At 69.4% G+C, this 41,957-nt stretch carries 44 protein-coding genes and 1 tRNA gene (1 of these 45 cut by a window edge); 21 read left to right on the top strand and 24 right to left on the bottom strand.

The window, feature by feature from the left end:
- Positions 1-270 precede the first annotated feature (270 nt).
- Positions 271-1,302, top strand: a complete 1,032-nt coding sequence (gene fbaA, locus ESP51_RS09210; protein ID WP_129520608.1) for a class II fructose-bisphosphate aldolase — start codon at positions 271-273, stop codon at positions 1,300-1,302.
- Between the two features lie 8 nt (positions 1,303-1,310).
- Positions 1,311-1,946: a DUF6264 family protein gene (locus ESP51_RS09205; protein WP_129520607.1), complete on the top strand. Its 636-nt coding sequence runs from the start codon at positions 1,311-1,313 to the stop codon at positions 1,944-1,946.
- A gap of 27 nt (positions 1,947-1,973) precedes the next feature.
- Here ESP51_RS09205 and ESP51_RS09200 read toward each other — a convergent pair whose 3' ends face one another.
- On the bottom strand, positions 1,974-3,014 hold the full coding sequence (locus tag ESP51_RS09200) for a 4-hydroxy-3-methylbut-2-enyl diphosphate reductase (protein WP_129520615.1): 1,041 nt from the start codon (positions 3,012-3,014) through the stop codon (positions 1,974-1,976).
- Positions 3,015-3,101: 87 nt separating this feature from the next.
- Here ESP51_RS09200 and xseA point away from each other — a divergent pair, with 87 nt between their 5' ends.
- From xseA to ESP51_RS09165, 7 genes are all read left to right on the top strand, one after another.
- The gene (gene xseA / locus ESP51_RS09195; RefSeq protein WP_129520606.1) at positions 3,102-4,418 is read left to right on the top strand and encodes an exodeoxyribonuclease VII large subunit; all 1,317 of its coding nucleotides are present in this window, start codon (positions 3,102-3,104) and stop codon (positions 4,416-4,418) included.
- A 1-nt stretch (position 4,419) separates the two neighbouring features.
- Positions 4,420-4,671 carry an exodeoxyribonuclease VII small subunit gene (locus ESP51_RS09190; protein ID WP_129520605.1) on the top strand — a complete coding sequence of 84 codons (252 nt, stop codon included), beginning with the start codon at positions 4,420-4,422 and terminating at the stop codon, positions 4,669-4,671.
- Positions 4,671-5,312 (top strand): DUF4245 domain-containing protein, encoded by a 642-nt coding sequence (locus ESP51_RS09185; RefSeq protein ID WP_129520604.1) that lies wholly within the window; start codon positions 4,671-4,673, stop codon positions 5,310-5,312. The genes ESP51_RS09190 and ESP51_RS09185 overlap by 1 nt, the downstream gene beginning before the upstream one ends.
- A 53-nt stretch (positions 5,313-5,365) precedes the next feature.
- Positions 5,366-6,022 carry a carbonic anhydrase gene (locus ESP51_RS09180; protein WP_129520603.1) on the top strand — a complete coding sequence of 219 codons (657 nt, stop codon included), beginning with the start codon at positions 5,366-5,368 and terminating at the stop codon, positions 6,020-6,022.
- Between the two features lie 59 nt (positions 6,023-6,081).
- Positions 6,082-7,494 carry a class II fumarate hydratase gene (locus tag ESP51_RS09175; protein WP_129520602.1) on the top strand — a complete coding sequence of 471 codons (1,413 nt, stop codon included), beginning with the start codon at positions 6,082-6,084 and terminating at the stop codon, positions 7,492-7,494.
- Between the two features lie 168 nt (positions 7,495-7,662).
- Positions 7,663-8,004 (top strand): ArsR/SmtB family transcription factor, encoded by a 342-nt coding sequence (locus ESP51_RS09170; protein ID WP_129520601.1) that lies wholly within the window; start codon positions 7,663-7,665, stop codon positions 8,002-8,004.
- Entirely contained in the window at positions 8,001-8,516 is a 516-nt protein-coding gene (locus ESP51_RS09165) for an SRPBCC family protein (RefSeq protein WP_129520600.1), read from the top strand. The genes ESP51_RS09170 and ESP51_RS09165 overlap by 4 nt, the downstream gene beginning before the upstream one ends.
- Positions 8,517-8,564: 48 nt before the next feature.
- On the opposite strand, the gene ESP51_RS09160 is transcribed toward ESP51_RS09165, so the two are convergent.
- The 3 genes from ESP51_RS09160 to ESP51_RS09150 form a co-directional block, all read right to left on the bottom strand.
- Complete coding sequence (locus ESP51_RS09160; protein ID WP_422386837.1) at positions 8,565-9,947, bottom strand: PhoH family protein; 1,383 nt, start codon at positions 9,945-9,947, stop codon at positions 8,565-8,567.
- 239 nt (positions 9,948-10,186) lie between these two features.
- On the bottom strand, positions 10,187-11,305 hold the full coding sequence (locus ESP51_RS09155) for an aminotransferase class V-fold PLP-dependent enzyme (RefSeq protein ID WP_241843078.1): 1,119 nt from the start codon (positions 11,303-11,305) through the stop codon (positions 10,187-10,189).
- 51 nt (positions 11,306-11,356) lie between these two features.
- Entirely contained in the window at positions 11,357-12,142 is a 786-nt protein-coding gene (locus ESP51_RS09150) for an isoprenyl transferase (RefSeq protein ID WP_129520598.1), read from the bottom strand.
- A 73-nt stretch (positions 12,143-12,215) separates the two neighbouring features.
- On the opposite strand from ESP51_RS09150, the gene trhA reads away from it, so the two are divergent.
- A complete protein-coding gene (gene trhA / locus ESP51_RS09145) occupies positions 12,216-13,016 on the top strand; it encodes a PAQR family membrane homeostasis protein TrhA (protein ID WP_129520597.1) in 801 nt (266 codons plus the stop codon).
- Between the two features lie 12 nt (positions 13,017-13,028).
- Here the strand turns inward: trhA and ESP51_RS09140 are convergent, their stop codons facing one another.
- Positions 13,029-13,337, bottom strand: a complete 309-nt coding sequence (locus ESP51_RS09140) for a hypothetical protein (RefSeq protein WP_129520596.1) — start codon at positions 13,335-13,337, stop codon at positions 13,029-13,031.
- 113 nt (positions 13,338-13,450) lie between these two features.
- Here ESP51_RS09140 and ESP51_RS09135 point away from each other — a divergent pair, with 113 nt between their 5' ends.
- Both ESP51_RS09135 and greA read left to right on the top strand, forming a co-directional pair.
- Entirely contained in the window at positions 13,451-13,858 is a 408-nt protein-coding gene (locus ESP51_RS09135) for a DUF4307 domain-containing protein (protein ID WP_164990470.1), read from the top strand.
- A 57-nt stretch (positions 13,859-13,915) separates the two neighbouring features.
- Positions 13,916-14,407, top strand: coding sequence for a transcription elongation factor GreA (greA, locus tag ESP51_RS09130; protein WP_129520594.1), 492 nt, complete (start codon positions 13,916-13,918; stop codon positions 14,405-14,407).
- Between the two features lie 98 nt (positions 14,408-14,505).
- Here the strand turns inward: greA and ilvA are convergent, their stop codons facing one another.
- Both ilvA and ESP51_RS09120 read right to left on the bottom strand, forming a co-directional pair.
- On the bottom strand, positions 14,506-15,753 hold the full coding sequence (ilvA, locus tag ESP51_RS09125) for a threonine ammonia-lyase (RefSeq protein ID WP_129520593.1): 1,248 nt from the start codon (positions 15,751-15,753) through the stop codon (positions 14,506-14,508).
- Positions 15,750-16,982 carry an AI-2E family transporter gene (locus tag ESP51_RS09120; protein ID WP_129520592.1) on the bottom strand — a complete coding sequence of 411 codons (1,233 nt, stop codon included), beginning with the start codon at positions 16,980-16,982 and terminating at the stop codon, positions 15,750-15,752. The genes ilvA and ESP51_RS09120 overlap by 4 nt, the downstream gene beginning before the upstream one ends.
- A gap of 102 nt (positions 16,983-17,084) precedes the next feature.
- Here ESP51_RS09120 and ESP51_RS09115 point away from each other — a divergent pair, with 102 nt between their 5' ends.
- On the top strand, positions 17,085-18,308 hold the full coding sequence (locus ESP51_RS09115; RefSeq protein ID WP_129520591.1) for a winged helix-turn-helix domain-containing protein: 1,224 nt from the start codon (positions 17,085-17,087) through the stop codon (positions 18,306-18,308).
- Here the strand turns inward: ESP51_RS09115 and ESP51_RS09110 are convergent.
- Both ESP51_RS09110 and ESP51_RS09105 read right to left on the bottom strand, forming a co-directional pair.
- On the bottom strand, positions 18,305-19,177 hold the full coding sequence (locus tag ESP51_RS09110) for a M48 family metalloprotease (protein ID WP_129520590.1): 873 nt from the start codon (positions 19,175-19,177) through the stop codon (positions 18,305-18,307). The genes ESP51_RS09115 and ESP51_RS09110 overlap by 4 nt on opposite strands.
- A 9-nt stretch (positions 19,178-19,186) precedes the next feature.
- Positions 19,187-19,753, bottom strand: a complete 567-nt coding sequence (locus ESP51_RS09105) for a LemA family protein (protein WP_129520589.1) — start codon at positions 19,751-19,753, stop codon at positions 19,187-19,189.
- A gap of 133 nt (positions 19,754-19,886) precedes the next feature.
- Between ESP51_RS09105 and ESP51_RS09100 the strand changes: the two genes are divergently transcribed.
- Genes ESP51_RS09100 through ESP51_RS09090 form a run of 3 tightly spaced genes read left to right on the top strand, consistent with a single transcriptional unit; the run spans position 19,887 to position 22,050 of the window.
- Positions 19,887-20,513 carry a TetR/AcrR family transcriptional regulator gene (locus ESP51_RS09100; protein WP_241843077.1) on the top strand — a complete coding sequence of 209 codons (627 nt, stop codon included), beginning with the start codon at positions 19,887-19,889 and terminating at the stop codon, positions 20,511-20,513.
- A gap of 32 nt (positions 20,514-20,545) precedes the next feature.
- Positions 20,546-21,316: an ABC transporter ATP-binding protein gene (locus ESP51_RS09095; RefSeq protein WP_129520588.1), complete on the top strand. Its 771-nt coding sequence runs from the start codon at positions 20,546-20,548 to the stop codon at positions 21,314-21,316.
- The gene (locus ESP51_RS09090) at positions 21,316-22,050 is read left to right on the top strand and encodes an ABC transporter permease (protein ID WP_129520587.1); all 735 of its coding nucleotides are present in this window, start codon (positions 21,316-21,318) and stop codon (positions 22,048-22,050) included. The genes ESP51_RS09095 and ESP51_RS09090 overlap by 1 nt, the downstream gene beginning before the upstream one ends.
- Before the next feature lie 14 nt (positions 22,051-22,064).
- On the opposite strand, the gene ESP51_RS09085 is transcribed toward ESP51_RS09090, so the two are convergent.
- The 4 genes from ESP51_RS09085 to ESP51_RS09070 are packed head-to-tail and all read right to left on the bottom strand — an operon-like array spanning position 22,065 to position 26,474.
- Positions 22,065-23,378, bottom strand: a complete 1,314-nt coding sequence (locus ESP51_RS09085; protein WP_129520586.1) for a D-arabinono-1,4-lactone oxidase — start codon at positions 23,376-23,378, stop codon at positions 22,065-22,067.
- Positions 23,375-24,622, bottom strand: coding sequence for an alanine racemase (locus ESP51_RS09080; RefSeq protein WP_129520585.1), 1,248 nt, complete (start codon positions 24,620-24,622; stop codon positions 23,375-23,377). The genes ESP51_RS09085 and ESP51_RS09080 overlap by 4 nt, the downstream gene beginning before the upstream one ends.
- On the bottom strand, positions 24,622-25,881 hold the full coding sequence (locus ESP51_RS09075; protein ID WP_129520584.1) for an MFS transporter: 1,260 nt from the start codon (positions 25,879-25,881) through the stop codon (positions 24,622-24,624). The genes ESP51_RS09080 and ESP51_RS09075 overlap by 1 nt, the downstream gene beginning before the upstream one ends.
- Positions 25,878-26,474, bottom strand: a complete 597-nt coding sequence (locus ESP51_RS09070; protein WP_129520583.1) for a TetR/AcrR family transcriptional regulator — start codon at positions 26,472-26,474, stop codon at positions 25,878-25,880. Before ESP51_RS09070 ends, ESP51_RS09075 begins: the two co-directional genes overlap by 4 nt.
- A gap of 148 nt (positions 26,475-26,622) precedes the next feature.
- Here ESP51_RS09070 and ESP51_RS09065 point away from each other — a divergent pair, with 148 nt between their 5' ends.
- Positions 26,623-27,549: a Ppx/GppA phosphatase family protein gene (locus tag ESP51_RS09065; protein WP_129520582.1), complete on the top strand. Its 927-nt coding sequence runs from the start codon at positions 26,623-26,625 to the stop codon at positions 27,547-27,549.
- Positions 27,550-27,807: 258 nt separating this feature from the next.
- Positions 27,808-29,037: an FG-GAP-like repeat-containing protein gene (locus ESP51_RS09060; protein ID WP_164990469.1), complete on the top strand. Its 1,230-nt coding sequence runs from the start codon at positions 27,808-27,810 to the stop codon at positions 29,035-29,037.
- Here the strand turns inward: ESP51_RS09060 and pdxR are convergent, their stop codons facing one another.
- The gene (pdxR, locus tag ESP51_RS09055; RefSeq protein WP_129520580.1) at positions 29,038-30,468 is read right to left on the bottom strand and encodes a MocR-like pyridoxine biosynthesis transcription factor PdxR; all 1,431 of its coding nucleotides are present in this window, start codon (positions 30,466-30,468) and stop codon (positions 29,038-29,040) included. It lies immediately after the preceding gene.
- Positions 30,469-30,534: 66 nt separating this feature from the next.
- On the opposite strand from pdxR, the gene ESP51_RS09050 reads away from it, so the two are divergent.
- On the top strand, positions 30,535-31,485 hold the full coding sequence (locus ESP51_RS09050; protein WP_129520579.1) for a DMT family transporter: 951 nt from the start codon (positions 30,535-30,537) through the stop codon (positions 31,483-31,485).
- Entirely contained in the window at positions 31,482-32,204 is a 723-nt protein-coding gene (locus tag ESP51_RS09045; protein ID WP_129520578.1) for a B3/B4 domain-containing protein, read from the top strand. Before ESP51_RS09050 ends, ESP51_RS09045 begins: the two co-directional genes overlap by 4 nt.
- A 33-nt stretch (positions 32,205-32,237) precedes the next feature.
- Here ESP51_RS09045 and ESP51_RS09040 read toward each other — a convergent pair.
- The 9 genes from ESP51_RS09040 to ESP51_RS09000 form a co-directional block, all read right to left on the bottom strand.
- Positions 32,238-32,311, bottom strand: a tRNA-Leu gene (locus ESP51_RS09040).
- A gap of 33 nt (positions 32,312-32,344) precedes the next feature.
- Positions 32,345-33,802, bottom strand: coding sequence for an NAD(P)/FAD-dependent oxidoreductase (locus tag ESP51_RS09035; protein WP_129520577.1), 1,458 nt, complete (start codon positions 33,800-33,802; stop codon positions 32,345-32,347).
- Between the two features lie 34 nt (positions 33,803-33,836).
- Positions 33,837-35,120, bottom strand: a complete 1,284-nt coding sequence (locus tag ESP51_RS09030; RefSeq protein ID WP_241843076.1) for a S8 family serine peptidase — start codon at positions 35,118-35,120, stop codon at positions 33,837-33,839.
- Positions 35,117-35,698, bottom strand: a complete 582-nt coding sequence (locus ESP51_RS09025) for a DUF501 domain-containing protein (protein WP_129520576.1) — start codon at positions 35,696-35,698, stop codon at positions 35,117-35,119. The genes ESP51_RS09030 and ESP51_RS09025 overlap by 4 nt, the downstream gene beginning before the upstream one ends.
- Positions 35,695-36,228: an FtsB family cell division protein gene (locus tag ESP51_RS09020; RefSeq protein WP_129520575.1), complete on the bottom strand. Its 534-nt coding sequence runs from the start codon at positions 36,226-36,228 to the stop codon at positions 35,695-35,697. The genes ESP51_RS09025 and ESP51_RS09020 overlap by 4 nt, the downstream gene beginning before the upstream one ends.
- Positions 36,229-36,294: 66 nt before the next feature.
- Positions 36,295-37,575: a phosphopyruvate hydratase gene (gene eno, locus ESP51_RS09015; RefSeq protein WP_129520574.1), complete on the bottom strand. Its 1,281-nt coding sequence runs from the start codon at positions 37,573-37,575 to the stop codon at positions 36,295-36,297.
- Positions 37,576-37,687: 112 nt separating this feature from the next.
- Entirely contained in the window at positions 37,688-38,974 is a 1,287-nt protein-coding gene (gene hisS / locus ESP51_RS09010) for a histidine--tRNA ligase (RefSeq protein WP_129520573.1), read from the bottom strand.
- A gap of 36 nt (positions 38,975-39,010) precedes the next feature.
- A complete protein-coding gene (locus tag ESP51_RS09005) occupies positions 39,011-39,451 on the bottom strand; it encodes a hypothetical protein (protein ID WP_129520572.1) in 441 nt (146 codons plus the stop codon).
- Positions 39,452-39,522: 71 nt separating this feature from the next.
- Complete coding sequence (locus ESP51_RS09000; RefSeq protein WP_241843075.1) at positions 39,523-40,233, bottom strand: nucleoside triphosphate pyrophosphohydrolase; 711 nt, start codon at positions 40,231-40,233, stop codon at positions 39,523-39,525.
- A gap of 178 nt (positions 40,234-40,411) precedes the next feature.
- Between ESP51_RS09000 and nhaB the strand changes: the two genes are divergently transcribed.
- Complete coding sequence (gene nhaB, locus ESP51_RS08995; protein WP_129520571.1) at positions 40,412-41,914, top strand: sodium/proton antiporter NhaB; 1,503 nt, start codon at positions 40,412-40,414, stop codon at positions 41,912-41,914.
- 27 nt (positions 41,915-41,941) lie between these two features.
- Here the strand turns inward: nhaB and mfd are convergent, their stop codons facing one another.
- On the bottom strand, positions 41,942-41,957 hold the final stretch of the coding sequence (gene mfd, locus ESP51_RS08990; RefSeq protein WP_129520570.1) for a transcription-repair coupling factor. 3,683 nt of this gene lie beyond the right edge of the window; only the last 16 of its 3,699 coding nucleotides appear in the window; the start codon falls outside the window, past its right edge; it ends in the stop codon at positions 41,942-41,944.

Genomic DNA, 41,957 nt, shown 5'->3' with positions numbered 1-41,957 from the left:
GCGTGCGGGTCCCGGTGCCCGACGAGCGGCCTCGCGGCGCCCGCCGCCGCTTCGACGGCGCGCAGGAGCGCGGCGCGCACGTATTCGGGAACGGCCGGCGCCGCGGCATCCGTCGCCGCTGGGCTCTCGTCGGGTCCGATTCGCATCCCGCAATCTTGGCGCAGCCGGCTGGCAAGCGGCACAGCGGTCACCGCTTGGCACCGCCCGGTAACTCCCCAGCGGCAAGTCGTTAGACTCGTGGCGAACCCACCGTCGCCTTGAAGGAGCACCATGCCCATCGCAACCCCCGAGCAGTACGCCGAGATGCTCGACACCGCCAAGGCGAAGGGTTTCGCCTTCCCGGCATTCAACGTCTCCTCCTCGCAGACCCTCAACGCGGTGCTGCAGGGCCTCGCCGAGTCCGGATCCGACGGCATCATCCAGGTCACGACCGGCGGTGCCGACTACTTCGCCGGCCACACCGTGAAGGCCCGCGCAGCCGGCGCGCTCGCGTTCGCCCGCTTTGCCCACGAGGTCGCGAAGAACTACTCGATCACCGTGGCGCTCCACACCGACCACTGCCCGAAGCCCGCACTCGACGACTTCGTGTTCCCGCTCATCGCCGCCTCCGAAGAAGAGGTCAAGGCCGGCCGCAACCCGATCTTCCAGTCGCACATGTGGGACGGCTCGGCCGTGCCGCTCACCGAGAACCTCGAGATCGCCAAGCAGATCCTGCCCCGCATGAAGGCGATCAACGCCATCCTCGAGGTCGAGATCGGCGTCGTCGGCGGCGAGGAAGACGGCGTCCAGCACGAGGGCTCCAACGAGGCGCTCTACACGACCCTCGACGACGCGATCTCGACGGTCGAGGCGCTCGGCTTCGGCGAGCAGGGCCGCTACATGGCCGCCCTCACCTTCGGCAACGTGCACGGCGTCTACGCGCCCGGCAACGTCAAGCTGCGCCCCTCGCTCCTCAAGGAGATCCAAGACGGCCTCACGAGCAAGTACGGCAACGGCCCGAAGCCCCTCGACCTCGTCTTCCACGGTGGCTCCGGCTCCACCGACGCCGAGATCGCCGAGGCGGTCGCGAACGGCGTCGTGAAGATGAACATCGACACCGACACGCAGTACGCGTTCACGCGCTCGATCGCCGGCTACATGTTCTCGAACTACGACGGCGTGCTGAAGGTCGACGGCGGCGTCGGCAACAAGAAGCAGTACGACCCGCGCGCGTGGGGCAAGGTCGCCGAGTCGGCGATGGCCGCCCGCGTCGGCGAGTCCACGCGCCAGCTCGGCTCCGCCGGCCAGTCGATCAGCGCGTAGGGCCCCGGATGTCGCAGCACGGTGCCGCCCGGCCGTCCGATGAGTCGGACGGTCGCGGTGCCGCGCGCGGCGACGCCTCCCCGGCGCCTTCGCGCGACGAGCGCCCTCGTCCGCAGTACGGCGAATACGCCCCCGAGGGCTGGAGCTGGCAGCCTCCCGCCGATCAGCGCACGTCCGACCCGGCGCCGCAGATGGCCACGCCTCTGCCGCCGCCCGTCGCGGCATCCGCTCGCCCCGCTCGCCCCGTCGACCGGGTGATCACGATCATGCTGCTGGTCGTCGGCGTGTTCGGGGCCGCCTACAACTCCTTCTCGATGATCGTCCTGCCGTCGACCGCGGTCGAGTCCGCCCGGATGGCCGCGGCGATGTTCGGCTCCGACGCGGTCCCGCCCGCGTTCACGCCCGGGCCGGCTGTGCCTGCGGCCATTGCGATCGGCGTGGCGGCGCAGCTCCTGCTGTTGGCGGGCGCGCTCGTGTGGTCGCGTGCGCGAATGCGGGCAGGCGCCGTGTCGTGGTGGATCCCGCTCCTCGCGGGTGTCGTGGCATTCATCGTGGTCACGATCGTCGGCCTGATCGTGTTCGCCAGCGATCCGGCGCTCTACGAGTTCCTGCGTTCGGTGGGCTCGCCGACGTCCGCACCGTGAGTGCGAACGGCTGACCGTTGTGGTCGGCTACTGGTCGCTGCGCGCCCGGCCGCCGAGCGCCCGCGCGTCGCGGTTGCCGGCGAGGTCGTTGCGCAGCTCCTTCGGGAGCGAGAAGATCAGGTCTTCCTCGGCCGTCTTGACCTCGGCGACCTCGCCGTAGCCGGCGTCGGCGAGCGCGGCGAGCAGCTCCTGCACGAGCTCTTCGGGCACGGATGCCCCGCTCGTCACGCCGACCGTCTCGACGCCGTCGAGCCATTCCTGCCTGACCTCGCTCGCGTAGTCGACGCGGTAGGCGGCCTTGGCGCCGTACTCGAGCGCCACTTCGACGAGCCGAACACTGTTGGAGCTGTTGGCCGAGCCCACGACGATCACGAGGTCGGCGTTCTGCGCGACCTTCTTGATCGCGACCTGGCGGTTCTGGGTGGCGTAGCAGATGTCGTCGGACGGCGGGTCTTGGAGGTTCGGGAACCGCTCGCGCAAGCGCCGCACGGTCTCCATCGTCTCGTCGACCGAGAGCGTGGTCTGCGAGAGCCACACGACCTTGTCGGGGTCGCGAACCTCGATGTTCGCCACCTCGTCGGGGCTGCCGACGAGGGTGACGTGATCGGGAGCTTCACCGGCGGTGCCCTCGACCTCCTCGTGCCCTTCATGGCCGATGAGCAGGATCTCGAAGTCGTCGCGGGCGAAGCGAACAGCCTCGCGGTGCACCTTCGTGACGAGCGGGCAGGTCGCGTCGATCGCGTGCAGGCCGCGATCGGCGGCCGCGTTCACGACTGCCGGCGAGACGCCGTGCGCGCTGAAGACGATGTGCGCGCCCTCGGGAACCTCGTCGACCTCGTCGACGAAGATGGCTCCCTGCTGCTCGAGCTCGGTGACGACGTGGATGTTGTGCACGATCTGCTTGCGCACGTAGACCGGCGCGCCGTAGTGCTCGAGGGCCTTCTCGACGGCGATCACCGCGCGGTCGACGCCGGCGCAGTAGCCGCGGGGCGCTGCGAGCAGCACGCGCTTGTGTCCGGGGACCGGGATATCCTTGAGCCGGCCGCGCACGCCCGGGACTCTGGGCATGCCGAGGCCGATTCGCGGGGCATCCGTCAAGCTCGTCACGATGCCCATCCTACGCGGCTCAGATGGACCCAAAGGCTGGGAGGCCAGATGACGGATGCACCGGCGACACGTGACGCGCCGTGGCCGGTCGCTCTGCTCTCGGGCAAGCTCAAGCAATACATCGACCGACTCGGCACGGTCTGGGTCGAGGGCGAGATCACGCAATGGGGCGTCTCGGCCGGCAACGTCTACGGCAAGCTGAAAGACCTCGACGCCGACGCGACCCTGTCGTTCCAGGTCTGGTCGTCGGTGCGAGCCCGCTTCACCGAGCAGTTCAAGGCGGGCGACCGGGTGATCGCCCTCGTGAAGCCGAACTGGTGGGTCAAGGGCGGCTCGCTCTCGATGCAGGTCTTCGAGCTCAAGCACGTGGGCCTCGGCGACCTGCTCGAGCGACTCGAGCGGCTGCGCACCGCACTCGCCGCCGAAGGGCTGTTCGACGCCTCACGCAAGCGGCGACTGCCGTTCCTGCCCGGCGTCGTTGGCCTCATCACCGGCAAAGACAGCGACGCCGAGCACGATGTGCTGCGCAACGCCAGGCTCCGCTGGCCCGCCGTCGACTTCCGGGTTGTACATGCGGCGGTGCAGGGCGACCGCACGGTGCCCGAGGTCATCGCCGCGATCAAGCGGCTCGACGCCGATCCCGACGTGCACGTCATCATCATCGCTCGCGGCGGCGGCGACTTCCAGAACCTGCTGGGCTTCAGCGATGAACGCCTCGTGCGTGCTGCTGCGGCGGCATCCACCCCCATCGTCTCGGCCATCGGGCACGAGGCCGACCGGCCGCTGCTCGACGAGGTGGCCGATCTCAGGGCATCGACGCCCACGGATGCCGCCAAGCGCGTGGTGCCCGACATCAGCGAGGAGCTCGTGCGCATCGAGCAGGCGCGAGCGCGGCTCAGCATGCGGCTCACGGCCATCCTCGGCCGGGAGATCGACCGCATCGGCCACCTCCGCTCGCGTCCGGCGCTCGCCGACACCTCGTGGATCGTCGACCGCCGCGCCGAAGACCTCACGAGGTGGGTCGCGCGCGGCGCCGAGCTCATCGATCGCACGCTCGAACGAGCCACGTCGAGCACGGCCGAGTTGCGAACGCGACTGCGATCCCTCTCGCCGCAAGCCACGCTCGATCGCGGCTACGCGATCGTGCAGGGCGCCGACGGACACGTGGTGCGAGACCCGTCGGCAGCGCCCGACGGCACGCAACTCGTCGTCACCCTCGCCGAGGGCGCGATCGCCGCCGTCTCTCGCGGCGAAGTGCCCGATCACCGGGCACCGGCGGCCGACTCTGCGGCCAGCCCTGCGGCTGGCTCCGCCGCCGGCTCTGCGGCCGACTCCGCGGCGAAGCGTGCCGGTGGCCCCGAATAGAATGGATGCCATGTCCTCCACGCCCGATGTCGCCGAGCTGAGCTACGAACAGGCCCGCGACGAGCTCGTGCGCGTCGTCGGCGAACTCGAGCAGGGCTCGGCGACCCTCGAGCAGTCGCTCGCGCTGTGGGAACGCGGCGAGGCGCTCGCCGCGCGCTGCGAGGAGTGGCTCATCGGAGCGAAGGCGCGACTCGACGCGGCGCGTGCGGGCAGCGCGGCCCGCGCGGCGTCCGACCACGCCGGCGAACGCTGATGGCCACGCGACCGCCGCGGGTCGTCGCCGAACTCGGCCGGCCCGAGACGCCCGAAGAGACCGCGGCCCGCCTGGCCGAGAACTCCCGCCTGCACCGCCAGCGCCAGACCCTCAAGAACCTCGTGCTCGCCCTCGGTGCGAGCCTCATCGTGATGCTCGTCCTCGTGCTGCTCGTGCCGCGCAGCGACACTCCCATCGAGCCCGACATCGACGTCGCGGCGGTCGCCGAGCAGGCGCAGATTGCGAGCTCCGACCCTCTCGCGGTGCCCGATCTTCCCGAGGGGTGGCGCGCGAACGCGGCCGAGCTGCGCAAGAGCGAGGCTGACGGCGTCACCGCGTGGTACGCCGGATACCTCACGCCGAGCGACGAGTACGTCGGCATGTACCAGGGCCTCGAGGCGAATCCCACGTGGGTCGCCGGCCTGCTCGAAAGAACGCTCGCGACCGGAACCACCACGATCGACGGCATCGACTGGACCGTGTACGACAACCGCGAATCGAACGACGACGTGGGCAACGCCCGCTACGGCCTCGTGACCGAGGCGGGCGGCAACACCTTCGTGCTGATCGGCACGGCCACGACCGATGAGTTCGAGACGATCGCCGCTGCACTCACGCCCACCGTCGAAGCACAGCGTTGATCATCGAGCACAGCACCGACCACACCGACGACGCACAGCACTGAGAGGACCCCGTGAGCGACCAGTCGACCGAACGTCCCGACACGCCGGCTGCCACCTGGCGTGAGCTGCGGCGAGGCAACGAGCGATTCGTCGCCGGCGAGCCGCAGCATCCGCGGCAAGACGTCGACCACCGCACCGCACTCGCGGCGCGGCAGCGGCCGCTCGTCGCGATCTTCGGCTGCAGCGATTCCCGGCTCTCGGCCGAGATCATCTTCGACGTCGGCCTCGGCGACGCCTTCGTCGTGCGCAACGCGGGCCAGGTCATCTCCGACTCGGTGCTCGGCTCGCTCGAATACGCGGTGGGCGTGCTCGGCGTGCCCCTCATCCTCGTGCTCGGTCACGACGAGTGCGGCGCCGTGCTCGCGGCGATCGAGTCCCAGACACCCGATGCAGCGCCGCTGCCGGCCCACATCAACTCGATCGTGTCGCGCATCGTGCCGGCTGTGCGGCGAGTTGCGGGCGGCGACCCCGCCCTGCCGATCGAGCGCGACCACGTCGACGCGGGCTTCGTCGGACGGGAGCATCTGCGCGACACGGTCGCCGAGCTGCTCGAGAGCTCCGAGATGATCAGCGACGCGATCGCAGCCGGTACGCTGGCTATCGTCGGCGCGAACTACCGCTTGCTCGAAGGGCGCGCCGAGACTGACATCGTCGTCGGACGCATCTGACCGCCGCATTCGCGGCTCCCGCCGGGAGGGCCCGGCACGCAACCGAAAGGGATCACACCGTGGTGGACAACCCCGCCGACTATCGGATCGAACACGACACGATGGGCGAGGTGCGGGTGCCCGCATCGGCGCTGTACCGTGCGCAGACGCAACGTGCCGTCGAGAACTTCCCGATCTCGGGCTCCGGTCTCGAGATCCAGCAGCTCCAGGCGCTCGCCCGCATCAAGAAGGCCGCGGCGCAGGCGAACGCCCGGCTCGGCGTGCTCGACGCCGACATCGCGAGGGCCATCGAAGAGGCGGCCGACGAGGTCATCGAGGGTCGCCACGATGCCGTCGAGCACTTCCCGGTCGACGTCTACCAAACGGGCTCCGGCACCTCCTCGAACATGAACATGAACGAGGTGCTCGCGACGATCGCGACCGAGAAGCTCGGCGCGCCAGTGCATCCGAACGATCACGTCAACGCCTCGCAGTCCTCGAACGACGTGTTCCCGACCTCGGTGCACATCGCCGTCACCGCGGCGCTCATCGACGATCTCATCCCGTCGCTCGACCACCTCGCCGTCTCGCTCGAGGCCAAAGCCGACGCGTGGTCGGGCGTCGTGAAGGCCGGCCGCACGCACCTCATGGACGCCACCCCGGTCACCCTCGGCCAGGAGTTCGGCGGCTACGCGCGCCAGATGCGCCTCGGCATCGAGCGGGTGCGCTCGGCGCTCCCCCGCGTCGCCGAGGTGCCGCTCGGCGGCACCGCCGTCGGCACGGGCATCAACACCCCGGCCGGTTTCCCGCAGCTGGTCATCGAGCTCCTCCAGCAGGAGACCGAGCTGCCGATCACCGAAGCGGTCGACCACTTCGAGGCGCAAGCCAACCGCGACGGGCTCGTCGACGCCTCGGGCGCACTCCGCACGATCGCCGTGAGCCTCACGAAGATCGCCAACGACATCCGGTGGATGGGCTCGGGTCCGAACACCGGCCTCGGCGAGCTGAACATCCCCGACCTGCAACCCGGATCCTCGATCATGCCGGGCAAGGTCAACCCCGTCATCCCCGAGGCCGTGCTCATGGTCGCGTCGCGGGTCATCGGCAACGACGCGACGATCGCGTGGGCCGGGGCATCCGGATCCTTCGAACTCAACGTGCAGATCCCCGTCATGGGCACGGCGTTGCTCGAGTCGATCCGCCTCCTCTCGAACTCCGTTCGCGCGCTCGCCGACAAGACGATCGACGGGCTCGAGGCCAACATCGAGCGCACGAGCGCCCTCGCCGGCATGTCGCCCTCGATCGTCACACCGCTCAACAAGCTCATCGGCTACGAGGCCGCAGCGAAGATCGCGAAGCACTCGGTGGCGCAGGGCATCACCGTACGCGAGGCCGTCATCGACCTCGGCTACGTCGAGCGCGGCGAGCTCTCCGAAGAGCAGCTCGACAAGGCCCTCGACCTGCTCTCGATGACGCGCCCACCACAAGCCTGACGCGCTCAGTCTCCAACACGCCCGCACTCTTCGAACGCGTCACTTCCCGACCTCCACGTGGTCCAATCGCGCCATCCGCGTCGGGAAGTGACGCGTTCGCCTTGCGGCTCTTCGTCGACTCTGCTGTAATTAACGCGTTCGTTAATTAACAAAGGATGCAACTACACCGTGGACGAGTTGAGCACCATCTTCGCGGCCCTTGCTGACCCGACGCGACGCGCGATGCTCGCGCGACTCGCGGCGGGCGAGGCGACGGTCGGCGAACTCGCAGCTCCCCACGACATGAGCCTTCCTGCGATCTCGCGGCACCTGAAGGTGCTCGAGCGGGCCGGGCTCGTGACCAAGGGGCGCGACGCCCAATGGCGTCCGTGCCGACTCGAGACGAAACCGCTCGAAGAGATCGACGAGTGGATGTCGACGTACCGGAAGTTCTTCGAAGGCCGCCTCGACGCCCTCGACACGCATCTGAACATCATCATGGGCCGTTCGGCCGAGAAGGAGGAGTCATGACCGACACGGAGCGCCCGACCGGCACGAGACGCAGATTCAGCATCGTGCGGCACCTCGATGCCCCGCGTGAGCTGGTCTTCCGCGCCTGGACCGACCCCGCACAGCTGCACTGGTTCGCCGGGGTGGCTCCGTCGGCGGAGCATCCGTCGACCGTCGACCTCCGGATCGGCGGCGCCTGGCGCGTGTTCCTCGTCGAGCAGAACGACGAGGCCCGCTCATACGTCACCGGCGGCGTCTACCGCGAGATCGTCGAGCCTTCGCGCCTCGTCTTCTCGTGGGGCGCAGTCGGTGGCTGGCCCCCGATCGATCCAGAGGACCCCGACGGTCTCGACCGCGTGCCGATCGTGACGATCGAACTCGAAGCGATCGGCGACACGACCCGCCTGCGGCTGCACTTCGGGTTCGCCGAGAGCGTGCCCGACGCCCGCGTGCGTGAGTGGTACGCGCTGGGGGTCGAGCCGGGCATGAACGCGACGATCGACCGCCTCGCCCCGCACCTCGCACGCGCGTGAGCGCTCGGGCGTTCGCCTTGGCGGCCGCCCGAGCGCTCGGCGCTCGCGCTAGTTCAGCTCGGCGCCGTCGAGCATCTCCGAGACGAGCGCGGCGATCGCTGAGCGCTCCGAGCGGGTGAGGGTGATGTGGGCGAAGAGCGGATGCCCCTTCAGCGTCTCGATCACGCTCGCGACGCCGTCATGGCGTCCGACCCGGAGGTTGTCGCGCTGGGCGACATCGTGCGTGAGCACGACCCGCGAGTTCTGCCCGATGCGGGAGAGCACGGTGAGCAGCACGTTGCGTTCGAGCGATTGCGCCTCGTCGACGATCACGAACGCGTCGTGCAACGAGCGGCCGCGGATGTGGGTGAGCGGCAGCACCTCGAGGATGCCGCGATCGATGACCTCCTCGAGCACGTTGTCGGAGACCACCGAGCCGAGGGTGTCGAACACCGCTTGCCCCCAGGGGTTCATCTTCTCGCCCTGGTCGCCGGGCAGGTAGCCGAGCTCCTGGCCGCCCACGGCGTAGAGCGGGCGGAACACCATGATCTTCTTGTGCTGCTGGCGCTCGAGCACCATCTCGAGGCCCGCACACAGGGCGAGCGCCGACTTTCCGGTGCCTGCGCGCCCACCGAGCGAGAGGATGCCGATCTCGGGGTCGAGGAGCAGGTCGATCGCGAGCCGCTGCTCGGCCGATCGGCCGTGCACGCCGAAGACGTCGCGATCGCCGCGCACGAGCTTCACCTCGTGCTCGCCGACGACGCGGCCGAGTGCAGACCCTCGCTCCGAGTGGATCACGACGCCCGTGTTCACGGGCAGGTCTGCGACGGCCGCGGTCGTCATCACCTCGTGCTCGTAGAGCTTGGCCATGTCGTTCGATCCGAGCGAGAGCTCGGCCATGCCGCTCCAGCCTGAGTCGATCGCGAGCTCGGCGCGGTACTCCTGGGCGTCGAGGCCGATCGATGCCGCCTTGACGCGCAACGGCAGGTCTTTCGAGACCACGGTCACGGCGACGCCGTCGTTCGCGAGGTTCATCGCGCACGCGAGGATGCGCGAGTCGTTGTCGCCGAGCTGGAGCCCGCTCGGCAGCACCGACGGATTCGAGTGGTTGAGCTCGACCCGCAGCGATCCGCCCTCACCCACCGGGATCGGGAAGTCGAGGCGCTCGTGTTCGATTCGCAGTTCGTCGAGGATTCGCAGCGACTGCCGTGCGAAGTACCCGATCTCAGGATGGTTGCGCTTCGACTCGAGTTCCGTGATCACCACGACGGGCAGCACCACGGCATGCTCGGCGAATCGGAACAGCGCCTTCGGGTCCGAGAGGAGCACCGAAGTGTCGAGCACGTACGTCCGCACCGCTTGCGCATCGTGCACAGGCGTCGCCTCGCCGGATTGCGCCTTGGCGCCACCCGCGGTTCGACCGACGGACTTGGAGGTTTCAACTGAAGCCACGACCGCTCCTGCCCCGAGCGTTCCGCTCGGCTCTCGGCCGGCCGGCGATCCTCCTACGAGCGGTTCACGAGCCGACTCGATCAGGCACCTTGCCTGATGTCTCCGACCGTACTTCGGCGTTGCCGAATCCGCGCCATCGACACGCAGAATGTCATGCGGGTGTCACGCGTCGTTCACATGCGGACGCGAATGTCGCGAGCTGCACGCCGAACGCGCGCCCTGTCGCCGACGCGACGCGCTCAGTACCTCGCCGCCGAGCTGTACGACACGAACGCCGCACGCAGCATCTCGAGCGTCTCGCCCGACGTGCCCGAGTGCACGCTCAGTCGCACCCGCCCCTGCCGCGTCGTGGCGGTGACCCCGTGGTTGTGCAGCGAGGCGGTGAGCAGCGTCACCTGCTCGGCGGGCGGCTCGAGCACGACCAGACCGGCACGCTCCTGTTCGTCGCGCGACGAGACGACCGCGATGGCGAACTCGTCGGCCAGGTCGATGACGCGGCTCGCGCGTTCGGCGACGGCGGCATTGATCGCCGGCACCCCGACACGGGCGATCTCCTCGAGCGACGCGGCGAGTCGCGCCTCGCCGATCGGGTCGGGGTTCGAGACGCGGAACGCCCGGGCGTCGGATGCCGGCGGCGGAACCTCGCCCCAGGGTTCGGCCTCCTCGGTGCCCGAGAACCCCGAGAACACCGGCGTGAGCCGCTCGAGTGCGCGCGACGACAGCGCCATGATCCCGGTGCCCCAGCCCGCGCGGCACCACTTCTGCCCGCCGCTCAGCACAACGTCGGCGGCCTCCCACGGCGCGTCGACCACGCCGAAGCCCTGGATGGCATCGACGATCAGCAGCCGATCGCCGATCACCTGCCGGATTCCCTCGATGTCGCTGAGGTACCCGGTGCGCGCATCGACGAGGCTCACCGCGACGGCGGCGACGTTCGACTCGAGCTGCGCTCGGATCTGCCCCGGCGTGACCTTGCCGTGATCGGTCTCAAGCCACGTGGGCTGCACGGTGTGCAGCGCCTCCATGGCGCGCACCGCCGCGATCGGCAGGCTCGGGAACTCGTCGGCCGACAACAGCACACCGCCCGTGAGGCCGAACATGGCGTGCATGATGCCTTGCGTCGTGTTGGGCTGGAAGACGATCGCGTCGGCAGGGAACCCCGTCACGGCGGATGCCGCCGCGCGAAGCCGCGCATCCTGCTCGGCGAAGGCGTCGAGGCTGCCGTGCCGCGCTCGCTGCAGCACTTGCGTGAAGGCGAGCGCCTCCTCGGCGGCAGACGTCGAGAGCGGGCCGACGCGAGCGTAGTCGAGGTATCCCGGCTCGTCGGTGAATCCGGCGTTGAATTCGTCGATGGTCACGTGGGTGTGCCCCCTTCTCCGAGGCATATTGTGACAGAACGAACGGCCCGATCACCCGCCGAATCGACGATGCCGCTTCGCATAGTCGCGAAGTGCCCTCAGGAAGTCGACTTTTCGCAGGTCGGGGCCGAGCGCCTCGACGAAGTAGAACTCGCTGTGCGCCGCCTGCCAGAGCATGAAATCGCTGAGGCGCTGCTCCCCCGACGTGCGGATCACGAGATCGGGGTCGGGCTGGCCGCCCGTGTAGAGATGCTCGCCGATGAGGTCGGGGGTGAGTCGCTCGGCGAGGTCTTCGAGGCTGCGTCCCTCGGCATGGTGTGCCGCGACGATCGAGCGCATCGCATCGGTGATCTCCTTGCGGCCGCCGTAGCCGACGGCGAGGTTCACGTGCAGGCCGCGCTTGTCGGCGGTGCGATGCTCAGCGGCATCGAGGGCGGCGACGAGCGGCTCGGGCAGCCCGGCATCCGACCCGACATGCTGGACGCGCCAGTCGCGATAGTGCGAGAGCTCCTCGGCGAGCTCGGCGATGATCTCGATGAGGTCGGCGAGCTCGCTCGAGGGCCGGTTGCCGAGGTTGTCGCTCGAGAGCAGGTAGAGCGTGACCGTGGTGATGCCGAGGTCGTCGCACCACTCGAGGAACTCGCGCATCTTCGCGGCGCCCGCGCGGTGGCCGTGGGCGGCCGAGTCGTAGCCGAGCTGCTTCGCCCAGCGACGGTTGCCGTCGATGATCATCGCGATGTGGCGCGGAACGGAGCTCGTATCGAGTCCTCGCCGCAACCGGTTCTGGTAGAGGCGGTAGAGCAGGCCGCGACCGATGGAGTGATCGCTCGTGTGCACGGACCCACGCTACCGCTCCGCAGCATCCGGCACTCACAGCGATGCCTGATCGTCGAAGCTCTACGCTGGCTGGATGACCTCGAAGCGCCGCCGCGAACACGACGATCTCGCGCAGCAGCTCTCCCGCCCGGCCGCGGCGGACGACCCGGCGGATGCCGCGGTCTCCCGCGATCAGCACGGCTCCGACCTGCCGAACATCCCGGTGCTCGACGACGGCATCTCGCGCGCCGATGTGAAGCCCACCTGGCGCGGCTGGATCCACGCCGTCACGTTCCCGATCACGATCCTCGCGGGCATCGTGCTCCTCGTGCTCGCGCAGGGCGCGCCGGCGAAGCTGGCGTCGCTCGTGTTCGTGCTCACGTCGATGCTGCTCTTCGGCAACTCGGCGCTCTACCACCGCTTCGACTGGAACCCGAAGACGAAGCTGCTCCTCAAGCGCATCGACCACGCCAACATCTTCCTGCTCATCGCCGGCACCTACACACCCCTCGCGATCCTTGCGCTGCCACCGAGCAAGGGCTGGCTGCTGCTCGGCGTGGTGTGGGCCGGCGCCCTCGTCGGCATCGGCTTCCGGGTGTTCTGGATCCAGGCTCCGCGCTGGCTCTACGTGCTGCTCTACCTGCTGCTCGGCTGGGCCGCGGTGATGTACCTCGGCGACCTCTTCGCGGTGAACGCCCTCATGATGGTGCTCGTCATCGTCGGCGGACTGCTCTACACGGCGGGCGCGATCGTCTACGCGCTGAAGAAGCCGAACCCGTGGCCGGGAGTATTCGGCTTCCACGAGATCTTCCACGCGTGCACGGTGCTCGCGTTCATGTGCCATTGGACGGCGACGCTGCTCATCGCCGTCGACCCCACGTATCACACGGGCTGAGCCGGGCCGCGTTCAGCGAGCGGATGCCGCGCCGGGGCCGCTCTCGTCGTCGTCGGCGTTCGGCGACGGGCTCGGGACATCCGGCGCCACGCCTTGATCGCCGAGCACCTCGGCCTCGAGGCGCTCGACCTCGAGCCGCTCGCGCACCTCGGCGCGGTAGTTCGTGCGCCGGATGCGCCGCACCATGTCGAGGATCAGGAGCACCACGACGACCATCAGTGCGAACGTCACGACGAAGCCCCAGACGCCCGGCGTCACGGTGTCGGGGTCGAACTCCTCCTCTGCGGCGATCGCGATCGCGCCGGTGAGGCGTGCGATCACGAGCGTGCTCCGGCGATGGAACAAGCGGGCACGACGAGCATCGGATTCCCTTCACCGGGGGCGGGTTAGGCTGGATTCAAGCCTAGACGATCGAGGCGGGAAGGGGCCGAGCCGTGGCCGAGCAGACCGAGGTGCTCGCTGCGCGCTACGGGCGCACACCCGGCACGCGCACTCGCGATCGCCTGCTCCTGATCGGGGCTGCGGTCGTCTTCGCGATCGTGCTCGTCGCGTGGGTTGTGTGGGCAGGGCTCGACGGCCAACGGCCGGCCGTCCAGGCAACCGACACCGGGCACCGCCTTCTCACCGAGCAGCGCGCGGTCGAGGTGAGCTGGACCTTGTCTGTGCCGCCCGGCAACGAGACCGCCTGCATCGTGCAAGCGCTCAACGAGGACTTCACCGTCGTCGGCTGGAAGGTCGTCGAACTGCCCGCGTCAGATCGGCACCTCCGCACGTTCACCGAGCAGGTCCGCACGGCGCAGGAAGCGAACACTGGTTTGATTTACCGGTGTTGGCTCACCTAAGATTGGTTGTTCGCCCTGACAGTCGTCGGGGCGTCACGTCTATTTCGGGAGTGCACCATGGCGCACGAAGCCACCGTCACCTGGCTCACCCAGGAGGCTTACGACCGGCTCGCGGCCGAGCTCGAGCAGCTCTCCACCAATGGGCGCGAGGAGATCGCGAAGCGCATCGAATCCGCCCGTGAAGAGGGCGACCTCAAGGAGAACGGCGGATACCACGCTGCGAAAGACGAGCAGGGCAAGCAAGAGGCGCGCATTCGCCAGCTGACGTCGCTGCTGCGCTCCGCGCAGGTCGGCGAAGCGCCCACCTCCAACGGCGTCGTCCAGCCCGGCACCGTGATCTCCGCGGTCATCGCCGGCGACGAGTCGACGTTCCTCATCGGCAGCCGTGAGATCGCCGGCGACTCCGAACTCGACGTCTACAGCGAGCAGAGCCCGCTGGGCGCCGCGATCCTCGGCCTGAAGGTCGGCGAGAAGACGAGCTACACCGCGCCGAACGGCCGCGAGATCGCTGTCGAGGTCACCGGTGTCGAGACCTGGGGCGGTCAGTAACCGAGACGTTCGACCGACGGCCCCTTCGCTTCGCGGAGGGGCCGTCGTCGTGCAGTGCGGGTGTTGATCGTCAGCGCCCGAGACGACCGCTCAGCGCCTCAGTCGACGTCGACCTTCGGGTCGTACCCGGCCCGCCGGAGGGTCTCGACGACGACCTCGCGGTGCACCGGACCCCGGGTCTCGACCGAGAGCTTCAGTTCGACTTCGGAGATCTGCAGTCCCGACCCGTGACGCGTATGCAGCACTTCGATGACGTTGGCGTTCGCCTCGGCGAGCAACTCGGCGACGCGCGCGAGCTGGCCTGGACGGTCGGGCAGCCCGACACGCAGCGAGAGGTAGCGATCGGAGGCCGACAGTCCGTGCGCGATGACGCGCTGCATGAGCAGCGGGTCGATGTTGCCGCCGGAGAGGAGCGCGACGACGGGACCGTCGGATTTCACCGCACCCGTCATGAGCGCCGCGACCGAGACCGCGCCGGCCGGTTCGACGACGAGCTTCGCGCGCTCGAGGAGCACGAGCAAGGCGCGGGCGATGTCGTCTTCGGAGACGGTGACGACCTCGTCGACCGCCTCCCGGATGATCTCGAAGTTCAATTCGCCGGGGCGGTATACCGCGATGCCGTCGGCGATCGTCGGCACGATGGGCACCTGCTGCGGCGAACCGGCCGCGAGCGAGGCGACGTAGGGAGCGGCGTTCTCGGCCTGCACGCCGATGACGCGGATGACGCGGCCCTCACGGGCGGCCTGCTGCTTCACCGCGCTCGCGATGCCCGCCACGAGCCCGCCGCCGCCGACCGGCACGACGATCGTTGTGGCGTCGGGCGCCTGCTCGAGGATCTCGAGGCCGAGGGTGCCCTGTCCGGCGATGATGTCGGGATGGTCGAACGGCGGGATGAGCACCGCGCCGGTCTCGGCGGCATAGGCGGCCGCGGCCTCGAGCGCCTCGCCCACCGAGTCGCCGCGCAACACGACCTCGGCGCCGTAGTGGCGCGTCGCGTCGAGCTTCGGCAGGGCCACGCCCACCGGCATGAAGATCGTCGCGCGGATGCCGAGCTCACGCGCCGCGAACGCCACGCCTTGGGCGTGGTTGCCGGCGGAGGCTGCCACGACACCGCGCTCGCGCTCGGCCTGGGTGAGCGCCGAGATGCGATGGTAGGCGCCGCGGAGCTTGTAGGAGCCCGTTCGCTGGAGGTTCTCGCACTTGAGGTAGACGGGCACGCCGAGCTCGTCGCCGAGGAATCGTGAGGACTCCATCGGGGTCTGCCGGGCGACGCGCCCCACGACCTCGCGCGCATGCTCGAACTCGGCGAGGCTCGGCCCCGGAATGGTCGTGGTCAACTCGTTCATTCTCCTCGCGCATATCCGGGTCGTTGTGGCACGGTCCGCCAGAGCGGCGAGCGGGCGGCGATCGCCGGTGGCCCTGACTGGTCTTTCCAGGAGCCGCCGGCGATGTAGAGGATCATCACGTTGAGCACCGCGGCCACCGGCACGGCGAAGAGCGCGCCCGGAATGCCCGCGAGCAGCGAACCGGTCGCGACCGCGAGCACGACACCGAGCGGATGCACCTTCACGGCGGTGCCCATGATGAGCGGCTGCAGCACGTGGCCCTCGACCTGCTGCACGAGCAGCACGATGCCGAGCATCACGAGCGCGATGACGGGGCCGTTGTAGACGAGCGCGACGAAGATGGCCAACGCGCCCGTGACGACGGCACCGACGAAGGGGACGAACGAGCCGAGGAAGACGAGGATCGCGATCGGCACCGCGAGCGGAAGACCGAGGAAGAACGCGCCGAGGCCGATGCCGATGGCATCGATCGTTGCGACGAGGATCTGCACGCGAACGAAGTTGCCGAGCGTCGCCCAGCCCGATTGACCTGCTCCGTCGATCGCGGCGCGGGCACGTCGCGGGAAGACGCCGACGACCCAGTTCCAGATGCCGCGCCCGTCGATGAGGATGAACAGGGTCGCGAAGAGCGCGAGCAGGAGTCCCGCGATGAAGTGGCCGAGGGTCGACCCCAGCGAGAGCGCACCGGTCAGCAGCACGCTGCCGTCTTCCTGCACGGAGTTCACCACTTGGGCGACGAAGTCGTTGAGTTGCTCCTCGGTGATGTGGAAGGGCCCCTCGAGGAGCCAGACCCGGAAGTCGTTCCACGCGATCACGGATTGCGCGGCGAGCTCGTCGGAGCCGCGCACGATCTGCGTGATACCGAGCCAGAGCAGGCCGCCGACGACTGCGAGCGTCGTGAGCATCGCGGTGGTCACGGCGAGCCACTTCGGCCATCGGTGCCGCTGCAGGAAGCCCACGAAGGGCACGAGCAGGGCGCCGATGAGCACCGCCACGAGAATCGGGATGATGATGAGCCGCAGCTGGATGATGAGGAACACGATGACCGCGAGCATCCCGCCCACGAGGAGCAGTCGCCACGACCACGCGGCAGCGAGCCGCATGCTGTAGGGAATGCCGTCGGCGACCTGGTGCGCGGGTTGCGGCTCGGCCTCGACCGGCGCCTCCCCCGGCTTCGCCTCGCGCCCGAGGCCCGCTCGCGAACGAGCCCGCCCCTTCGACTCCGTCATTGCTCCAGTCTAGGCACGGCACATGCACCGAACTGCATGAGCGGACGGATGTCGCATCAGCCGCTCCTCGCGTGTCGGAGGCGCCGGATACAGTCGAGCATCATGGTCGACACCGTCAGTCCCGCCCTCGCCCGGCGCATCGCGCTCGCGGCGCAGGGCTTCTCGCGTCCGCTGCCCGAGTCGCCCGGCCTGCGCCAGGTCGGCGGGGTCGTCGATCGCCTCGGGCTCCTCCAGATCGATTCCGTGAACGTGTTCGAGCGCAGTCACTACCTCCCGGCGTTCAGCCGCATCGGCGACTACGATCGCACGCTGCTCGATCGGCTGACCACCGGCGGTCGGGGCCGCATGATCGAATACTGGGCGCACCAGGCGGCATTCATCCCACGTGAACTGTGGCCGCTCTTCGAGTTCCGTCGCGCGGAATACCGGGAGAAGGGCAGCGACTGGGGCGGCTGGGTCACCGAGAATCGCACGCTCGCCGAGTGGCTCCGTGCCGAGCTCGCGGCGAACGGGCCGATGCGCGCGAGCGAGATCGAACACGACGCCAACGAGCGCCGCGGTCCATGGTGGGGCTGGTCCGACGTCAAGCGCACGCTCGAGATGATGTTCCGCACCGGTGAGGTCGTGTGCGTCGAACGCCGCCGCTTCGAGCGCGTGTACGCGCTGCCCGAGCAGGCGCTCTCTCCCGAACTCCTCGGCGAACCGCCCGCCGAGGCCGACGCCGTGCGGCACCTCGTCGAGCTCGCGGCATCCGCTCTCGGCATCGGCACCGAGGCCGACCTCGCCGACTACTGGCGCATGAAGCGGGCGCCTGTGCGCACGGCGATCCGCGAGCTCGAGGAGTCGGGCGTGCTCCTGCCCGTCGAGGTCCCCGGCTGGACGACCGGGGCGCGGCCCACGCCCACGTGGCTGCACCGCGACGCGAAGCGGCCCCGGCGCATCGACGCGGCCGCGGTGCTCTCGCCGTTCGATCCGGTCGTGTGGTTCAGGCCCCGCACCGAGCGGCTGTTCGACTTCCACTACCGCATCGAGATCTACGTGCCCGAGCCCGACCGCAAGTTCGGCTACTACTCGCTGCCCGTGCTCATCGACGACCGGGTCGTCGGCCGCGTCGATCTCAAGAGCGACCGACAGGCGGGAGTGCTCCGCGTGCAATCGGCGTGGGCCGAGCCCGGCGCACCGGCCGAGACGGCGGCGCGGCTCGCCCCGGTACTCCTGCGTGCGGCCTCATGGCAAGGGCTCGGTGAGGTCGCGGTCACCGGCCGCGGAGATCTCTCCCCCGAACTGAGCTCTGAACTCGCCTTTGCGAAGGCGGGCGTCGCCTAGAAGGCGCCGCCCATGGTCTCGAGCCGCTTGATGCGATCGGCGATCGGCGGGTGGGTCGCGAACAGCCGGTCGATGACGCCGGGCCGCAGCGGGTCGGCGATCCAGAGGTGCGCCATCGACGAGTTCTGCCGGCGCATCGGCCGCCCGTAAGCGCCGAGCTTCTCGAGGGCGCTCGCCAGTGCGTCGGGATGCCGCGTCGTCATCGCGCCAGTGGCGTCGGCCAGGTACTCGCGCTGTCGTGACACGGCGAGCTGCACGAGGCTCGCGACGAGCGGCGCGATGAGCATGGCGACGAGGCCGAAGATGAGCACGACGGGGTTCTGGTTGTTGCCGCGCCCGAAGAACGTCATGCGCACGAGCATGTCGGAGATGAAGCCCACTGCCACCACGAGCCCGAAGACGACCATCGAGAGGCGGATGTCGTAGTTGCGCACGTGGCCGAGCTCATGCGCCATGACGCCCTCGAGCTCGGCGTCGTCCATGATCTCGAGCAGGCCAGTGGTCGCGGCGACGACCGCGTGCTCGGGGTCGCGACCGGTGGCGAATGCGTTGGGCGCGGGGTCGGAGATGACGTACACCTTCGGCATCGGCGTGCCGGTCGTGATCGAGAGGTTCTCCACCGTTCGCCAGAGCCGCGGGTGGTCGGCCTTGCTCTTCAGCTCGATCGCGCCCGACATGGCGATGGCCTGCCGGTCGGCGGTGAAGTACTGGAACAGGGCGTACACCGTCGCGATGACGAGCGTCACGATGACGATCGTGACGTCGCCGTACACCCACGCGGCCAGCCATCCCAGCCCGCCGATGATGGCGAGGAAGAACAGGATGATGAAGAAGGTGTTGCGCTTGTTCTTGGCTATCGCTCGGTACATCGTCGTGCGTTAGAACTGGACGCGCGGAGGCTCTGCGATGGCGGCAGGCTCCGTGACCTCGAAGAAGTCGCGCTCGTGGAAGCCGAGGCCGCGTACGAACAGCGTGTTCGGGAACACCTTGATCTTCGTGTTGAGCTCGCGGACGCCGCCGTTGTAGAACCGGCGTGACGCCTGGATCTTGTCTTCGGTGTCGACCAGCTCGGCCTGGAGCTGGAGGAAGTTCTGGCTCGCCTGCAACTGGGGGTAGGCCTCGGCGACGGCGAAGATCGACTTCAGTGCCTGCTGCATGTGATTCTCGGCCGCGCCGGCCTCGGCCGGGCCCTGCGCCTGGAGTGTCTCGGCTCGCGCTCGCGTGACGTTCTCGAACACGGCCTTCTCATGCGCCGCATAGCCCTTGACCGCCTCGATGAGGTTGGGAATAAGGTCGGCACGCCGTTTCAGCTGCACCGTGATGTCGCTCCAAGCCTCGTCGACGCGTACGTTGAGGGTGACGAGCGAGTTGTAGGTGGCCCACAGGTAGATGCCGGCGATCACCACGAGCGCAACGACGATGATGACGGGAATGAGCCATTCCATGGCACGGACTCCTAGCGCTCTGAGCGACGTATTCGGGTGTCTGATCATCCTACCGAGCACCCCTGTTCGCCCCCTGTGCTTCCCATGAGACTCAGAGGAAGCGGAGGGCCTGCTCCGGGCGTAGGCTCAGGCTGTGGCCGAGGCACCTGCACCGCGCGGTCGCGGTCGCCCGAAGGGGGCCAATCGCGACGATACGAGGGCCCGCATCCTCGAGGCGGCGACCGCCGAATTCGGCGAGCACGGCTACGAGGCCGCCTCGGTGCGTGCGATCGCTCGCCGCGCCGGCGTCGACCCGGCACTCGTGCACCACTACTTCGAGGGCAAGTCCGCGCTCGTCGCCGAAGTCGTCGAGGTGCCGCTGCGCCCCGACCGGCTCGTGCGCGACGCGCTCGACGGCCCGGTCGACGAGCTGGGCGCTCGACTCGTGCGTGCCGTGCTCAGCGCCTGGGATTCCGCCGGGGTGCGTCCGGCCGCGGTCGCTGCGTTGCGCTCGGCGATCGGCCAGGGTCCGGTGGCACGGATGCTGCGCGAGTTCCTGCGCCGCGAGATCATGCACCGCATCGCGAGCCGGCTCGGTGACGACGACCGAGCCGACGCCGAGCTCCGCGCCGAGCTCGCGGCATCCCAGATCGTCGGAGTGATCATGGTGCGCTACGTGCTCGCCTTCGAGCCCGCCGCCTCGGTGAGCATCGACGAGCTCGTCGCGCGCGTCGGGCCGGCGGTGCAGTGGCACCTGACCGGTCGTCCTCCCGGCACTTGACAGCCGGTTCGGGCAAGCGAAGAATTCAGCACATGATGAATAATGCGGATGCCGCCGCTGGTCCCGCGATCATCGTGCGCGACCTGCACGTGCGTCGCGCCGGCACTCCCGTGCTGCACGGGTTGTCGGTCGACGTGCCGCGCGGCCGCATCGTGGGCCTCCTCGGGCCGAGCGGCAGCGGCAAGACGACGCTCATGCGCTCGCTCGTGGGCGTGCAGGTGGTGGACTCGGGCACGATCGAGGTGCTCGGGCTCCCAGCCGGGTCGGCCGCGCTCCGCTCGCGCGTCGCCTACGTGACGCAGCAGGCGAGCGTGTACGACGACCTCACGGTGCGCCAGAACCTCGCGTTCTTCCGCCGGGTGCTCGGTGCTCCGGCATCCGACGTCGACAGCGTCATCGAGCGCACCGACCTCGGCTCCGTCGAAGGACGGCTCGCCGGATCGCTCTCGGGCGGGCAACGCGGCCGCGTCTCGCTCGCCGCCGCCCTGCTCGGCGCCCCCGAGGTGCTCGTGCTCGACGAGCCGACCGTCGGCCTCGACCCCGTGCTCCGCGTCGAGCTGTGGGAGCTCTTCCACCGACTCGCCGAGGCCGGTGCGACGCTCCTCGTCTCGAGCCACGTGATGGACGAGGCGAAACGCTGCGACCGGCTGCTCCTCATGCGCGACGGCGCGCTCCTTGCCGACGACACCGTGCCCGGCGTGCTCGAGGCCACCGGCACCGACGACGTCGAGACGGCGTTCCTCCGCCTCATCGAGCGCGGCGTTCCCGATCTGCACCCCGAGACCGGGTCGGAGGTGGCGTGATGCCGCTCTCGCGCACGTTCGCCACCACCGGTCGCGTGCTCACGCAGATCCGGCACGATCCGCGCACGATCGGGCTCCTGCTCGTGGTGCCGAGCCTGCTCATCGGCCTCGTCGCGTGGATCTTCACCGACACCGACCTCTTCGCCGACATCGGGCCCGCGATGATCGCCCTCTTCCCGTTCATCGTCATGTTCCTCGTGACGAGCATCTCCACACTGCGCGAGCGGCGGAGCGGCACGCTCGAGCGATTGTTCTCGATGCCGCTCGGCAAAGGCGACTTCATCCTCGGCTACGCGCTCGCGTTCGGCCTGCTCGCGATCTTCCAGACGGCGATCGCGGTGTCGTTCGCGGTCTGGGTGTGCGGTCTCGAGATCGAAGGGTCGATCTGGCTCCTCTTCGCGGTCGCCATCGCCGACGCCCTGCTCGGCACGGCGCTCGGCCTGCTCGCGAGCGCGTTCGCGCGTTCGGAGTTCCAGGTCGTGCAGTTCCTGCCGCTCCTCGTCTTCCCGCAGATCCTGCTCGGCGGCATCTTCATCCCCCGCGACCAGTTGCCCGAGGCGCTCGAGGCGATCAGCGAGTGGCTCCCGCTCAGCTTCGCGATCGACGCGCTCAGGGCGGTGGCCGACGACTCGGAGGACGCCGAGTGGATCACAGCGAAGCTCATCGTGATCGGCGCGTGGATCATCGGGTCGATCGTGCTCGGGTCGGTCACGCTGCGCCGGCGCACGCCCTGACGCGGGGGCGCGACCTAGGCGCCGAGCACGCGCTCGAGGTAGGGGTTCGCGAAGCGCCGCTCGGGATCGAGCTCCTCGCGCACGAGCAGGAAGTCGTCGAATCGCGGGTACACCTCGCGCAACTCCGCCGCCGTTCGCGAGTGCATCTTGCCCCAGTGCGGCCGCCCGCCGAAGCCGACCATGATCTGCTCGACGGCGGCGAAGTACTCGCTCGGGTCCTCGCGGAAGTACCGATGCACGGCGAGATAGCCGGTCTCCCGGCCATACGCCGTCGAGAGCCAGTTGTCGTCGGATGCCGCCGCGCGCACCTCGATCGGGAAGCTGATGCGCCATCCGCGCCGTTCGATGAGGGCTCGCACTTCGCGGAGCGCCTCGGGCACGACGGCGAGCGGAACCGCGTACTCCATCTCGCGGAAGCGCACGGTGCGATTCGTGGTGAACACCGCGGGCGAGAAGTCGGTGAAGTCGCGGTCGCCCGTGACCTTGTCGAGATTCCGGGCGAAGAACGGCGTCGTGGCCGGCGCGGCCACGCCGAGCCCGCAGATCGCACGATAGGCGCCGTTCGCGAGGAGCTCGTCGTCGACCCACCGTCTCAGGCGGCCGAGGGGCTTCCGCGGTGCATCGCCCGGCAGGCGCGTGTTCGTCTTCGCCAGCGCCGTGTCGGTGTGCGGGAACCAGTACAGATCGAAGTGGTCGGCGCCGCGAACCCGATCGAGCCACCCGTCGAGCATTTCCTCGAGCGGTTGGTGCGTCTCGACCGCGTGCAGCACGAACCGCGGCACGAGCTGCAGGGTCACTTCGACGAGCACGCCGAGGGCGCCGAGGCCGAGTCGCACGGCGGGCAGGAGCTCGGGCCGTTCGGTTTCGCTCACGGTGACGAGCTCCCCCGCACCGTCGACGAGCTTCGCGCCGACGATCTGCGTCGCGAGACCGCCGAAGGCGAGCCCGGTGCCGTGAGTGCCCGTCGACGTGGCGCCGGCGATCGTCTGCTTGTCGATGTCACCCATGTTGGGCAGCGCGAGCCCGTAGGGTGCGAGCAGGCGGGGCAGTTCGTGGAGCCGGGTGCCGGCGGCGAGCGTGACGCGGCCGGTCGCGACATCCGCGTCGATCACTCCCGAGAGGTCGGCGAGGTCGAGCTGCACGTCGGGGGCGACGGCGATGCCCGTGAAGCTGTGGCCCGAGCCCACGGGCTTCACCCGGAGACCGGATGCCGCGGCGGCGACCACGGCTCGCTGCACGGCGCCGGCCGTGGCCGGTCGTTCCACGCGCATCGGACGCGCCGACTCGGTGCGGGCCCAATTGCGCCACACCGCTCCGCTCGCCGTCACAGGAACGCCTTGCCCTCTCCCCGGTAGGTCGGGATCGTCTCGACGACCGCACCGCCGTCGACCACGGCGAACTCGTTCAGGTGCTCCGAGAGCTCGCCCGACTTCGTGTGCCGGAACCAGACCCGGTCGCCGGCTTCGAGTCGGGCCGCAGCTCGACCGGTGACCGGGGTCTGCACCTCGCCGGCCGACTCGCGCGCGACCATCGAGAGCCCCTCGGGCCACACGATGCGAGGAACACGGTCGGCCGTGGGCGGCCCCGAGGCGATCCATCCGCCGCCGAGGATCGTCGCGTGTGCGGGGCTCGGCGAGCGCACCACGTCGAGCGCGAAGGCCGCAGCGGGAGCCGGGGTGAAGTGGGCATAACCGTCGAAGAGGTGCCCGCCGAAGAGGCCGGAACCCGCGGCGACCTCGGTGATCGACGGGTCGGCCGACGTGAGCTCGAGCGAGCCCGTGCCGCCGCCGTTCACGAATTCGAGCTCGGCGTGCCTGCGCACGGCCGCGACCGCACGCGCACGGCGCTCGACGAGCTCGGGCATCGATCGGGACTGCATCCAGCGATTGAGCGCCCCGTCGATCGGTCGGCCTTCGGGCTGGTTCCCGACTCCCGCGATCTGGGCTTCGTACGACATCATGCCGACGAGTGCGAATCCGGGCCGCTTCGCGATGTAGGCAGCGAGCGCGCCCGCGTCGGCGGGGTCGTGCACTGGAGATCGACGTACGCCGAGGTGGCCGAGCACTGGCGCATCCCACGAGGCGTCGAGCTCGAGGCATAACCGGATCGGCTCGCGCCGCCCCGGCGGCAGGACCGAGTCGATGAGGTCGAGTTGCGCGGGCGAGTCGACCATGAGGGTGATGCGGCTCGCCAGCGCCGGGTCGGTCGCCAGTCGCTGGATGCCGCCCCGTTCTGCCGTGGGGTAGCCGACCACGAGGTCGTCGACCGAATCGGCGAGCCACAGCGCCTCGGCGAGCGTGTAGGCGAGCACCCCCCGGTAGCCGGGCATCTCGAGCAGCGCCTCGATGACGCTGCGCACGCGCACCGATTTCGACGCGATGCGGATGGGGGTGCCGCTCGCGCGGCGCACCATGTCGAGCGCGTTGTGCCGCAGCGCCCCGAGGTGGAGGGCGCCGACGGGAGCGTCGAGGTGCGCCGTCGCGGCGGTGAGGGCCGGCCAGTGCCGCTCAGGAGTGAGCCAGCTCGCGGCATCCGTCGTCGGATTGCCCGTGAAGCGCAGTTCGAGGCTCATCAGCGCACGTTCCGCACGCGAGAGACGGCGAGCGCACCGCCGAAGGCGAAGACCGCGCCGAGCACGAACACGAGCGTGAACGAGCCCGTCGCGAGCACGGCGAACGCACCGAGCAATGGGCCGATCGACTGGGGAACGGCCGAGGCGATGTTCATGATGCCGAGGTCTTTGCCGCGCGACGCCGGGTCGGGCAGCACCTGGGTGGCGAGCGCCTGGTCGACCGAGAGGAAGCAGCCATAGCCGAGGCCGAGGAGCCCGGCGGCGATCATCGCGACGGTGAGGTCGGGCAGGATCGCGAGCAGGAGTGCAGCGACGCCCTGCAGCCCGGCCGCCACGAACACGAACACGCGCCGGCGGCCGAGTCGGTCGGAGAGGCGGCCGAGGGTGAGCGAGGCGATGATGACGAACACCATGTAGATGAGCGTGAGGATGATGAGGTCGGCCTCGGCATTCTCGTCGCCCAGACCGAACATCAGGAAGTACAGCAGGAGGCTCGTGCCGAGGGCGTTGCCGATCGAGACGAGCACTCGGCTGAGCAGCGTCCAGCCGAAGTCGGGATACTGCCTCGGGCTGATCCACAGGCTCGCGAGGATGCTGCGGGCTGACACGCGGGCTCGCTCGACCGCCGCGAGCGGCTGGTCGTGGCGCCGCAGGAACGGCAGCACGAGCACGAGGAGCACCACCGCGAGCACGGCGTACCCCGCCGCCGCGCCCGGTACGAGTTCGGTCACGATCACGAGGCCCACGATGATGCCCACCGCCTGCGGCGCGGACATCCAGCCCGAGACGAAGCCGCGCTGGCCGACCGGCACCTGGTCGGAGATCGTCGCCGTGAGTGCGGCCGTCATGATGCAGAACCCGACGGTCGCCGCGATCCATGCAGCACCGATCGTCCAGAGCTCGGTCTGGAAGCCGAGCGCGACGAGGGAGAACGCGAACACGAGCGCGCCGATCGCGATCCACGGGCGCCTGCGACCGAACCGCGACGTCGTGCGGTCGGAGAGCGCACCGGTGAGCGGATACGCGACGATCACGAAGAGCGAGGCGATGCCCGAGATCACGCCGAACGCCATCACGCTGTCGACCCAGTCGTCGGGATGCAGCTGCGCATCGATCTGCGCGGGCAGGAGCAGTTGCACGGGCGTGAGCTGCGCCATCCAGATGCCGAGCCAGGAGCCCGCGAACGCCGCGATCCAGCCCCGTGAGACCCGCCGGGTCGGTTCGCCGAGTGCAGAGGGAGCGGTCTCGACAGTCGTCATCGCGGTTCGGCCATTCTCGAGAGGGCGTCGGCGGCCGCGTGCGCGACCGCTCGTGCTGCATCGTCGTCGCGGTCGACGAGCCACGTGAGGGTGAGCCCGTCGGTGAAGGCCACGAGCACGCGGGCCACCTGTTCCACGGGCCGGTCCCACGTGGTGCCGGCGTGGCTCGCGGCGACCTCGAGCGAGTGCGCCGCGAGCTCGGCATACCGTGCGTATTGCGCGACGGCGAGCGGATGCCGCTCGAGCGACCGCAGCGCGTACTGCGTGAGCTCGAGCATCGCCTGCTCGTGCTCGGGATCGGCACGCAAGTGCTCGAAGTAGCGCAGCAGTCCTGCCTCGAGGATCTCGCGCAGGTCTCCGCCCGGCACTGGTTCGGGGAGCACGGCGTGCTGCTCGCGAGCGACGACCGTGGTGATGAGTTCATCGATGAGCTCGTCACGGGATTCGAACGCGTAGTGGAAGCTCGCGAGCGACATGCCCGCCTCGGCGACGATCGCGCGCGTCGTCGCCTGTGCGATGCCTCGGCGAGAGACCACGCGCAGGGCGGCTTCGACGAGTGCGCTGCGGCGCTCGGGAGCAGAGATGCGACCCACGCGACTCCTCCCGACGCCATCGCCGACCGAAGTGGGACGGTCGTCCCAGTCGCACCAGTATGCACGAAAGTCCCGCTGGGCGCACCGGTGTTCGGCGGCGGCGGTGCGCCGCGGCTTCGTGGCTTCATGGGCCCACTACGCTCGCAACATGCGTCTGGGGGTTCTCGATGTCGGTTCCAACACCGTGCACCTGCTCGTCGTCGACGCACATCCCGGCGCTCGGCCCATCCCGACCGCTTCGCAGAAGTCGGTCCTTCGGCTCATGCGGTACCTCGACGACGACGGAGCGATCAGCGAGCAGGGCGTCGAGGCGATCGTCACCGCCGTCCGCGACGCTGTCCGGGTGGCACGCAAGTCGGGCATCGACGAGATGCTCGCGTTCGCGACATCCGCGATCCGCGAGGCCGCCAACGGTGCCGCGGTGCTGGCCCGCATCGAGGAGGCCGCAGGGATCCACCTCAGTGTGCTCAGCGGCTCCGACGAGGCGCGTCTCACGTTCCTCGCGGTGCGACGCTGGTACGGGTGGTCGGCCGGCCGCGTCCTCCTCTTCGACATCGGAGGCGGTTCGCTCGAGATCGCTCACGGGGCCGACGAGATCCCGGATGTCGCGCAATCGGTTCCGCTCGGCGCCGGCCGCTCGACGATCGAGTTCCTCCCCGACGACCCACCCACCGAGAAGCAGGTCGAACGCCTTCGCAAGCATGCCCGCGGCCTGCTCTCCGACACACTCCGCGACGTCGGCGGCATTCCCGAAGCCGACCACGTCGTGGGCTCATCCAAGACGATCCGTTCACTCGCGAAGCTCGCCGGAAGCACCGAGGAAGGCGTCGGAGCAGAGGAGCGCAGCATCCTGAAGCTCTCGGCCCTCGATGACTGGATCCCACGACTCGCACGCATCCCCGCCGACGCGCGGCCGGCACTGCCCGGCATCACCGAGGACCGCACGTTCCAGATCGTCGCGGGAGCCATCGTGCTCTCCGAGACGATGCGCGCCTTCAAGGCGAAAGTGCTCGAAGTCTCGCCGTGGGCACTCCGTGAGGGGCTGATCCTGCGCCGACTGGACCGGCTCACGTAGTCGGTGTCATCTAAGGGGGAAAGTCTGGCCGCCAAGGGCAACGCCGCAACGCAGCATTCACGGAGGCTTCCGAACCGTCGAGGATGGCTGCGACGGCTGTTGCTGGGATCACTCGGGGCAGCGATCATCTGCGCAACGACGATCCTCCCGAGCCAATCGGAGCAGGCGCAGGCGGTCTCCGCCAATCCCCAGGTCCTTGCACAGACGCTCATGAACGCGCGTGCACAGGGCCGCTTCGATTCGATCTCTTTCGGAGTGGTGTCCCAGATCATCGCACCGGTCGCCCGTGGCGAGAGTCCCGCGGCCGGGTGCCGCCTTGACGTCCGGGTGTTCCAGATCCTGGTGCTGACGCTGAACGAGTATGGTTCGCTGTTCATCAGCGACCTGCTCCGGTCGTGCCCCGGCGTGCTGCAGGACCCGCCCTGCCCGACGAGCTACACCTCCCCGCACTGTTCCGATCCCGGACGGGCCGTCGATTTCGTTCGCGTCGGGGGCACGCGCATCACGGGCGGCACCGGCTCCATCCCGTTCCTGAGGTTCCTCGACTCCATCGTTCCCTGGGGCACCCAAGCCGGCCAGTCGGGGTGTGGCAGTTCGATCTCGCTGGAGTACATCACGAGTCGATTCGCCGATTCATGCGACCACCTCCATCTGGCGATACCGACGACCGGCGTCGTCAGGGATGCGACGACTCGGGAGAGCGATCTCGCGAAGCTTGCGATCGGCTCCGCGGACTTCAACGGAGACGGTCGATCTGACGTCTTCCGGATCGTCCCGACCGGGACGCTCTCCTACTACCAGGGAAATGGTCAAGGCTCATGGCTGTCTCCGGCGGGAATCTCGATCGGCAGCTCGTGGGATGCGATGGGGAAGGTCATCGCACCCGGAGACTTCAGCGGCGATGGAGCGTCCGACGTGATCGGCATCACGACCGACGGAGCGATGCGCCTCTACCCGGGCAACGGTGCAGGCAGCTGGGCGAACGCCGGCGGAACGGTCATCGGCAGCGGGTGGAACGCGTTCACGTCCGTGTTCTCACCCGGCGACTTCAACGGAGACGGCGGAGCGGACATCATCGGTGTGAGGCCGGACGGGACGATGTTGCTGTACTCCGGCAATGGCTCGGGTGGATGGACCTCGCCGGCCGGACAGGTGATCGGTTCGGGGTGGGACGTGTTCACCAAGCTCCTGAGCCCGGGTGATTTCAGCGGGGACGCGAAGCCCGACGTGCTCGCTGTCACCGCGGCAGGCTCACTCCGCATCTACACCGGCGATGGCTCGGGCAGCTGGGCTGAGCCGCTTGGCATCGTCATCGGCTCGGAATGGGACCAGTTCATCAACCTGACGAGTCCCGGGGACTTCACGGGCGATGGTGCAACAGACATCCTGGGCGTGACAGACGACGGCGTGCTCCGTCTCTACCGCGGCAATGGCGCCGGCGGCTGGGGAACTCACTCCGGGGAACAGATCGGTACCGGTTGGCACTGATCAACCGGTCGTGCGACCCGCGATGACTCGAGCGATGGCGCTGATCGCGGTCTGAAGTCGCGCCGGATGGTGGCCGGCGTAGTTGATGATGAGCCCGGGTGCGCCCGAGCCTGCGTAGTGCCTGCTCAGGGGCTGGACGATGACGCCCTCGGCGCGAGCCTCGGCTGCGACATGTTCGTCGTCGAACTGCTCGGGGAGCCTCACGACGATGTGCAGACCCGCCGCGACGCCTCCGATGTGCAGGGCTGGCATCGATGCGCGGATGGCCGTGACCGCCGCGTCGCGCCGCACCCGATGCCGTGTGCGCATGACGCGCAGGTGTCGTTCGAGTGTGCCGTTCGCGAGGAGGAGCGCGAGGGTCAATTGCGGCAGCGCCGGAGACCCGAGGTCGGTGGCCCAGCGCAACTCGACGAGCTTCCGGTGAAGGTGCGCCGGCGGCACGAGCCAGCCGAGTCGAAGTGCCGGGGCGAGGGTCTTCGACAGGCTCGCGGTGTAGGCGACCGCGTCGGGAGCGAGCGGCTGCACGGCACGGACGGGCCTGCGGTCGTAGCGGTATTCGGCGTCGTAGTCGTCTTCGATGATCAGGTTCTCGCCGTCGCGCGTCCAGGCCACCAGCTCACGCCGCCGTTCCGGCGAGAGCACCACTCCGGTGGGGTACTGGTGCGCCGGGGTCACGAGCACCGCGTGCGCGCCCGATTCGGCGAGCGATCGCGTGTCGATCCCGTCGTCGTCGACGGGCACGGGGCTGACGTGGGGCATCCAGTAGCGCAGGATGCGTCGGCTCCCCTCGGCGCTCGGATCCTCGACGGCGGCGGTGGTGTGGCCGTTGGCGCGCAGGACCTGCGCGAGCAGGCTGACCGCCCCGGTGACGCCGGCGGTGACGATGATGCGATCCGGAGGCGCCGTGACGCCGCGTGAACGGCTGAGCCATCCGCTCAGCTCTCGCCTGAGCTCTTCGGTACCCTCGGGCTTTCCATACCCGAGCTGGCGCGTTGTGGCTGTCGACAGCGCCTCGTTCTCGGCGCGCAACCATGCCGTCCGCGGGAACGACGCGAGGTCGGGCAACCCTGCGGCCAGGTCGATGACGTCCCGGCTGCGGGGCGCGTCGATCCCGGCCGAACCACTCCTCTCCTCGACGTGCCGCGCGTGCCCGGATGCCGCCGGCTGGTGCAGCGCCGGCGCGACGACGATCGTGCCCGCGCGGGCATTCCCCTCGATGAGCCCCTCCTCGGTGAGCCGCCGATAGGCCTCGACCACCGTGCCGCGCGAGAACCTCAGGTCGGCTGCGAGAACCCGTGTCGGCGGCAGCCGAGAGCCGGTCACCAGCACGTGACCGAGAACCGCCTCGCGGATGCGGGCCGTGAGCCAGTCGGTCCGCGCGCCTCGGGCCACGCACTGGGGGTCGAGTTGGAGGAAGTCCGAGCCATCCATTGGACCAATGTACTGCGTCGGCTTTGGCTCTATGGAGTGGGCCATCGCTCCAGCACGCTGGAACGCATGAGGTCAGTCGCGGCGTCCGAACCGTCCGTTCGGCTCGGGCTGTGGTGGGGCGCGTGGCCTGGTCTGGCCGGGATGGTGCTGCTCGGCAGCAGCGTCGCCGTCATCGACGCGACGCAGCACCTCCCGGTGCTCGGCGTGCAAGCGGCTCGCTACGCCGTCGCGGCGGTCGCCCTCGTGGTCATGGCACGCGCCGTCGGCATTCGGCTCGTGCTTCCTCGACGTGGCGACATCGGCTGGGTCATCGGTGGTGCGATGTCGGGGCTCGTGGCCTTCAACCTCGCGACGATCGTCGGGACCCGCCATGCCGAGCCGGGCCTGCTCGGAGCGGCGGTCGCCTGCATCCCCCTCGCGCTCGCGGTCGCCGGACCGCTCAGCCAGCGCCGGCGACCCTCGCCCCGCGTGATGACGGGCGCGATCATCGTCAGCATCGGCGCCGTCGCCGTCACTGGTTGGGGGCGAGGCGACGTGATCGGGATCCTGATGGCCGCCTCGCTCATCGCGTGCGAGACGGGCTTCACCCTCTTGGGAGCCCGCGCCCTTCCGCGCATGGGACCGTGGAGCTACTCGGCCGCCACAGCGGCGGTCGCCGCGATCATCTTCGCGGTGCTCGCCGCGATCATCGAGCGACCAGCCCTGGCGTCGTTCGCCGAGCCGGCGACCGTGATCGCGATCCTCTACCTCGGAGCGGTCGCAACCGCGGTCGCGTTCGTGTTCTGGTTCACCGGCGTCCAGCGCCTCGGCCCGGGAACGGTCGGACTCTGTGCCGGCATCGCGGCCCCGGCGGCCGCGCTCATCGCCTCCCTGCTCGGAGCGCCGCTCCCGTCGCTCGGCGCCTGGATCGGCATGGCCGTCATCGCCGTCGGACTCGTCATCGGGTTCCTGCCGTGGTCACGCCGTCCGTTCTTCCCGACATCCCGTCGCGAGGAGCTCCTCGAGAGGAAGACATGACAAGACAGTTCACGCACTCCGAACACGTGTGGCAGCGGTTTCCCCGCCTGGCCGCGGCAGCCCTCATCGTCGAAGCTGTCGACCATGACGCTGACGTCGAGGACGCGGTCGCTGCGTACCTCACCGCTGCTCGCGAACGCGCTGCCGGCATGCCTGAGAGCGAACTCGCCGCGATCGGGGCCTGGCGCCGCGTCTACGCGCAGATGGGACTCAAACCCACGCAGTTCAGAAATGCAGCCGAGTCGCTGCTTCGCCGGCTTCGCACCCACGGCGAACTGCCGCGGATGCATCCGCTCGTCGACCTCTGCAATGCGGTCTCGGCGGCACACGCCATTCCGATCGCCGTGCTCGACCTGGACCGCGTCGACGGAGACCTCACCGTCGGTCCCGCAACCGGCGCCGAGACGTACGTCACGTTCTCGGGAGAGATCGAGCACCCGGCCGCCGGCGAGATTGTCTACGCCGACCGCGCGGGCTACGCCCACTCACGACGCTGGGTCACCCGCCAGAGCGGCCGCTCTGCCATCCGCCCGAGAACCACCCGAGCACTCATCGTCGCCGAGGCCGTTCACGACTCCGCGACGGCGGACATCGATCGCGTGCGCAGCGCCCTCACCCAGGAGATCGCGGCCCACTGGGGCGCCACCCCGGTGCATCGGCGACTCTCGAAGGACGATCCGGGCATCGAGCTGGATGCCGCCGACGCGCAACGCGGCTAGCCAGCCGCCTGGGGTGGGCCGAGGTATCCGAGGTGCTCCCGCTGGGACTCGAACCCAGACTAGGGCGAGTTTAAGTCGCCTGCCTCTGCCGATTGGGCTACGGGAGCGCGGCGCCGCAAGATGCGGCGCCGCGATCCACACTACTTCGCGGCGACTGGTTCTGCCTGGGCCTTGGCGTCGGCCTTCGACCCGGCCTTCTCGTTCGCCGGCTTCGCAGCACCATTCTTCGAACCGGATGACGCAATCTGGCCGGTCGGCGCAGGTGCGGCCGCGGCCGGCGGCTTCGGACGAGCGGCGAACTGCTCGAACTGCGCGCGCGGCGACTGCACCGCGGAGAGCGAGACGATGTCTCGGCCGAGCCAGAAGTTGTTCCACCAGCCCCAGAACACGCGGAACTTGCGCTCCCAGCTGGGCATCGCGAGGCCGTGGTAGCCGCGGTGCGCGAACCAGGCGATGAGGCCCGTCAGTGCGATCTTGCCCGACTGGAACACGCCCGAGCCGATGCCGAGACCGGCGACCGCACCGAGGTTCTTGTGGAAGTACTCCTTCGGCTCCTCACCGCGGAGCACGGCGACGATGTTCTTCGCGAGCAGCTTGCCCTGCCGCACCGCGTGCTGGGCGTTCGGCACGCAATATCCGCCGACACCGCCGCCGGTGAGGTCGGGCACCGCGGCGATGTCGCCCGCTGCCCACGCGTCGGGCACGAAGTCGTCTTCGTCGCCGATGCGGAGGTCGGCGCGGGCCTTGAGCCGGCCGCGCTCCTCGACGGGGAGGTCGCTCGAGCGCACGATGGCCGGGTTGGCCATGACGCCGGCGGTCCAGACGATGAGGTCGGACTCGAAGGACTCGCCGGTGGAGAGCTCGATGACGCCGTCGACGGCGCTCGAGAGCTGCGTGTCGAGGTGGATCTCGGCGCCGCGCTGTGCGAGGTGCTTGATGACCCAGTGGCTCGTTTCGAGCGACACCTCGGGCATGATGCGGCCCATCGCCTCGATGAGGTGGAAGTGCGTCTCGTCGAAGGTGAGCTGCGGGTAGTACTCGAGCAGCGCGCTGGCGAAGGAGCGGAGCTCGCCGAAGACCTCGATGCCGGCGAATCCGCCGCCGACCACCACGAACGTCAGCAGGCGCTCGCGCTCGGGGCCGGGCGGGAGGTTCGACGCCTTGTCGAAGTTCGTCAGCACGCGGTCGCGGATGGCGACGGCCTCTTCGATCGACTTCAGGCCGATCGCGTTCTCGGCGATGCCCGGGATCGGGAAGGTGCGCGAGACCGCGCCACCCGTGACGACGATGACGTCGTACTCGAACTCCCACGGCTCACCGAGCTCGGGCGTGATCGTGGCCGTCTTCGCGGCGTGGTCGATGCGCGTGACCTTCGCCGTCACGACGCTCGTCTTCTTGAGGTGACGGCGCTGCGACACCACGGAATGCCGCGGCTCGATGGAACCTGCGGCGACCTCGGGGAGGAACGGCTGGTACGTCATGTACGGGAGCGGGTCGACGATCGTGACCTCAGCTTCGCCGGGGCGCAGCCACTTCTCGAGTTTCCACGCTGTGTAGAACCCCGCATAGCCGCCGCCGACGATCAAAATCTTGGGCACGGTGAATGGACTCCTCGTTATCTGTTGCGTGCGATCACTGCCCGCGGGAGCGGACGATCCGCCTGGTATGCCGAGTGGCGCCGATGCCCAACAGCGCTGCTAGCGTACCAAATCCGGCGACGAGCGAGAGCGGCACCGTCACATAGGCGAGTGTCCACGGTGTCGGCAGCAGCGTCTGCGCGGCATCCGAGCGCGGCGGCGGCGGGTCGGCGATCGGCACGATCTCCTGCGGGGTGTCGCCCTCGTTGTCGGGTACCGGTGCCTCCGCCCGCCGGTGCAGCTTGATCCAGTCGGCAAGGCTGCCGAGCGGACTCGTCTCGACTTCGGGAACCTCGGCGGTCAGCGCTGCGACAGGATCGATGATGCCCCACCCGTAGAGCGGGCTCGGCACCTGCTGTCCATTCGGATCGGCGGTCTTGATGAGCCGCTCGATGACGTTCGCCGCATCGAGGTCGGGATACTCCGAGCGGATCAGCGCGACGAGTCCGGCCACGAGCGGCGTCGACGCGCTCGTTCCGTCCCATTGCACGTAGCCGCCGTCGGGAAGCACCCCGACGAGCTTCTCGCTCGGAGCGGAGACCGCGATCGTGATGCCCTGCGAGCTCGCGTCGAAACTCGCATTCTTGTTGCGATCGACGCCCGCGACGGTCAGCACGCCCGGAATCGTGGCCGGAGCGCCCACCTGGGTGGTGCCGCTCCCTCGGTTGCCCGCCGCCGCGACCACGACGACGTCGTGGTCGAACGCGTACATGAAGGCGTCGTCCCAGCTCTCGGGCCAGTCGGCGGTGTTGCGCGTGAGCGACATGTTGATGACGTCGGCGCCGCTGTCGACGGCCCACCTCACGGCCTCGGCGATCTGCTCGTCGTTGGACTTCACCGCACCGGTGTCCTGTCCGAATGCGACCGACGCCGTGATGATGTCGGCCTCGGGCGCGACGCCGATGACTCCCGTGCCCTCGCCGCTGCCGCGACCGGCGAGGAGCGACGCGACCATCGTGCCGTGATGGCTCTCCTCGCCCACCGGCGTCTGGCCGTCGGGCGAGCCGAGGCCCGAGACATCCGTGCCGTCGGTGATCGCGCCGCGCAGCTCGGCGACGTTGCCGTTCACGCCCGTGTCGATCACCGCGACCGTGACGCCCTTGCCGCGCGAGGTCTGCCACGCGGTCGTGAAGCCGTAGTCGTTCAGCCAGTACTCGAGGTCGCGCACCGTGTCGGCGTGCGCCGGGGCGGCGCCCGCGAGGGCGAGCAGGGTGGCGGCGACGACGGTGACTGCGGCCCTCGCGATGGTCTGAACGGGCCGGCGGGAGGAACGACTCACGCGCGAGCCTCCGTTGCGGCATCCGCGTCATCGGAGTCGTCGACGTCGTCGACGTCGTCGACGTCGTCGACCCCGTAGTCGGGGCAGCGGCACACCTCGGGCGTCCAGGTCGAGCGCTCGAGGGCGATGTCGCCGATGGGGTTCTCCCCCGGGCCCGCCGAGAGCGAGTGCGCGGCGAGCGAGTGCAGGCACTTCACGCGAGTCGGCATGCCGCCCGCGGAGATGCCCGCGATCTCGGGAACGACGGCGATCGACTCCCGGTCGGCGAGGTAGTCGAGGTGCGCGCGTTCGTACGCGGCGGCGACCTCTGGGTCGGACGCGAGCAGCTCGGTGCATTCGACCATGAGCTGCGCGGCCTCGAGGAACGACATCGCCGCGGTCGCGACCGGGTGGGTGAGGTAGTAGAGGGTCGGGAACGGCGTGCCGTCGGAGAGCCGCGGAGCCGTCGCCACGACCGTGGGCGCACCGCACACGCAACGCGCGGGGATGCCGACGACATCGCGCGCCGGTCGGCCGAGCTGGGCCGACACGATGCGGATGTCGCGCTCACTCGCCGGCTCGAAGGGCGGGCGGCTCATCCGTCGCTCCCCTCGGTCGTTGGAGTTGTCGACGCCGCCGGATCCGCAGGGACCACCGGATCCGCCGGAGCGCTCGGATCGGGCGCGAGCCCAGCGGTCATCACGGAGTCGAGCAGGGTGCGCATCCAGTCGCCCTTCGATTCGGTGACCTCGGCGGAGACCTCGGTCGCGGTATCTGCCATCGCGGCCTCTGAGCGATCGTCGATCACGAGGTAGCTCACTTCGCCCGGCATCACGTAGTAGAGCCGCTCGCGGGCCTGGGTCACGATGAAGGTCTCGTCGTTCCAGCGTTCGCGTTCGTCGCGGAGGCGCTGCACGTCTTCCTCCTGCTCGGAGACCGCGGCTCGCATCTCGGCGATCTGCTGGCGCTGCTGCGCGAACGCCGCGACGGTGGGTGCGAGCACGACCACCCCGAGCACGAGCACGCCCATCATGATGAGCGAGAACCCCGAGAAGCGGATGCCGCTGAGCCACCCCGAGCGCACCGAAGCGGTTCTTGCGGGGCCGGGGCGCGGCATATCACCCTTCATCGCCCCTCCTCACCGACCCGGGAGTGGCATCGGGGGTGGCCTCACGGCCACCCCCGATGCACCTGCTCACGCCGTGAAGCGGGGGAACGCCGTGCGGCCGGCGTACACCGCGGCCTCACCGAGTTCCTCTTCGATCCTCAGAAGCTGATTGTACTTGGCCACGCGCTCGCTCCGGGCGGGCGCGCCCGTCTTGATCTGACCGCAGTCGGTCGCGACGGCGAGGTCGGCGATCGTGGTGTCTTCAGTCTCGCCGGAACGGTGCGAGAGCACCGCGGTGTAGCCGGAGCGCTGCGCGAGCTTCACCGCGTCGAGCGTCTCGGTGAGCGAGCCGATCTGGTTCACCTTCACGAGGATCGAGTTGCCCGCGTGCTTGGCGATGCCGTCGGCCAGTCGCTTCGGGTTCGTGACGAAGAGGTCGTCGCCGACGAGCTGCAGCTTGGTGCCGAGCTCCGAGGTGAGGTCGGCCCAGCCCTCCCAGTCGTTCTCGTCGAGCGGGTCTTCGATGGAGATGAGCGGGTACGCCGCGGCGAGCTCGCCGTAGTACGCGTTCATCTCGGCGGCGGTGCGTTCCTTGCCCTCGAAGTGGTAGACGCCGTTCTCGTAGAACTCGGTGGCCGCGACGTCGAGGCCGAGCGCGATGTCGGTGCCGAGCGTGAAGCCCGCCTTGCCGATCGCCTCGGCGATGAAGTCGAGGGCGTCGCGGTTCGACGCGAAGTCGGGGGCGAACCCGCCCTCGTCGCCGAGGCCCGTGGAGAGGCCCTTCGACTTCAGCAGGCTCTTCAGCGCGTGGTAGGTCTCGACGCCCCAGCGGAGGCCCTCGGAGTAGCTCGGCGCGCCGATCGGCAGCACCATGAACTCCTGGATGTCGACACCCGTGTCGGCGTGCGCGCCGCCATTGATGATGTTCATCATCGGCACGGGCAGCACGTGGGCGTTCGGGCCGCCGAGGTAGCGGAAGAGCGGGAGGTCGGCCGAGTCGGCGGCGGCCTTCGCCACGGCGAGGCTCACGCCGAGGATCGCGTTCGCGCCGAGACGGCTCTTGTTCTCGGTGCCGTCGGCCTGCAGCAGTGCGGTGTCGACGAGGCGCTGGTCGGCGGCGTCGAGGTCTTCGATGGCCGGGCCGAGCTCGTCGAGCACGGCGTCGACGGCCTTCCGAACGCCCTTGCCGAGGTAACGGTCGCTGTCGCCGTCGCGCAGCTCGTACGCCTCGAAGGCGCCCGTGGACGCGCCCGAGGGAACGGCGGCGCGCGCGAGCGAGCCGTCGTCGAGCAGCACCTCGACCTCGACGGTCGGGTTGCCGCGAGAGTCGAGAATCTCGCGAGCGCCTACAGCTTCGATGAATGCCACAGTGAACTCCTCTGTGATGGGGGGTGTGCGTCGGACGACTCCGTCGTGATCCGCCAGTCAGTCTAGGACGACGCGGATGCCGCTGCGTGCCGCCCTCCGATCGAGCAGGTGGTCAGACGCCGAGGTCGCGGAACGCGAGCGACGCGGCATCCGTCGTCTCGGCCGTGATCGGCGCGAAGGCGTCGAATCCGTCGGCCGTCACGCGGTCGAGCAGGGCGCGCAGGTTCTTCGTGCGGCGTTCGAGGCGCACGCGGGTTCCGGATGCCACGAGCTCGCCCTTCACGGCGAGGAGCGTCGCGGGCGGGGTCTCGGCGTCGTACACGAGCACGACCGCGCGAGGCTTGGCGTCGTGGCGCATCTCGAGCAGGTCGACGATGCGCTCGAAGCCGATGGAGAAGCCGCACGCGGGCACATCCTGACCGAGGAATCGTCCGATCATGCCGTCGTAGCGGCCGCCGCCGCCGAGCGAGTAGTCGAGGTTGGGGTGGGCGACCTCGAAGATCGTGCCCGTGTAGTAGCCCATGCCGCGAACGAGCGTGGGGTCGAACTCGATCGCCGCGTCGGGGAGGGCGTCGCGGAGCTCCCGCAGAGCAGCGAAGGCGTCGAGGTCGAGCCAGGCCGGGGGCGGCACGATGCCGTCGGCGAGGTGCCAGTCGGCGTTCGCGAGCGCTTCGAGCTCGGCGGCGACGTCGGTGCTGAGCCCCGTCGAGGCATCCGTCGGCTCGACACCGAGCTCGCGCAGTTCGGCGGCGACGCCCGCGGGGCCGATCTTGTCGAGCTTGTCGATCGTGATGAGGGCGCGCTCGCGCACCTCGGGGGGCACGGCCCACGAGTCGAGGATGCCGGCGAGGATGCGACGGTCGTTCAAGCGGATGACACAACCGCCGAGACCCAGGGCATCGAGCGTCGCGACCGTCGCCGTGAGGAGCTCGAGCTCGGCAAGGTGGCCGGCCTCGCCGATGATGTCGATGTCGCACTGCACGAACTGCCGGTAGCGGCCCTTCTGCGGGCGTTCGGCACGCCAGACCGGTGCGATCTGGATCGAGCGGAACACGGGCGGGAGCGCCGCGCGGTGCGTGGCGTAGAAGCGCGCGAGCGGCACGGTGAGGTCGTAGCGCAAGCCGAGGTCGGCGAGCGAGAGTGCGTCGACGCCCTCAGCGGCGCGCTCGAGGTCTTCGGCCGTGAGCCCGCGCCTCATGACCGCGAAGGCGAGCTTCTCGTTGTCGCCGCCGAGCCCCGCGTGCAGTCGCGACGAATCCTCCATGACGGGCGTCTCGATCTCGTCGAAGCCGTGTGCGGCATAGACGTCGCGGATGACGCCGAGGGCGTGCTCGCGCACGGCCTTCTCGGCCGGGAGGAAGTCGCGCATTCCACGCGGTGGGGTGACGGAGGCGGCCATGCCGTCCATTCTGTCAGCGGCACGAGCTGTGACTGCTCACCCCAGGTCGAGGTCGACGTCGCGCGCGACGGCTGCCCGGCGAAGCGCGTCCATCTCGTCGATGCCGACCGCGAGGTAGATGTGCAGGCCGTCGGCGTCGTCGCGCACGAGGTACTCGTAGTCGCTCGTCACGATGAGCTCGTCGGCGTCGTCGAGGTAGCTCCAGCGCAACCGCACCGTGGAGATGCGATCGGTGAGGGCGCTGATCGCGCGGATCTCCGGCACGGCCGAGTCGAGCCCGAGCCGGCGGTAGAGCGGATACGACGAGGCGAGCGCATCGGCGAGGTCGGCTCGGCTCTCGAGGGCGCCCGCGAAGTCGTCGGTGATGAGCATGCCCGGCAGTCCCCAGAGCCTCGCCGTCGCCTCCGCGTCGAAGGCACGCAACGCCTCGGCGTAGCGGTCGAAGAACTCGGAGAGGCGCTGCTCCTCGATGCCCATGCCCCAGACGCTACGCCGACGGCGCGGCATCCGCGATCCGACCCGCCGCCGAAGCCGGGCGGCGAGCGCCGCTACCCCGCGGCGCCCTGCTGCTCCGCAGCGCGCACGTCGTCTTCGAGGGCGCGCACGGCGTGCCGGAGCGCCCGTTCGGCGTCGAGTCCGCCGGCACGTGCAGCCGCGACGGTCGCGAGGAGCGCGGCACCGAGTTCAGCCTCGTCGGCGAACACCGGGACATCGGATGCCGCCCCGGATGCGACATCCGTCACGCCGACCTTCTCGGCCTTGCCGAGCACCTTCTGCGCGAGCGCGAGCGCCGGCATGCCGCGCGGGATGCCGTCGAGCACGCTCGTGCGATGCGGCTTCTCGTCGGCTTTCAGCTCGTCCCAGAACGAGACGACGTCGGCCGCGGTCTCGGCCGTGCGGTCGCCGCCGAAGACGTGCGGATGCCGCGACACCATCTTCGCGGTCATGTGCGCCGCGACGTCGTGGATGTCGAAGCGCTCGCCATCGGTGTGCGCGGCGATGTCAGCGTGGAAGAGCACTTGGTAGAGCACGTCGCCGAGCTCCTCGATCATCTCGTCGCGGTCGCCCGACTCGATGGCGTCGATGAGCTCCCAGCTCTCCTCGACGAGGTACTGCACGAGCGAGGCGTGCGTCTGGTCGGCGTCCCACGGGCAGCCGCCCGGTGCGCGAAGCAGCGCGACGGTGTCGATGAGCTCGTCGAGGTGCGTGGTCGCGCGCGCGGTGGATTCCGCCGTGCTCCCTGGTCGGATGTCGCCCACGATCGCTCCCGTCCGGGCGGAGCCCCGCCCTCGCAGCAATGGTAGGCGCTCGATGCCGCCCGCCCGATAGGATCGGACGCGGAGTGCCGGGAAGTCTGGTCGGCCGGCGGGAGACCGTCGTCATCACGTCTTCCCGCGCCGCACCGCCATCGACGGGCGTCGCCGAACAGGGGTCTACATGGTTCGCGAGTACTCGATCGCCCTGGCGCGCAACTTCCTCGGTGACGCGCCCCGCTGGTACAAGATGACGATCGTCGCGTTCCTGGCGCTGAATCCGCTCTTCCTCCTCGCGCTCGGGCCCTTCGCCACCGGCTGGATCTTCGTCGCCGAGTTCATCTTCACGCTCGCCATGGCGCTCAAGTGCTACCCGCTCCAGCCCGGCGGCCTCATCGCGATCGAGGCCGTCGTCATCGGCATGACGAGCCCCGAGAGCGTGTACCACGAGACACAGGCGAACTTCGCGGTCATCCTGCTGCTGATGTTCATGGTCGCGGGCATCTACTTCATGCGGGAGCTGCTGCTGGTGGTGTTCACCAAGCTGCTCGTCGCAGTGCGCTCCAAGCTCTTGCTCTCGCTCACCTTCACGGGTGTCGCGGCGCTGCTCTCGGCGTTCCTCGATGCGCTGACCGTTGTCGCGGTCATCATCGCGGTCGCGACCGGGCTCTACGCGGTCTACCACCGCTTCGCGTCGAATCGTGCCGTCGACGACGACCACGATCACGAGGACGACGAACTCGTGAACGACCCGATGCGGGGCGACCTCGATCGCTTCCGCCACTTCCTGCGCAACATCATGATGCACGCAGCGGTCGGCACCGCGCTCGGCGGACTCGCGACGCTCGTGGGCGAGCCGCAGAACCTCCTCATCGGCGAGCTCGTCGGATGGGGCTTTGTCGAGTTCCTGCTGCAGATGCTGCCGGTCTCGATTCCCGTCCTGATCGTCGGACTCCTCACGACCGTCGTCCTCGAGAAGACCCGCTGGTTCGGCTACGGCGCCGAGTTGCCCGCCTCGGTGCGCGAGGTCATGGAGCGGTGGGAGCGTGCGGAGGCGGCCAAGAGCGGCCCCCGTCGCCGCGCCCGGCTCACGGTCCAGGCCTTCACCGCGGTCGCGCTCGTCGCAGCGCTCGCGCTTCACCTCGCGGAGGTCGGACTCATCGGTCTCATGGTGATCGTCATCGCGACGTCGTTCAACGGCGTCATCCACGAGCACTCGCTCGGGCACGCCTTCGGGGAGGCGCTGCCGTTCACGGCGCTGCTCGTGACGTTCTTCGCGATCGTCGCCGTGATCAACGACCAGGGCCTGTTCACGCCGGTCATCGATCTCGTGCTCGCGCAAGACGGGCCGCAGCAACTCACGTGGCTTTTCATCGCCTCGGGCGTGCTCTCGGCCATCAGCGACAACGTCTTCGTCGCGACCGTGTACATCACCGAAGTCGCGAACGCCTTCAACGCCGGCACGATCGATCGCGAGCAGTTCGAGGCGCTCGCGATCGCCGTGAACGCGGGCACGAATGTGCCGAGCATCGCGACGCCGAACGGTCAGGCCGCCTTCCTGTTCCTCCTCACCTCGGCACTCGCGCCGCTCATCCGGCTCGGCTACGTGCAGATGCTCTGGATGGCCCTGCCGTACACGATCACGATGACGACGACGGGATTGCTCGCGATGAACTTCCTGGTCTAGCGACTGGTCGGGCGCTCGGCCGGGCCGTCAGGCGGTGGCGGAT

Origin of the sequence: Agromyces albus, from assembly GCF_004134825.1 — a bacterium.
GTDB lineage: Bacteria > Actinomycetota > Actinomycetes > Actinomycetales > Microbacteriaceae > Agromyces > Agromyces albus.
Note: the sequence above shows the minus strand (reverse complement) of the source record. Positions and strands in the feature narration are given on the sequence as shown.

Coding starts and splice junctions, on each gene's coding strand:
- fbaA (WP_129520608.1), top strand. CDS start 271: ATGCCCATCGCAACCCCCGAGCAGTACGCCGAGATGCTCGACACCGCC.
- ESP51_RS09205 (WP_129520607.1), top strand. CDS start 1,311: ATGTCGCAGCACGGTGCCGCCCGGCCGTCCGATGAGTCGGACGGTCGC.
- ESP51_RS09200 (WP_129520615.1), bottom strand. CDS start 3,014: ATGCCCAGAGTCCCGGGCGTGCGCGGCCGGCTCAAGGATATCCCGGTC.
- xseA (WP_129520606.1), top strand. CDS start 3,102: ATGACGGATGCACCGGCGACACGTGACGCGCCGTGGCCGGTCGCTCTG.
- ESP51_RS09190 (WP_129520605.1), top strand. CDS start 4,420: ATGGATGCCATGTCCTCCACGCCCGATGTCGCCGAGCTGAGCTACGAA.
- ESP51_RS09185 (WP_129520604.1), top strand. CDS start 4,671: ATGGCCACGCGACCGCCGCGGGTCGTCGCCGAACTCGGCCGGCCCGAG.
- ESP51_RS09165 (WP_129520600.1), top strand. CDS start 8,001: ATGACCGACACGGAGCGCCCGACCGGCACGAGACGCAGATTCAGCATC.
- trhA (WP_129520597.1), top strand. CDS start 12,216: ATGACCTCGAAGCGCCGCCGCGAACACGACGATCTCGCGCAGCAGCTC.
- greA (WP_129520594.1), top strand. CDS start 13,916: ATGGCGCACGAAGCCACCGTCACCTGGCTCACCCAGGAGGCTTACGAC.
- ilvA (WP_129520593.1), bottom strand. CDS start 15,753: ATGAACGAGTTGACCACGACCATTCCGGGGCCGAGCCTCGCCGAGTTC.
- ESP51_RS09120 (WP_129520592.1), bottom strand. CDS start 16,982: ATGACGGAGTCGAAGGGGCGGGCTCGTTCGCGAGCGGGCCTCGGGCGC.
- ESP51_RS09115 (WP_129520591.1), top strand. CDS start 17,085: ATGGTCGACACCGTCAGTCCCGCCCTCGCCCGGCGCATCGCGCTCGCG.
- ESP51_RS09110 (WP_129520590.1), bottom strand. CDS start 19,177: ATGTACCGAGCGATAGCCAAGAACAAGCGCAACACCTTCTTCATCATC.
- ESP51_RS09105 (WP_129520589.1), bottom strand. CDS start 19,753: ATGGAATGGCTCATTCCCGTCATCATCGTCGTTGCGCTCGTGGTGATC.
- ESP51_RS09095 (WP_129520588.1), top strand. CDS start 20,546: ATGATGAATAATGCGGATGCCGCCGCTGGTCCCGCGATCATCGTGCGC.
- ESP51_RS09090 (WP_129520587.1), top strand. CDS start 21,316: ATGCCGCTCTCGCGCACGTTCGCCACCACCGGTCGCGTGCTCACGCAG.
- ESP51_RS09080 (WP_129520585.1), bottom strand. CDS start 24,622: ATGAGCCTCGAACTGCGCTTCACGGGCAATCCGACGACGGATGCCGCG.
- ESP51_RS09075 (WP_129520584.1), bottom strand. CDS start 25,881: ATGACGACTGTCGAGACCGCTCCCTCTGCACTCGGCGAACCGACCCGG.
- ESP51_RS09065 (WP_129520582.1), top strand. CDS start 26,623: ATGCGTCTGGGGGTTCTCGATGTCGGTTCCAACACCGTGCACCTGCTC.
- pdxR (WP_129520580.1), bottom strand. CDS start 30,468: ATGGATGGCTCGGACTTCCTCCAACTCGACCCCCAGTGCGTGGCCCGA.
- ESP51_RS09050 (WP_129520579.1), top strand. CDS start 30,535: ATGAGGTCAGTCGCGGCGTCCGAACCGTCCGTTCGGCTCGGGCTGTGG.
- ESP51_RS09045 (WP_129520578.1), top strand. CDS start 31,482: ATGACAAGACAGTTCACGCACTCCGAACACGTGTGGCAGCGGTTTCCC.
- ESP51_RS09025 (WP_129520576.1), bottom strand. CDS start 35,698: ATGAGCCGCCCGCCCTTCGAGCCGGCGAGTGAGCGCGACATCCGCATC.
- ESP51_RS09020 (WP_129520575.1), bottom strand. CDS start 36,228: ATGAAGGGTGATATGCCGCGCCCCGGCCCCGCAAGAACCGCTTCGGTG.
- hisS (WP_129520573.1), bottom strand. CDS start 38,974: ATGGCCGCCTCCGTCACCCCACCGCGTGGAATGCGCGACTTCCTCCCG.
- ESP51_RS09005 (WP_129520572.1), bottom strand. CDS start 39,451: ATGGGCATCGAGGAGCAGCGCCTCTCCGAGTTCTTCGACCGCTACGCC.
- nhaB (WP_129520571.1), top strand. CDS start 40,412: ATGGTTCGCGAGTACTCGATCGCCCTGGCGCGCAACTTCCTCGGTGAC.